46 protein-coding genes and 1 pseudogene (1 of these 47 running past the window's edge) are annotated in these 57,671 nt (G+C 55.5%); 25 read left to right on the top strand and 22 right to left on the bottom strand.

Annotated elements, in window-relative coordinates; translation table 11 throughout:
* Nucleotides 1-182: pseudogene (glyA, locus tag ACR0CW_RS15655) on the top strand (serine hydroxymethyltransferase); the annotation flags it as partial.
* Between the two features lie 18 nt (nt 183-200).
* On the top strand, nt 201-1,178 hold the full coding sequence (locus tag ACR0CW_RS15660) for an HpcH/HpaI aldolase/citrate lyase family protein (RefSeq protein ID WP_155147908.1): 978 nt from the start codon (nt 201-203) through the stop codon (nt 1,176-1,178).
* Nucleotides 1,179-1,242: 64 nt separating this feature from the next.
* Here ACR0CW_RS15660 and ACR0CW_RS15665 read toward each other — a convergent pair whose 3' ends face one another.
* Both ACR0CW_RS15665 and ACR0CW_RS15670 read right to left on the bottom strand, forming a co-directional pair.
* Nucleotides 1,243-2,373, bottom strand: coding sequence for an aminotransferase (locus ACR0CW_RS15665; RefSeq protein ID WP_480788514.1), 1,131 nt, complete (start codon nt 2,371-2,373; stop codon nt 1,243-1,245).
* A 16-nt stretch (nt 2,374-2,389) separates the two neighbouring features.
* On the bottom strand, nt 2,390-3,337 hold the full coding sequence (locus tag ACR0CW_RS15670) for an ornithine cyclodeaminase family protein (protein ID WP_480788515.1): 948 nt from the start codon (nt 3,335-3,337) through the stop codon (nt 2,390-2,392).
* Nucleotides 3,338-3,453: 116 nt separating this feature from the next.
* Between ACR0CW_RS15670 and ACR0CW_RS15675 the strand changes: the two genes are divergently transcribed.
* Nucleotides 3,454-4,263, top strand: coding sequence for a helix-turn-helix transcriptional regulator (locus ACR0CW_RS15675; protein WP_480788516.1), 810 nt, complete (start codon nt 3,454-3,456; stop codon nt 4,261-4,263).
* 256 nt (nt 4,264-4,519) lie between these two features.
* Here ACR0CW_RS15675 and ACR0CW_RS15680 read toward each other — a convergent pair whose 3' ends face one another.
* Genes ACR0CW_RS15680 through ACR0CW_RS15700 form a run of 5 tightly spaced genes read right to left on the bottom strand, consistent with a single transcriptional unit; the run spans nt 4,520 to nt 13,831 of the window.
* Entirely contained in the window at nt 4,520-6,199 is a 1,680-nt protein-coding gene (locus ACR0CW_RS15680) for a thiamine pyrophosphate-binding protein (protein WP_480788517.1), read from the bottom strand.
* A gap of 3 nt (nt 6,200-6,202) precedes the next feature.
* On the bottom strand, nt 6,203-8,614 hold the full coding sequence (locus tag ACR0CW_RS15685; protein WP_480788518.1) for an FAD-dependent oxidoreductase: 2,412 nt from the start codon (nt 8,612-8,614) through the stop codon (nt 6,203-6,205).
* Nucleotides 8,611-11,001 carry a GcvT family protein gene (locus ACR0CW_RS15690; RefSeq protein WP_480788519.1) on the bottom strand — a complete coding sequence of 797 codons (2,391 nt, stop codon included), beginning with the start codon at nt 10,999-11,001 and terminating at the stop codon, nt 8,611-8,613. Before ACR0CW_RS15690 ends, ACR0CW_RS15685 begins: the two co-directional genes overlap by 4 nt.
* A complete protein-coding gene (locus ACR0CW_RS15695) occupies nt 10,998-12,290 on the bottom strand; it encodes an aspartate aminotransferase family protein (protein ID WP_480788520.1) in 1,293 nt (430 codons plus the stop codon). Before ACR0CW_RS15695 ends, ACR0CW_RS15690 begins: the two co-directional genes overlap by 4 nt.
* Complete coding sequence (locus tag ACR0CW_RS15700; RefSeq protein WP_480788521.1) at nt 12,287-13,831, bottom strand: trimethylamine methyltransferase family protein; 1,545 nt, start codon at nt 13,829-13,831, stop codon at nt 12,287-12,289. Before ACR0CW_RS15700 ends, ACR0CW_RS15695 begins: the two co-directional genes overlap by 4 nt.
* 107 nt (nt 13,832-13,938) lie before the next feature.
* On the opposite strand from ACR0CW_RS15700, the gene ACR0CW_RS15705 reads away from it, so the two are divergent.
* Entirely contained in the window at nt 13,939-14,835 is an 897-nt protein-coding gene (locus ACR0CW_RS15705) for a LysR substrate-binding domain-containing protein (protein WP_480788522.1), read from the top strand.
* 80 nt (nt 14,836-14,915) lie between these two features.
* Here the strand turns inward: ACR0CW_RS15705 and ACR0CW_RS15710 are convergent, their stop codons facing one another.
* From ACR0CW_RS15710 to ACR0CW_RS15720, 3 genes are read right to left on the bottom strand one after another with little or no spacing between them, the layout of a single operon-like run.
* On the bottom strand, nt 14,916-16,625 hold the full coding sequence (locus tag ACR0CW_RS15710; protein WP_170335614.1) for an ABC transporter ATP-binding protein: 1,710 nt from the start codon (nt 16,623-16,625) through the stop codon (nt 14,916-14,918).
* 4 nt (nt 16,626-16,629) lie between these two features.
* Nucleotides 16,630-17,580 (bottom strand): ABC transporter permease, encoded by a 951-nt coding sequence (locus ACR0CW_RS15715; RefSeq protein WP_480788523.1) that lies wholly within the window; start codon nt 17,578-17,580, stop codon nt 16,630-16,632.
* Nucleotides 17,577-18,554: an ABC transporter permease gene (locus tag ACR0CW_RS15720; RefSeq protein ID WP_480788524.1), complete on the bottom strand. Its 978-nt coding sequence runs from the start codon at nt 18,552-18,554 to the stop codon at nt 17,577-17,579. The genes ACR0CW_RS15715 and ACR0CW_RS15720 overlap by 4 nt, the downstream gene beginning before the upstream one ends.
* Here ACR0CW_RS15720 and ACR0CW_RS15725 point away from each other — a divergent pair.
* On the top strand, nt 18,545-18,766 hold the full coding sequence (locus tag ACR0CW_RS15725) for a hypothetical protein (RefSeq protein ID WP_480788525.1): 222 nt from the start codon (nt 18,545-18,547) through the stop codon (nt 18,764-18,766). The genes ACR0CW_RS15720 and ACR0CW_RS15725 overlap by 10 nt on opposite strands.
* Nucleotides 18,767-18,775: 9 nt before the next feature.
* Here ACR0CW_RS15725 and ACR0CW_RS15730 read toward each other — a convergent pair whose 3' ends face one another.
* The 4 genes from ACR0CW_RS15730 to ACR0CW_RS15745 form a co-directional block, all read right to left on the bottom strand.
* Nucleotides 18,776-20,341 carry an ABC transporter substrate-binding protein gene (locus tag ACR0CW_RS15730; RefSeq protein ID WP_480788526.1) on the bottom strand — a complete coding sequence of 522 codons (1,566 nt, stop codon included), beginning with the start codon at nt 20,339-20,341 and terminating at the stop codon, nt 18,776-18,778.
* A gap of 180 nt (nt 20,342-20,521) precedes the next feature.
* Nucleotides 20,522-22,102 carry an ABC transporter substrate-binding protein gene (locus ACR0CW_RS15735; protein ID WP_480788527.1) on the bottom strand — a complete coding sequence of 527 codons (1,581 nt, stop codon included), beginning with the start codon at nt 22,100-22,102 and terminating at the stop codon, nt 20,522-20,524.
* Nucleotides 22,103-22,583: 481 nt separating this feature from the next.
* Complete coding sequence (locus ACR0CW_RS15740) at nt 22,584-25,004, bottom strand: GcvT family protein (protein WP_480788528.1); 2,421 nt, start codon at nt 25,002-25,004, stop codon at nt 22,584-22,586.
* 8 nt (nt 25,005-25,012) lie between these two features.
* Nucleotides 25,013-26,497 carry a trimethylamine methyltransferase family protein gene (locus ACR0CW_RS15745; protein ID WP_480788529.1) on the bottom strand — a complete coding sequence of 495 codons (1,485 nt, stop codon included), beginning with the start codon at nt 26,495-26,497 and terminating at the stop codon, nt 25,013-25,015.
* 154 nt (nt 26,498-26,651) lie between these two features.
* Here ACR0CW_RS15745 and ACR0CW_RS15750 point away from each other — a divergent pair, with 154 nt between their 5' ends.
* Both ACR0CW_RS15750 and ACR0CW_RS15755 read left to right on the top strand, forming a co-directional pair.
* A complete protein-coding gene (locus ACR0CW_RS15750; protein WP_480788530.1) occupies nt 26,652-27,086 on the top strand; it encodes an SRPBCC family protein in 435 nt (144 codons plus the stop codon).
* Between the two features lies 1 nt (nt 27,087).
* Entirely contained in the window at nt 27,088-27,789 is a 702-nt protein-coding gene (locus tag ACR0CW_RS15755) for a maleate cis-trans isomerase family protein (RefSeq protein WP_480788531.1), read from the top strand.
* Nucleotides 27,790-27,816: 27 nt separating this feature from the next.
* Here the strand turns inward: ACR0CW_RS15755 and ACR0CW_RS15760 are convergent, their stop codons facing one another.
* Complete coding sequence (locus ACR0CW_RS15760; protein ID WP_480788532.1) at nt 27,817-28,431, bottom strand: TetR/AcrR family transcriptional regulator; 615 nt, start codon at nt 28,429-28,431, stop codon at nt 27,817-27,819.
* Between the two features lie 105 nt (nt 28,432-28,536).
* On the opposite strand from ACR0CW_RS15760, the gene ACR0CW_RS15765 reads away from it, so the two are divergent.
* Genes ACR0CW_RS15765 through ACR0CW_RS15780 form a run of 4 tightly spaced genes read left to right on the top strand, consistent with a single transcriptional unit; the run spans nt 28,537 to nt 34,088 of the window.
* Complete coding sequence (locus ACR0CW_RS15765; protein WP_480788533.1) at nt 28,537-29,685, top strand: efflux RND transporter periplasmic adaptor subunit; 1,149 nt, start codon at nt 28,537-28,539, stop codon at nt 29,683-29,685.
* 3 nt (nt 29,686-29,688) lie between these two features.
* Nucleotides 29,689-32,817 (top strand): efflux RND transporter permease subunit, encoded by a 3,129-nt coding sequence (locus ACR0CW_RS15770; RefSeq protein WP_480788534.1) that lies wholly within the window; start codon nt 29,689-29,691, stop codon nt 32,815-32,817.
* The gene (locus tag ACR0CW_RS15775) at nt 32,814-33,233 is read left to right on the top strand and encodes a DUF2141 domain-containing protein (RefSeq protein WP_480788535.1); all 420 of its coding nucleotides are present in this window, start codon (nt 32,814-32,816) and stop codon (nt 33,231-33,233) included. The genes ACR0CW_RS15770 and ACR0CW_RS15775 overlap by 4 nt, the downstream gene beginning before the upstream one ends.
* A 6-nt stretch (nt 33,234-33,239) precedes the next feature.
* Nucleotides 33,240-34,088: an ABC transporter six-transmembrane domain-containing protein gene (locus ACR0CW_RS15780; RefSeq protein WP_480788536.1), complete on the top strand. Its 849-nt coding sequence runs from the start codon at nt 33,240-33,242 to the stop codon at nt 34,086-34,088.
* 41 nt (nt 34,089-34,129) lie between these two features.
* Here the strand turns inward: ACR0CW_RS15780 and ACR0CW_RS15785 are convergent, their stop codons facing one another.
* From ACR0CW_RS15785 to ACR0CW_RS15795, 3 genes are read right to left on the bottom strand one after another with little or no spacing between them, the layout of a single operon-like run.
* Nucleotides 34,130-34,879, bottom strand: a complete 750-nt coding sequence (locus tag ACR0CW_RS15785; protein WP_480788537.1) for a formylglycine-generating enzyme family protein — start codon at nt 34,877-34,879, stop codon at nt 34,130-34,132.
* A gap of 19 nt (nt 34,880-34,898) precedes the next feature.
* The gene (gene nirK, locus ACR0CW_RS15790; protein ID WP_155147955.1) at nt 34,899-36,116 is read right to left on the bottom strand and encodes a copper-containing nitrite reductase; all 1,218 of its coding nucleotides are present in this window, start codon (nt 36,114-36,116) and stop codon (nt 34,899-34,901) included.
* 60 nt (nt 36,117-36,176) lie between these two features.
* The gene (locus ACR0CW_RS15795) at nt 36,177-36,608 is read right to left on the bottom strand and encodes a pseudoazurin (protein WP_480788538.1); all 432 of its coding nucleotides are present in this window, start codon (nt 36,606-36,608) and stop codon (nt 36,177-36,179) included.
* A gap of 156 nt (nt 36,609-36,764) precedes the next feature.
* On the opposite strand from ACR0CW_RS15795, the gene ACR0CW_RS15800 reads away from it, so the two are divergent.
* A complete protein-coding gene (locus ACR0CW_RS15800; protein ID WP_170335652.1) occupies nt 36,765-37,475 on the top strand; it encodes a Crp/Fnr family transcriptional regulator in 711 nt (236 codons plus the stop codon).
* A gap of 8 nt (nt 37,476-37,483) precedes the next feature.
* Here the strand turns inward: ACR0CW_RS15800 and ACR0CW_RS15805 are convergent, their stop codons facing one another.
* Nucleotides 37,484-37,699, bottom strand: a complete 216-nt coding sequence (locus tag ACR0CW_RS15805) for a DUF1858 domain-containing protein (protein ID WP_480788539.1) — start codon at nt 37,697-37,699, stop codon at nt 37,484-37,486.
* Nucleotides 37,700-37,818: 119 nt separating this feature from the next.
* Here ACR0CW_RS15805 and ACR0CW_RS15810 point away from each other — a divergent pair, with 119 nt between their 5' ends.
* The 11 genes from ACR0CW_RS15810 (at nt 37,819) to ACR0CW_RS15860 (ending at nt 48,467) form a co-directional block, all read left to right on the top strand.
* Nucleotides 37,819-38,271 carry a c-type cytochrome gene (locus ACR0CW_RS15810; RefSeq protein ID WP_155147961.1) on the top strand — a complete coding sequence of 151 codons (453 nt, stop codon included), beginning with the start codon at nt 37,819-37,821 and terminating at the stop codon, nt 38,269-38,271.
* Between the two features lie 21 nt (nt 38,272-38,292).
* Nucleotides 38,293-39,642: a cbb3-type cytochrome c oxidase subunit I gene (locus ACR0CW_RS15815; RefSeq protein WP_480744372.1), complete on the top strand. Its 1,350-nt coding sequence runs from the start codon at nt 38,293-38,295 to the stop codon at nt 39,640-39,642.
* 3 nt (nt 39,643-39,645) lie between these two features.
* On the top strand, nt 39,646-40,440 hold the full coding sequence (locus ACR0CW_RS15820) for an AAA family ATPase (RefSeq protein WP_480744374.1): 795 nt from the start codon (nt 39,646-39,648) through the stop codon (nt 40,438-40,440).
* Nucleotides 40,441-40,445: 5 nt separating this feature from the next.
* The gene (locus ACR0CW_RS15825) at nt 40,446-42,332 is read left to right on the top strand and encodes a nitric oxide reductase activation protein NorD (protein ID WP_480788540.1); all 1,887 of its coding nucleotides are present in this window, start codon (nt 40,446-40,448) and stop codon (nt 42,330-42,332) included.
* Between the two features lies 1 nt (nt 42,333).
* The gene (locus ACR0CW_RS15830; RefSeq protein ID WP_480788541.1) at nt 42,334-42,507 is read left to right on the top strand and encodes a protein NnrT; all 174 of its coding nucleotides are present in this window, start codon (nt 42,334-42,336) and stop codon (nt 42,505-42,507) included.
* The gene (locus ACR0CW_RS15835; RefSeq protein ID WP_155147970.1) at nt 42,504-42,743 is read left to right on the top strand and encodes an NnrT protein; all 240 of its coding nucleotides are present in this window, start codon (nt 42,504-42,506) and stop codon (nt 42,741-42,743) included. Before ACR0CW_RS15830 ends, ACR0CW_RS15835 begins: the two co-directional genes overlap by 4 nt.
* 10 nt (nt 42,744-42,753) lie before the next feature.
* Complete coding sequence (locus tag ACR0CW_RS15840) at nt 42,754-43,941, top strand: NnrS family protein (RefSeq protein ID WP_480788542.1); 1,188 nt, start codon at nt 42,754-42,756, stop codon at nt 43,939-43,941.
* 186 nt (nt 43,942-44,127) lie between these two features.
* A complete protein-coding gene (locus ACR0CW_RS15845; RefSeq protein WP_155147973.1) occupies nt 44,128-45,177 on the top strand; it encodes a patatin-like phospholipase family protein in 1,050 nt (349 codons plus the stop codon).
* A gap of 161 nt (nt 45,178-45,338) precedes the next feature.
* Nucleotides 45,339-46,352, top strand: a complete 1,014-nt coding sequence (locus ACR0CW_RS15850; protein WP_480788543.1) for a catalase — start codon at nt 45,339-45,341, stop codon at nt 46,350-46,352.
* 4 nt (nt 46,353-46,356) lie between these two features.
* A complete protein-coding gene (locus tag ACR0CW_RS15855) occupies nt 46,357-47,073 on the top strand; it encodes a hypothetical protein (RefSeq protein WP_480788544.1) in 717 nt (238 codons plus the stop codon).
* Complete coding sequence (locus ACR0CW_RS15860) at nt 47,070-48,467, top strand: Dyp-type peroxidase (protein ID WP_480788545.1); 1,398 nt, start codon at nt 47,070-47,072, stop codon at nt 48,465-48,467. Before ACR0CW_RS15855 ends, ACR0CW_RS15860 begins: the two co-directional genes overlap by 4 nt.
* On the opposite strand, the gene ACR0CW_RS15865 is transcribed toward ACR0CW_RS15860, so the two are convergent.
* On the bottom strand, nt 48,464-51,598 hold the full coding sequence (locus ACR0CW_RS15865; RefSeq protein ID WP_480788546.1) for an ATP-binding protein: 3,135 nt from the start codon (nt 51,596-51,598) through the stop codon (nt 48,464-48,466). The two genes, ACR0CW_RS15860 and ACR0CW_RS15865, sit on opposite strands and share 4 nt — an antisense overlap.
* A 216-nt stretch (nt 51,599-51,814) precedes the next feature.
* The gene (locus ACR0CW_RS15870) at nt 51,815-52,738 is read right to left on the bottom strand and encodes an SMP-30/gluconolactonase/LRE family protein (RefSeq protein WP_480788547.1); all 924 of its coding nucleotides are present in this window, start codon (nt 52,736-52,738) and stop codon (nt 51,815-51,817) included.
* 378 nt (nt 52,739-53,116) lie between these two features.
* Between ACR0CW_RS15870 and ACR0CW_RS15875 the strand changes: the two genes are divergently transcribed.
* Nucleotides 53,117-55,903, top strand: coding sequence for a bifunctional aconitate hydratase 2/2-methylisocitrate dehydratase (locus ACR0CW_RS15875; RefSeq protein WP_480788548.1), 2,787 nt, complete (start codon nt 53,117-53,119; stop codon nt 55,901-55,903).
* Nucleotides 55,904-56,186: 283 nt separating this feature from the next.
* On the opposite strand, the gene ACR0CW_RS15880 is transcribed toward ACR0CW_RS15875, so the two are convergent.
* Nucleotides 56,187-57,167: an aldo/keto reductase gene (locus ACR0CW_RS15880; protein WP_480788549.1), complete on the bottom strand. Its 981-nt coding sequence runs from the start codon at nt 57,165-57,167 to the stop codon at nt 56,187-56,189.
* A 138-nt stretch (nt 57,168-57,305) separates the two neighbouring features.
* Here ACR0CW_RS15880 and ACR0CW_RS15885 point away from each other — a divergent pair, with 138 nt between their 5' ends.
* Nucleotides 57,306-57,671, top strand: the start of a protein-coding gene (locus tag ACR0CW_RS15885) for an AraC family transcriptional regulator (protein ID WP_480788550.1). Its footprint extends 513 nt past the window's final position; the window shows 366 of its 879 coding nt (coding positions 1-366); it begins with the start codon at nt 57,306-57,308; its stop codon lies beyond the right edge, outside the window.

Below are 57,671 nucleotides of genomic sequence, written 5' to 3' on the forward strand. Positions count from 1 at the left end.
GCCCCGCCGGCACCACCCGCGGCTTTGGCGAGATCGAATTCCGCCAGATCGCGGACTGGATCATCGAGGTTGTCGACGGTCTGGCCGCCAACGGCGAAGACGGCAACAGCGCAGTCGAGGCCAAGGTCAAGGCCGAGGTCGCAGACCTCTGCGCACGTTTCCCTATATACCCAAACCTGTAAGTTGAAGGACCCGAACGTATGAGCTTTCATTCCATTGATCAGGCGCCAGCCCGCCTGAACCGCAGCGAACTGGCTGTTCCCGGCAGTCAGCCGGGCATGTTCGAAAAGGCAGCACAGTCAGACGTGGACGTCATTTTCCTTGATCTGGAGGATGCTGTCGCACCGGATGAGAAAGAACAGGCGCGCAAGAACATCATCGAGGCGCTGAACGATATCGACTGGGGCAACAAGACCATGTCGGTGCGGATCAATGGTCTGGATACCCACTACATGTACCGCGACGTTGTTGATGTGGTGGAGCAGGCCGGTGAGCGCCTGGACCTGATCATGATCCCCAAGGTTGGCACTGCAGCTGACGTTTACGCGGTCGACATGATGGTCACGCAGATCGAAGATGCGATGGGCTACAAAAAGCGCATCGGTTTCGAACACATCATCGAAACCGCCCTTGGTATGCAGAATGTCAGTGAGATTGCGGCTGCGTCCAAACGGAATGAGAGCCTGCATTTCGGGGTTGCGGATTATGCGGCCTCGACCCGCGCGCGTACAACAATCATTGGCGGTGTAAATCCGGACTATTCGGTTCTGACAGACCCGGATGCCGAAGCGCATCGCGCAACACATTGGGGTGACATGTGGCACTATGCGTTGGCACGTATGGTTGTTGCAGCCCGTGCCAACGGTTTGCGCCCCATCGATGGTCCATTCGGTGATTTTCAGGATCCCGAGGGTTACAAGGCGGCTGCGAAACGAGCAGCAGTTCTGGGCTGCGAAGGAAAATGGGCGATCCACCCCAGCCAGATTGCACTCGCGAATGAAGTGATGTCACCCGGCGACGCCGAAGTGACCAAGGCACAGCGCATTCTTGAGGCAATGGCCGAAGCCGAAGCAGCAGGCAAAGGTGCCGTTTCGCTGGATGGGCGCTTGATTGACTATGCCTCGATCCGTCAGGCCGAGGTAATGGTAGAAAAGGCCCGGCAGATCGCAGCTGCCTGATCATTAGTCAAAGAGGCGGATAACGGTTTGGAAGTCCGCCTCTTCGAATGCGTTACCGGTTAGCTTACGCTTCGGCACTCATATCGGACAGATAGTCTGAAACGAGTGCCAGACCCTTCTTCAGGATGTCGGGGTTGTTGGCATAACCAATGCGGACATATCCCTCCATGCCCAGTGCCGAACCCGGTGTAAACATGACGCCAGTTTTTTTCAGCAACCCAACGCAGAACTCGCGGGAGGTGATCGGCAATTCATATTTGAGCAGGGCTGTAGTGCCGGACTTGGGTTCGATCCAGGATATCAACGGTTCCTGCGCAACCCAGTCCCGCAGGATTGCGAGGTTCCCGCGCGTGATGGACTGGCTGCGCGCCAGAACCTGATCCCGGTTCTCCAACGCCAGCGCTGCAAAATGATCGTCGATCATTCCGACCGAGATTGTGTCATAGTCCCGATGGATCGAAACCTGCTCAATCACTTCTGTCGGACCGACAATCCAACCCAGACGCAACCCGGCCAATGAATAGGCTTTGGACATGCCAGCGGTAGAGATGCCTTTTTCGTAGATATCGGCGATTGAGTCGGTCATGCCCGAACCGCTCTGATCCGTCCCGCGATAAACCTCGTCGCACAGGATCCATGCGTCAGCTCCGCGCGCTATTTCTGCGATTTCTTCCAGCATAGAGCGATCCATCAGGGCACCCGTCGGGTTGTTGGGGTTGTTGATCGCAATCAGGCGGGTGTCGGGGGTTACCAGCGCACGAAGCTCATCCAAATCGGGAAGAAACCCGTTCTCTTCGCGCAGTTTCAACTGATGAACGTCAGCGCCAATGCTGGCCGGTATCGAATAATGCTGCTGATATGTTGGTACGACTGCAACGACACGATCTCCAGCAGACACCAGCGCTTTGTGGATCAGCATGTTGGCGCCGATGGTTCCGTGCGTAACGATTGTATTCTCGACCTTTTGTCGATCATAGAGCGCAGCGATGGCGCGGCGCAGGCGATCCGACCCCTCAATCGCTCCGTATGTCATTTTCATCGTCAACAGATCGGACAGATCCGTATGGTTTTTGCCCGCAAGCTTGAGCAATTCCTCGATCGTCAGGCTTTCCACACATGTTTCGGCGAGGTTCCATTCGCATTTGGTCTCCCACTCGTTCATCCAGATTTCGACGCCAAAGGGTTCGATATGCATGTGATCTGTCCTTTTGTCAGGCGCGGGCGGCGCGATAGATGGCATTTGCGATGGCGATGTCTTCCAAGCCTAGGCCCACCGATCGAAAGAAGACAGGTTTACCGGTGTCTGGCAATTCGCAAGAACCTGTGGCCAGTTCTGCCAGATCCCCTTTGACCTGTTGAGGGTTCCAGCCATGGTCACGCGCCGCGATCAGCATCTCACCTGCGGTAGAGGGGGTGGTTTCGCGGTAGTCACAGTAGACTTGCGCAGCGGGCAGGAACGAGGGTGTAATCTCGTGCGCCAGAGCGACGTTGGTGCTGATCGAGGTCACCAACGCATGTGGTGCAACAGCTTCCTCATCCAGCACGGGCGTTCCGGATGAGGTACAGAGCATCACTACGTCCGAATTGAGAGCTGCGGCTTCTGCGCTGGCGGCAAAAGTGATGGCAGGGCAGAGTTCCTGCCACTCCGTTTGCAGTTTCTGATTGGCGGCCAGGTTCGGGGAGTAGATGCAAACCTCTTGCCAGTCTCTCAGTGTTTGTATGTGACGCCAATGGGCCTGTGCTATCGCACCGGACCCAATAATCGCTACGCGTTGGGCGGCTTTGCCAGCAAGCAGATCAACAGCCAGTGCAGTGGTTGCGGCTGTCCGCTCGGTCGTAAGGCGGCCAGAATCGCACAGCATCAACGGCAGCCCGCTCTGCATGGACATCAGTATTGTCCATGCAGTGATGATGGGCCCATTCTCCTGGATCAGGTAGGGGGATAGTTTGGCGCCAAAAGTACCTGCACCGGATGCAGCCCCCAGATAGGTGATAAAGTCACCCTTGTTTTCAGGCAGCAAGGTCAGAGTTTGCGCAGGTTGCACTGCCTGCTTGCAGCCAAGCTCGGTAAAAAGCTGGCGCATCTCCTGCAGGACGTCAATTTGTGGCAACAGCTGATCGACAGCTTCGGCATCTAGAACAAGCGGATGAGAGTTCATTGCGGATTTCCTTCTTTGATGCACTTCTAAGAAATTGAACGTTCCGCCACTATCATCCTCAAGGATGATGCGCTGCGAGCCTGCTCGTGCTACTGCAGCTTCGGTGTGAGGGTGACGTGAATTACAAAGACACCGAAATCGAGAATTTGAATCGCGCCCTTTGCCGTGTGATCGAAGGCGATGGTGACGCATCGGATATGATCAAGGCGGCAGGTCGGGTGCTGACGTTTTCAGCAGCCTTCTGTGTTGTTAATCGCAATGGGCGGGCACCTGTCTATCTCGGCGACACCTATCCTGATGGTGCGGCAAAAGAGGCGGTGCAACTCTACGTTCGCCAAACCTACCTGCTGAATCCGATCTACAACGCATTTCTGGATGGTTTGCCGCCGGGTATCCATAGGATGATTGATCTGGCTCCGGATAACTGGGTTTTTGCTGCCGAAGGTTCAGAGGTTCTGATCGAGGACGGAGAGGAAATCGGGTATCGAACCCCAGGTTGGCCCGCTGGCCTGCAGGAAATGGCTCTGACAGTAGATCTGGGTGACGGAGCGATGGGGGAACTCAGCTTTGCCCGACCAGCCGAAGCGGGCGGTTTCTCAACTGAATTGATCGATCGGTTGGCCCCATTTCATTCATTGTTTTCAACCGCATTCCGAAGCCTCTGGTCGAGGCAATCAAAGACAGCAATCGGAAACAAACCGACCGAAGTCGTGCTGAAGGATTTTGCCAGCGACATCCTCTCTCCGCGTGAGGCCGAGATTGTCGGATTGATCCTGAAGGGCCATTCGAGCCTTTCCATAAGTCTGTCTTTGGGTATCGCTTTGCCTACAGTCAAAACTCATCGAAAGAACGCTTATTCTAAGCTGGGCATCAGCACACAGCAGCAGTTGTTTAATGCGTTCTTGCAGTGGAATGGCAATGTTTAGAGCATTATTGACGGATCTATCAGCCGGAAGCGATCTGGTCGTCAGGCTTTACCAGCGCGTTCACCAGCAAGACGACCAAAAACGGATCCTTGATCAGCCCAGTGCCGCCCGAATAGTCGAAAAAGAACGGCCACGGTGCATTTCACCGTCCTGAAAAAAGGCCCGACTGTTGCCAGCGCCATCTTAGGCGAACCGGATTGCACCTGCGATAAAGCGGCATTTCCAGCGCCGATTACAATCGAATCCTAGGTGGTCATCACTGCTTTCCATTTTGCGGCGCTTTGAACAGATCTTTGCGCAGTGTCATCAATGCGCCGGGGTCAATTTTTGCCTGAATGATAGTGGTTTTGCCGGAATCAATGGCTTCTTTCAGGGCAGGACCCATGGCCCCAGGACCATCGACCCAGATACCTTTGCCTCCGCAAAGCTCAGCAAATTTGTCATAACGCGGGGATTGGATTTCCGCGCCCAGCAGGCGACCGCCGTAGAACTCCTGCTGATAGGCCTTTTCGGCACCCCAGGCTTCGTTATCCAAAACAATGATTGTGATGGGCAGCTGATGGCTGATCGCGGTTTGAATTTCGATCATGGTGTATCCCACAGCACCATCTCCCATTATAGCAATAGTGGGTCGATCTGGTGCCGCCGCTTTGGCTCCGATCGCTGCGGCAAGGCCAAAGCCCACGAGGCCGAAATCCAACGGGGTGATCAGGCTCATGGGGGCGTAGTGCGCCAGTCGGTCGGCGGCTTGTAGACAGGTATTTCCGGTGTCGAGTGTGACAATCGCGTTTTCGGGCAGGGTATCGCGAATTTCCGCCAAAGCTCTACGCGGATGCATTGGCAGGCTGTCAATTTCAGCTTCTTCGGCACGCTCGGTCCAAAGCGAATCCATGTCGTCTTTGAACGCTTGCCGCCATGCATCGCATTTTGGTTTTGTAGTCGTTTGGCGCAAGGTTTCTGCCGTTAGCCGAGCGTCCCCCTGAGCCGCTATCTCGGCGGGGAAGTACCGTCCAACCGCCGACCCTTCTATGTCCACATGAGCAATGCGGGTATCGGCCCCGACATAGTCATTACTATGGAAAGTTGAGTTGAACCCAAGGCGCGCTCCCATAACGACCATCACATCGGCCTCTTTCGTCAGGCGGCTTGCGACGCGATTGCCCCTGGGTCCGGCTTGCCCGGCAAACCAGGGATGGCGATGCGGCATGACATCTGCATGGCCCGTCGAGGCAACCACGGGTATCTCAAGAGTTTCCGCCAGACTGGTAAGGGCCTCGCGACCAGAGCTCCATTTAAAGCCGCCACCGGCAAAGATTACGGGGCGTTCGGCTTCTGCCACCAGCGCTGTAATGGCTGCGATGTCGTCATTCGAAGCAGGTCCGGGATGGGCGATATTTACCGGCGCGGGATCAAAATCAGGAAGCTCTTCGGCGAACAGATCGCGCGGCACATGCAGGACGACAGGCCCGCGGCGGCCCGTATTAGCCAACCGGAATGCATCCTCAAGCATAGGTACAAGCCGTGAGGGATCTGTCACCATCACCGATCGTTTGGAGATCGGAGCAAACAACGCGACTTGGTCGACTTCCTGAAACGTGTCTTTGCATTGATCCGCGCGTGTTATGGCACCAGCAATGACCACCATGGGTGAGTAGGCCAGATGGGCCTCGGCAACTGCGGTGACGATATTGACCACACCGGGACCGGCCTGAGCACCAAGCACGACGCCAGGTTTCCCTGTCATGCGGGCCCAGGCATCTGCCATATGTCCGGCTGCGCGTTCGTCCCGTGCGCCGACATAGGCGATTTCGCCGCCTTGATACATCGCATCATAAAGTTCCAGCATCGAACCACCCAGCAGGCCAAAAACCGTGTCGATACCGTTGGCTTTGAGTACGCGATAGACGGCTTCTCCGCCGGTGATCATGTTAGTCATCACTTAGTCCTCGGATCGGGGCCGCAGATTTTGCGGATCAAACAATGCGTCCTGATGAACGGTTACATTGTAGTTGCGTTTGAGTATCTGAACGGACAAACCCTTGTGCGGCGTCCCCTTACGCACGAACAACCAGCCAAGAGACTTGTCGACAGTGTACCCGTATCCACCCGAAGTGGTCAGACCGACGGGCTGTCCATTCAGCAGAACGGGTTCACCGCCTTGGATGTCGATTTCATCTGAATGCAATTCAGCATAGAGAAGCTCCCATCCCGGCTCTGTTGCCATCAAAGCGGTTTTCCCAAGAAAGTCGCGTCCCTCTGAAACCACGAAACGATCCAGCCCGACGTCATAGGGCCCGACATCTGTCGTCAGCTCTCCGGACGCGCGATAGGCCTTCTCCATTCTCATGCCGTTGAATGCATAGCTGCCCAGATCGGTCAGCCCATGTTTTGAACCGGCTTCAAATAGAGCGTCGTAAAGTTGCGCTATCTGGGCCAGTGGCGCGTGCAACTCCCATCCAAGCTCTCCAACGAATGAAACACGCAATGCGTAGCAGGGAATTCCCGCCACGCTTATTTCTTGACCAGAAAGCCAAGGGAAAGCGGCATTTGTCAGATCTGCATCTGTCAGCTCTGACAGAATGCGACGTGACGCAGGTCCTGACAAAGCCAGCATGCCCCAATTGGCCGAGCGGTTTATGACCTGAATATCCTCATCCGGATGGATATGCGATTTGATCCAGTCAAAGTCTGGGTTGGCGCGCGCGATGGGCGACCCGGTGAAATAGCGATCCGCAGAGATGCGCCAGACCGTGATTTCGGTTTCGAAGCGTCCATTGTCCGTAAGCAGATGATTGAGGCTCATCCGGCCATCTTTTTGTGGAAGCTTGTTCGCAGACAGCCGATCAAGAAGTTTGCCTGCATCCTTGCCTGTGATCTCAAACTGGGCGAATGCGCAAAGGTCGATGAGACCCGCGGCTGCACGGGTCGCTCGGGCTTCGCGCTGGGCATTCTCGTGCCACGGTTGGCGTCCCCAGCCAATCTGCTCGACCTCGCCGACTTCACCAAAGTATCGGGGCCGTTCCCAACCGGCGACCTCGCCGAATACCGCGCCTTTTGCGGCAAGCCGATCATACAGCTGGTGCCGATTCAGTGGGCGCAACGAATGGAACTGCTTGCCGGGGCAGGGCGTATCATGGCGGCGCCTGAATTCGTCTTTGGTACGCTCAACGATGAAATGATCATCAGCGAAATTGCCATACCGGCGCGGGTCAAAACTGCGCGTGTTTATTTCGGCCTCGCCATGAACCATCCAATCAGCCAGGACTTTGCCAGCCCCGCCACCCCAGGCAAGACCAATGGAGGAGCCGCAAGACAGCCAGACATTCGGTACCCCCGACGGACCGACCAACATTCCCCCGTCCGGTGTATGGGTGATGGCTCCACGAACCACCCGTTTGATGCCAAGATCAGCCAATATCGGCATTTTATCGAATGCGATCATCAGGAAATCGCCAATCGAGTCATAGTCAGCTTCGAACAGTTCATTCTCAGCCGCCCAAGGCGCACCATCGGGCATTTCCCAAACCGTAGGACAGACGTGATCTTCGTAGATGCCGATCAGCCCGGATCTCTGCTCCTGCCGGATATAGCCACCGAAAGCATTGTCGCGCATGACCGGCAATTCCGGGCGGTTTGCAAATTCGGGCACGGTGTCTGTGACCAGATAATGGTGCAGGCACGAGACGCTGGGGATGGTCAGGCCGAACCACGCCCCGACTTGGTTGGCATATGACCCGGCAGCGACCACGACATGCTCGGCCAGCACGTCCCCTTTTTCAGTCCTGAGCAGCCACATGTCTCCTTTGCGGCTGGCGCTGACCACACGGTTATGGCGCTCGATCTTTGCGCCACGCGCCCGTGTCGCTGCCGCAAGTGCCATGGTTACACCTGATGGGTCGATATGCCCGTCTTCAAAGGTGCGCACTGCCACTTTGACGTCATCGACCTTGTAGAATGGGTTGACCTTTGCAACGTCATCTGGCCCCACCAACTCCATAGGCAGGTCCAGCAGTTTGCCGACCCCCATGATGGATTTCATCCAGTCCACCTCGTCATCGGTGGTCGCGATGCGAAAACCGCCGACTTCGTGCCAGCCGATGGATTGGCCGGTTTCTTTTTCAACTCGCTTGTAGGTCTCGATCGACGTCTTGTTGATCCAGCCCATGATCCGGCTGCCAACCGCGTGGGCGATTTGCCCGGCGGCGTGCCAGGTTGAACCGCTGGTCAGTTCGGCCTTTTCAAACAGGATCGTATCCGTCCAGCCGTTTTCAGCCAGCTGAAATTGCGTGGCGACCCCCATGATGCCCCCACCAATGATGGCAACCTGAGTTGTGCGGATAGTATCGCTCATGCGAACGCCTCCTTGGCGGGCTTTGTCGAGGCTTTGGCGGAAAAGCGGGTGCAAGCGATTTCGACCTCGAAACCATTCACGACGCCGGTTGTGCCCAGTGGCTCGTTGATCAAAGCCAGAGCGATGCTGCGTTCGAACCGATAGCTCCACGCTGATGACGTAACCTGCCCAACGACTTTGTTGTCGAAGTAAACGGGCTCATCATGGATCGGTATTGCGTTTGGATCGTCAAACAGCAGGGAAACAATCTGTCGCTTTGCTGTCCGATCCTGCAGGGTATTTTCGCCTACAAATCCTGTGCCAAAGGCGCAGAACTTTGCGAGCCCGGCCTCAAGCGGCGTGATGCCGGGCGATAGTTCATGACCAAACGCGCGAAAACCGCTCTCAATACGCAAAGACCCGCTGGCATAAAGACCCGCATGACCCGCACCGGCCTCTGTCAGCGCATCATGAGCCGCCATAGCCATGTCGGCGGGGATATAGAGTTCATACCCTTCTTCGCCGGTGAAACTTAGGCGACCAGCCCAACCGCTGGCCAGACCAATTTCAACTGGTGCAAATTGAAACCGCTCCAGGTCCGGAACTTGCATAAATGTTGTGGATTGCAGGATTTCCCGTGCCTTGGAACCAGCGAGACCCAGGATGGCATAGCCACTTGTGACATCAGTGAACTCGACCTGAAAACGACCCCGCGTTTCGCGCATTCGTTTGAGATCGCGCACGACCTCTCCTGCGCCGCAAATTAGTAGATATTCATCTGAACCATGTCGTTGAACAGTGACATCGCTTTCAACGCCGCCACGGGCGTTCAGGATCTGGCTATAGGCGATCCGACCGGATGGGATATCCAGCTGTGCTGCGCAAAGATGGTTGAGAAAGGCGCAGGCGTCGGGCCCTTGGATCAGGATTTTCCCAAAGGCGGATTGATCCAGAATGGCCGCACCGGTGCGACACGCTTGAACCTCCTGTCCTACCTGATCTCGCCAGGCGGGTATGCCAAAGGTCAGAGGCAAATGCGCTGCTTCCCCACCGAAATGCACCGCACGTTCCCAACCTCCACGCGCTTCGAAGCGAGCACCTGCCGCTTGCAGTCCCGTATGGATTGGTGATCGGCGCTGGCCACGCGCGGTTTCCATCGAACGGCCGGGGTAGGGGTTGTCATAGTGCCGACCCAGCACTTCGGGTATTCGCGCCTCCAAAGCACCGAGCACGTTCATCTCTGGGCTGAACCGGCGAATATCGGCTTCGTTCAGCTCCATCGTCGGTTCACCCGCAATGATCCATTCAGCCATGGCTTTGCCCGCCCCACCGGCGAGCGCGATACCGGTGGAATTCATGCCTCCCATCAGGAACAGGCCGGGAACTTCGGGGCTTTCCCCAAGCATGAACTGACTGTCCAGCGTAAAGCTCTCAGGTCCGTTCAGCAGCATCCGCACCTCAGCCTTTTCCAATACAGGGATGCGGCGTAGCGCGTTCTCCATCATCGGCATGAAGTGGTCCCAATCCTCGTCCAGAAGATCAAAACTGAAATCAGCAGGTAAGCGATCCAGTGGCAGACCCTTCGCATGTGGTTCAAACGAACCAACCAGCAATCCTTCGACGTCGTCGCGGGCGTAAAGGAACGCATCCTGATCATTCAGCGTTGGCAGATGCGCGCCTTTGCCAAGCGCCTGAACCTCTGGCAGAGGTTTTGTCAGGATGTAGAAGTGTTCGCAGGCATAAAGAGGCATGTGCGCGCCCGCCATTGCGGCCACTTCACGCGACCACAACCCGCATGCGATCACTACCTCGTCGGCTTCGATAACATGATCACCGATTTCGGCCCCGGATATCCGCCCGTTTTTCTTTTGCAGACCAGTTACGCGAGTATCTTCGAATATCTGAACCCCGCGCGCCCGCGCGCCTTTGGACAATGCCAACGCCACATCTGACGGGTTTACACGACCATCAGCCGGTGACCAGACCGCCCCGATTACATCGTCCACTTCGATCAGAGGCCAAAGCTCATTTGCGCGTCTGGCGTCGACCACTTCGGCTTCAAGCCCGAAGGCTCGGCCCAGTGAAACCTGACGCTTGATGTTGGTCAGCCGGTCTTCATTGGTCGCGAGCGTCAGAGAGCCGGTTTGTGGCCAGCCAGTGGCCTGACCGGTCTCAAGCTCCAACTCTCCGTACAAATCAATCGAATAGTTGATCAGTTTGGTCAGCGTAGCAGATGGCCGCAGGCGCCGAACCAGACCAGCCGCATGCCATGTCGTGCCTGAGGTGAGTTTGGAACGCTCAAGCACCACGATATCTTTTCGGCCTTCGCGCGCCAGATGATAGGCAATCGAACATCCGATGACACCGCCCCCGATCACAACGGTGCGCGCTTGATTGGGAAGCTTCATTGAAGAACTCCGTCGCGGATGAGGTCTGAAATGGTGTCGCGGAAATGGTCGACGGTTTCATCGATCAGTTCAGGTGTGTGTGGCAGACCGGTGACGCAGGAGGTAAAGGACATGAAATCGACGCCACGGGACAGCAGCCCGTCCCTCAGCCCTTTGACCAGTTGTGGAGAGGTCCGGCGGATCGCGGCGGCATCCAACCCATCAATCGTGGTCCCGCCGAAATAGAGATGGCACGTAGAGCTGTCGCCATAGGCCAGCGCCTGAACATCCAAATCACCGAACACTTTGTTGAACCCGTCGCGCAGACGGTTCGCCATGGCATCTGCGTGGTTTTGAACATCGCCAGTAGAGAGAATTTCCATCGCTTTCACGGCCCCGGCCGCAACCATGGGGGCGGCATTGAACGTGCCCTTGTGACTGACTGGCGGTGACAGGCCATCGCGCGTTTCACCAGGGCTCAGCAACTCCATGATGTCAGCTCTGCCAACGACAGCGCCACCGGGTAGTCCTCCGGTTACCACTTTGGCCAGCGTTGTCAGGTCGGGGGTCACGCCATCGCGTGACTGACGTCCACCCGGTGCCCAACGTAACCCCGTGATGACTTCGTCGAAGATAAGCACATGACCCGTTTTCGAAGTCAGTTCACGGATGCCGCTCAGAAAACCTTCTGGCAGGGGCACGGAGCCATAATTTGCACCCGACGCTTCCACAAAGATGGTGCCGATCTCGCAATCGTTATCGAGCGCGTCGGAAATCACTTGCAGATCGGGTTGTGTTACGACGGTCAGATTGCTCACGACTTGGGGAACACCGAGTGAAGGCGGCGAGTTGGTTCCGGGTTTCGACCCTTTCAGCAACATATCGTGCCAGCCATGGAAATGCCCGTCTATGCGCAGCACTTTGTCCCGACCTGAATGCGCCCGTCCCAACCTAAGCGCCAGCATCGTCGCCTCGGTGCCTGATCCGGCGAAGCGCACCCGTTCAGCTGATGGGAACAGGCGACAGAGCCATTCGGCCCATTCCACCTCTAGCGGGTGACAATCGGCAGTGTAGGGCATCCGTGTCATCTGTCGTGCGACAGCTTCGGCAATTTCAGGATGCGCATGACCCAGAATTTGGCTGGCTGCACCGAGTTTGAAATCTATGTACCGCTTACCTTCTACATCCCACTTTTCAGCGCCCTTTGCGCGTTCGAAGTAGATTGGATAAGGCTCCCGGTAGCGCAGTTCGTGGCTGACACCGCCAGGAAGGCACTCTCTGGCGCGTTGGCAGAGGCCGTGATTGTTCATGATAGACGCCCCATTTGTGCCCGTGTCAGCCGGATATCGAAGCGCGCCCTGAGCCTTCGGTCCAGATCGTCGGACAGGTGAGCCGGGTAATGGTGATCAAGTATTTCGCGGGCTTTCTGTCTGGCCACATCACCCACGCGCAAGGCGCCATCTTCCTGCCATTCACGCGGACTTCGGCGGTCACCGACCTCTGGGTAGAAGTAGTCGGATTTCATGCGGTTGAATGTGTGTTGCTCGCCCAGATAGTGACCTTCGCCTTTGCAGACCGAGGCAATGACGTCAGCAGCGATGTTCTCTGGCGTGGCCTCGACGCCGCGGATGGTGCGCAGGATGTTCCCAAGCAGGTCATTGTCGCTGACGTAAGCGGCATGGCTGACCCCCAATAAGCTCGACATCATGCCTGCGGCCTGTGTGACGATGTTGGAACCGGCATGTGCCGCCATCGTTACGGCAAGGGATTTTTCTGCGCCGTACTGGGCGTCCAACCTTTTCGCATCCGTGATCCCCGCGATCGAGCTTGTTGGCAGGTTCCAATGTCGCCCCATTTGCGCAGCGCCCGCCATCAGGATGGCCTGCTCGCCACCGCCGCCGCACATGGAGCCTGTGCGCAGATCAGCAACCAGTGGTTTGGGGGCAAAGATTGCCTTCACATTCGGATCGACCAAACGGGCAAACACCAGACCTGCCAGTGTCTCGGCAACAGCTTGAACAAGGGATCCCGCTATCGTTGCCGGGCTTGTGGCTCCGGCTTGGCCGGCGCTGATAAGCTGCACAGGAAAGCCCGCAGTGATGGCGGCTTCTAGAACGTCGCAAGCTTCTTCGGCAAAGCGCATCGGGGGAACCACGTGGCACACCATGACGGTCAAGAACGGTCGTGCACGGAATTCTGCTTCACCTCCGGCGATGTGGTAACAAAGCTCGGCGATGTCGGGGACATTCTGAGGTTCAGTGATTGAGATCGACACGTGCTTGGAGGTTCCGCTCAGGCACGCGAAGGCAGTGTTCAGATCCATCGCCGCATTGTCATCGATATCGCGGGCAACCACCGGTCGGCTGAAGTGATGGATGTTTTCCATCCGGTCGACAATTCGCGCAGCGTCATAGAGATCCTGCAATGTTGAATCGCGATATTCGTGTGTGTCGAGATCGAACACACCTGGCGCGGCACCTCCGGTGGACATATGAACCCGCGCGCCTTCGATCCTCAGGTCATTTTCAGGCACCTGTCCGCAAAGAGTAAAGCCACGTTGGGCGCCCTCAATCGCCCATTTGACCAGATCGCGGGGAAATAGCAGGCGATCATCATCTGTAGCCTGTCCACCTGCTGCAACGACCTGTTCGATCATCGATGGGGTGGCCTGGCTCAGACCCAGCGTTTCCAGCAACTGAAAGGCCGTCTCTTCGATCAATGCAGCTTCGGAAGGGGACAGGGGTTTGAAGCGACCACTTTCCAATCCCGGCCATACCGGAGGATTGTCCTCAGGCGCCGTAGCCTGCTGGATCCGGGACTTGCGTCCTCGTCGTTGTTTAGTCTCGCTCATCGGTTAACCGATCTCTTTTGGCTTATCCAAAGCAGACCATTGATTTGCTGACTTTACAAAGACAGCTTTCTCAGCAACAGATGAGTAAAACTTGACAGTGCTTTGCTATGTTACCGTCACTTTCAGCTCTTCGTGCCTTTGATGCAGCCGCCAGGCTGGGCAGTTTTCGAGCCGCTGCCGAGAACCTTTCGGTCAGCGCAACGGCGATCAGCCACCATGTGCGTGGGCTGGAGGAGTACTTGCAGACATCTCTGTTTGACAGGGTAGGGCGCAATGTCACTCTGACCGAAGATGGCAAACGGCTTGCTGATGCGACTGCTTCTGCGTTCACCACTTTGCAGGACGCGATCGAGAGTTTCCGGACCGTGCCACGCAGATCAGTTCGGATAGCGGCCGGTCCCATATTCACAGCGCGGTGGCTGATGCCTCGGATCAGTGATTTTTGGGCACAGTATCCGGGTATCGAGCTTGAATTTGTCCCCAGCTATCGTCCCGGCGAATTTCAACAAAATCATGCGGATATCATTATTCGATGGGACCGCCTGAGCGAAATGCCCGGCGAGGCGGTGAAGCTGCTTGAGTTGCAACCCATTGCTGTTGCCAGCCCCGAGTTTGTCGAGAGGTTCGGCCCCTTTGAGCAACCTTCTGATCTGCTAAGCGTTCCGATCCTGCATCAACGAAATCACTGGGGTTGGATCGACTGGTTCTCGGCGCAGAATGTCAGAATTCAAGGAACCCCGCGTGGCGCAGTCTTTGAAGATGCCAACGTGCTGATCCGGGGCGCGGCGGAGGGGCAGGGTGCCATTGTGGGCTGGCTGCCATTGATAGATCAGGATCTGAAGGATGGGAGAGTCGTCCGTCTGTTTTCGGAAGAGATGCCGCCGACACACGGTTACTTTGTCCAGCAAAGGGACGGCGCAAGTACTCGACGTGAAACCCGCATAGCGTTTGAATGGCTCTGCGGATTTGGACCATCGAGCCAATCAGAGCATATTCTGAGTTAGATGTAGATTTCTGACGTGAGCAATGCACTTGCGGCAATACTCACGTCAGGTCTTGTGTGTCGAACAAGACTGGCTGTCCGCTATTCGGTAACGCCCAGCCCGTCGGTCGAGAGATCATCCAGTTTGGGCATGAGCCTCAGAAGTTCACTGGCATACTCGGTTTGCGGATTGGCGAACAGTTCGTTGGTCTCTTGCAGCTCAACCACCTTGCCCTGCTTCATCACGGCTACCCGGTCGCACATCTGGCGCACCACTGGCAAATCGTGACTGATAAACAAAAGTGTCAGGCCAAGGTGCTCCTGCAGGTCCTTCAGGATGTTCAGGATCTGCGCCTGAATCGACACGTCCAGCGCACTGGTGGGTTCGTCGCAGATTAGGAACCGGGGTTGCGTGGCCAGAGCCCGCGCAATCGATATCCGCTGCCGCTGACCGCCCGAAAACTCATGCGGATATTTCAGCCCGGCCTCGTGACCCAGCCCCACCTGATCCAGCAACTCGTCAACACGGCGTTTGATATCTGCCCCATCCATCAGTTTGTGATGGCGGATCGGCTCGGCCACGATGTCGTCCACCCGCATACGGGGGTTGAGCGATGAATACGGATCCTGGAAGATCATCTGGATATTCTTGCGATAAGCATCCAGAGCGGCCTTGTTAGTCAGATCACTGACCGTTTGGCCTTCGAATTTGATTGTACCGCCATCTACGGGATAAAGCCCAGCAATCATACGTGCGACGGTGGATTTGCCCGAGCCGGATTCTCCGACAACACCAAACACCTCGCCTGCGCGGATATCGAAGCTGACTTCGTCAACCGCGGTGAAATAGGTGCGATCCCACGGCAATAGGCCGCGCCGTTGTAAGAACTTCTTGGTCAGGTTACGGATTTCGAACACCGGTTTGCTGGCGTCATTCTCCACTTTGGGCCAGTGCCTGGCCATATCCTCAATCGCGAACCGAGTCTCACGGCCGCCATAACTGATCTGCGGGAAGCGGTGCAGTTTTAGTGTCGGGCGCGGCACGGCAGCGATCAGCGACTTTGTATACTCGTGGCTCGGCTGGCCCATAACCTGCGAGGTCGGGCCGGTTTCAACCACCTTGCCCGCATACATCACCGTCACTTTGTCCGTCGTATCCGCGATCACACCCATATCGTGTGTGATCAGGATAACGCCAACCTGACGTTCCTGCGCCAGTTCCTTGATCAGATCCAATATCTGCGCCTGCACCGAGACGTCCAGCGCCGTGGTTGGTTCGTCCGCAATGATCACGTCCGGCTCGGTACACAAGGCCAGCGCGATCACAACACGCTGCCGCATACCGCCTGAAAACTGGTGCGGGTACTGGTCTAGCCGCGTGTCCGGGTCAGGAATGCCAACGCGGTCGATCAGATCACGGGCGCGCTGGTTCGCCTCGGCATCGGTTCCGCCAAGATGGGCCTGGATCGTCTCAACCAGTTGCTCACGCACAGTGAACAGCGGGTTTAGCGAGGTCAGCGGATCCTGGAAGATCATCGAGATCTTCTTGCCGCGCAGGCTGCGCATCGCATCAGCATCCAGACCGCTAATCTGGTCGCCGCTCAGCTTGATGGTGCCGCTGGCAATCCGGCCGGGCCGGTCCAGCAGACCCATGATGGCCGCACCAATAGTGGATTTACCCGCGCCGGACTCGCCCACCAGACCGTGGATTTCGCCCGGCTCAACGGACAAGTCCACATGGTCAACGGCGGTGAACAGTTGGCGACGCGTCGGAAATTCGACCGTCAGGTCATTGATTGTCAGAAGGCTCATGTAATCACCGCAGCTTTGGGTTCAGCGCATCGCGCAGCCAGTCGCCCAGCAGATTTACAGACAGGGCCAGCGCTAGAAGGGTGCAGGCCGGGAAGAACAGGATCCACCACTCACCCGAGAACAGGAAACCCTGCCCGATACGGATCAGTGTGCCCAGTGACGGTTGCGTCGGAGGCGCACCCACGCCCAGGAAGCTGAGCGTTGCCTCGGCAATAATCGCCAGTGCCAGCGAGATCGTGGCAATCACCAGAACTGGGCTGAGCACGTTGGGCAGAATGTGACGGAACATGATCGGGAAAGAACCCCGCCCGATCAGGCGTGCGGCCTGAACGTATTCCTTGTTCTTTTCCACCAGAGCCGCACCACGCACGACCCGGGCGAACTGCACCCAATCTGACAGCGCGATCGCGATGATCAGAACATAGATCGCCATCTCGTTCCGGTATTCCGGGGGTGTCACCCCCTTGGCGATACCAAAGATCAGCATAGCCACAAGGATTGCAGGGAAAGTCAGCTGCACATCTGCGACCCGCATGATGAAGGTTTCGATCCAACCGCCATAGTAGGCGGCAATCAGGCCAAGGATCACGCCGATAATCATGGCAAGCAGAACAGCAGCGGCCCCAACAAACAGCGAGATCCGCAAACCATAGAGAATGGTTGAAAACACGTCCCGCCCCTGATCATCCGTACCCAACAGGAATGTATCCTGCGTAAAGGCATTTGGCGTGCCGGGAGGAGTAAAGCCGTTCATCAGGTTCAGCGTCGCCGGATCGAACGGGTTATAAGTCGCGATCAGCGGAGCGAATATGGCCGCCAGTACCAGGATCACAACCACCAGCGAAGCGATGATAGCAACTGGCGAATGACGGAATGACCATGCAAAGTCGCTGTCCCAGAATTTGGCAAAACGCGACTTGGCGGGGGCTTTGGGGGTTTCGATAGTGTCGGTCATGTGGCCCTCGCGTCGACACGCAGGCGCGGGTCAATGGCATAGTAGAGAAGATCCACGATCAGGTTGATCGTAACGAACATGACCGAAATCAACATCAGATATGCGGCCATGACGGGGATATCGACGAACTGGATCGCGTTGATGAACAGCAGACCGACTCCCGGCCACTGGAACACCGTCTCGGTGATAATGGCGAAGGCGATGATCGAGCCCAGCTGCAATCCGGTGATGGTGATCACGGGAACCAGAGTGTTCTTCAGCGCATGGCGGAAGTTGATCACCCGATCCGACAACCCACGGGCACGGGCAAACCGGACATAATCCGCACGCATCACCTCAAGCATTTCCGACCGAACCAGACGCATGATCAGGGTCATTTGGTAAAGGCCCAGCGTGATAGCAGGCAGGATCAGCGCCTTTAGACCAGAAGCAGTCAGGAAGCCGGTGGACCAGCCGCCAATCATAACGGTTTCGCCCCTCCCGAAGCTGGGGAGGAGGTCTAATTCCACCGAGAATATGTAGATCAATAAAATCCCGATTAAGAAGGTGGGCAGGGATACTCCGATCAGGGATACGGTCATGATGACATTTGCGGCAATCCCTTGTCGTCGGATGGCCGTGAATACCCCCAGCGCAATCCCCATGGTGATTGCCAGAAATCCTGAAACAAAGGCCAGCTCTAACGTCGCGGGTGCGCGTTCGGCAATAATCGTCGAAACTGGTCGTCCCTGACGATAAGAAACGCCGAAATTGCCCTGAATAGCACCTTTCAGAAACTTGAAGTACTGAACCGGAAACGGCTGATCTAAGCCAAGCTCAGTCCTGAGCCGGTCGATATCAGCCTGAGTGCGTTCCTGACCCAGCATGTTGTCGATTGGATCACCGACAAAACGAAACATCGAAAATGCAACCAGACCCACGACCAATAGCACGATCACGGATTGGAACATCCTTCGGACGATATATGCGAACATTCATTTTCCCCGTTGATCCGCCTGTCTATGCTTTCCCCGACCGGATGGTCAAGCAATCGCTAAAGGGAAACGACAGGAAAGTGTGGCTTTCCGGCATTGCGGTTCTGAGACGGCCCATGCTTTCCAAACTTGGTGCTTTTGGTCGGCACATTCTTGGTTTGTCTGACTATCGGGTGGGCACCGTCATTGAAGACAATACCCACCTGATCTAACAAAGGTATCTAGTTCACTGTAACCCACCGCAGGATAAAGAAGTTATCCGGTCTTTGGGTCAGTTCGATGTTGTTGCGCGTGCCCCAGACGAGTGGCTGGACATATAGTGGCACATAGACCTGTTCATCCTGAATGATCTGCGCAACCTCGTCCAGCATGGCCTGACGTTTACCCTCATCCAGTTCCGACTGGATGATCGGAAGCAATTCATCGACACGTGCATTCGAAAAGCCGCCAAAGTTCCAACTGCCCAGTTTCTTTTCCTCGTTGGGCGTTGCAACCAGGAATCGCACCGGGTGTTCTGCATCGAAAGTTCCCGGGCTCCAGCCGAGCAGGTACATATCGTAGTTATCTTCACGAAGTTCTGGCCAGTAGTTGCGTACAGGCATCGCATCAAGCTCCGCCTTTAACCCGATCTGAGCCAGCATGCTGACGACGGCCTGACAAACAGCTTCGTCATTCAGATAACGATCATTGGGGCATTTAAGGCCGAAGGAGAAGCCATCCGGATATCCGGCCTCTGCCAACAAAGCTTTGGCACTTTCCACGTCAAAAGCAGGGCGATCCGAGTTTGCGTTGGAATAGCCACTCATCGCTGGACTGACCAGTTGCGAGGCTGCTTCGGCATTCCCGCGCATGATGGTGGCAAGGATCGCATCGACATTCACCGCCTTTGCAACCGCCTGACGGACGCGTGCGTCCTGAAACGGATTAGGTTTGCCCGCATCGTCGGTGTATTTGAGCGTCTCTGCTTCGTGGTCAAAACCCAGCATGATCACGCGAGCTTCGATACCCTGAATGACGTCAACATCCCCATTACCTTGCAATCGCGCTACGTCCTGAATCGGCACAGGGTTGATCATGTCAACGTCGCCGGACAACAGCGCAGCGACCGCAGTGGCAGGATTCTGGATAGGGTTGAATTCCGCGCGTGTCAGGTTGGTTTCGGGTTCGCCCCACCAACCCTCGAACGGTTCAAGAACCGTGCGCAAACCCGGCTCTCGCGCAGTTACCTTGAATGCCCCGGTTCCATTAGAGTTGATCGTCGCATAGTTGCCGGTTTCCTTGTCCGGAAGTGCTGCGTCATTTGCCTCGGTCCAGCCCTGATCCATAATCATCCAGTTCGCGATCGAAGACGGGAACAAAGGGTTCGGAGCAGTGGTCATGAAGTCGACCGTGTAGTCATCTACCACTTTCACTTCGCTGATCGGTGCGAACCAGCTGCGTGTGTCTGCGACTTCGTCGGAGGCGCGCTGATAACTGAACAGGACGTCCTGCGCGTCAAACGTACTGCCATCATGAAAGGTGACACCCTCTCGCAGCTTGAAGCGCCATCCTTCACCATCCCCGATTGGTTCCCAGCTGACCGCAAGCGCCGGTTCCACGCTCATATCCTTGCCGCGACGAACCAGCCCCTCATAAACGTTGTTTAGAAACCCCAACACCGCGGCAGAGTTCACCGCATGCGGGTCCATCGTTTGCGGATCAGTAGTTGAGGCCCATTTGAATTCCGCGGACTGCGCCGCGCTGGCAAGCAACATGGTCAGGCCGATGGCACTGTTCCTGAAGATCATGGCGAAAACTCCCTGTTTATTCAGCAAGTGTTCTCGGTTTTTGTTGATTGGTAAAGAAAATCTCAATTCGAGATCACGCGCCTGTTACTGCGAAAGGAATGTTTCAGACAAATCGGTATCTGAAACGGAAAAAAGACAGGGCGCGAAATCGCGCCCTGTCTCGCAGTTCTACTATGAACTTTAGTTCAGTGTGAAGTACTTGAACTTGGCTGTATCGTCCGGTGCTACACCGGTACCAACATCCGACTTCATGCCCCAGTTCAGCACCTGATGGTGGATCGGGATGTAAAGCTGTTCATCCTGAACAACCTGCCAGATTTCGCCAATTTGCTTGTCACGTTCAGGCAGATTGGTTTCCGATGCCAGCGCTACGATCTTAGCGTCCAGGTCTGGGTTGCTATAGCGCGTACCGTTCCACGAGCCGTACTTTTCACCCTTTGTGTGAACGAGGAAGTTGAAGATGTATTCCGAGTCATAAGTCGGAACGCCCCAACCCAGCATGTAGAAGTCGGTTTCCAGGTTGTTGATCAGCGGGAAGTGCTGTGCCTTTGGTTTAGCATCCAGATTCACAGTGATCCCAATTTGCGCCAGCATGCCAACGGCTGCCTGACAGATCGCCTCATCATTGATGTAACGATCATTCGGGCAGTTCAGCGTGATCGAGAAACCGTCAGGATAGCCTGCCTCAGCCATCAGTGCCTTTGCACCTTCGATATCCGTCGAGGACGAACCGTCCATGGTCTCATCCCAGCCGTTGACGAACGGTGGTGAGATCATGCCGGCAGGTGCTGACTGGCCGCGCATCACAACCTGTTTGATTGCATCGCGGTTGATCGCTTTTGACATCGCCTGACGCACGCGCACGTCGGACAGTGGGTTCTTGCCATCGACGTTGTCAGACGACAGGTCTGCATCACCCATGTTCATACCGAAGAAGATCACGCGGTTCTGTGGTGCCGTACGAACATCCAGACCATCGGTACCCGAAACGCGCTGAAGATCTTGCACTGGTACGTCCTGAATGAAGTCCACTTCACCCGACAACAAGGCCGCAACACGGGTTGCCGCGTTCTGGATCGGTGTATAGACGATTTCAGTTACCTGCATCGGGAACTCGTCTTTACCCCAATAGTTCTCGTTTGCCGCCAGAACAGTTTTCACATCAGGCTCACGGCTGACCAGTTTGTAGGGGCCAGTGCCGTTTGCATTTTTGGCGGCATAGGTGTCTTCGCCGCCCTCATAGTCTTGAACCTTGACGGCGTTGTTTGCCTCGGCCCAGCCTTTGTCCATCATGAACATGTTGGTCAGGTTGTTGGGCATGATCGGGTTCGGACCATCGGTTTCGATTTCGACCGTGTATTTGTCGGTCGCGCGAACCTCTTTGACCGACGCCAGAAGTTCTTTGTAGTCGGAATCCGGTGTCATCGCCCGGTTCAGCGAGAACACAACGTCTTCACTGTCGAACTCGGCGCCATCGTGGAATGTGACGCCCTCACGCAGCTTGAAAACCCAGATGTTCGGATTTTCTTCCGACGGGCCCCATTCGGTGGCCAGTGCAGGAACCATGGCTCCGGTCATGTCGCGCATGACCAGCGGCTCCATGATCTGGTGTGCCAGAGCAGAAGTCGGACCTTCGTTCTGTGCGTGTGGATCAAGTGTCAGAGCATCGCCAGCACGTGCCCAGCGCAGTGTTTCTGCTGATGCGCCTGCCGCAAGCAGCGCCGTTGCACTGGCAGCAAGCATCAAATTCTTCAGGACCATTTTTAGTCTCCCCAAGTTTATTTATATGAACCGCACCACGATGCGGGTGACCGATTATTCCGGCCAACATGCGCCTGATCATCCAAATCAATCAGAAAGTTGCAACAACAGAATTTCGGGACGTGAATTGAAAGTACTGGTTTAGAAGAAGATATGAGGGCGTGAGACCAGGGGGTTGCTGTATTGGCGGGTTTGATGGTCGAGCGGCCAAAACCCAATGTCGGTGGGGTAATCGGTTTGGTATTTTTGATTTTCTGCACATGCCTGCCGGGTTGTCTGGGTGGCCTATGTCCTTCCTGATTACGTCGTCTATAACTCTGGGAGTGAGTCAACAGGCGCGATCGATGCGGCAACCAGCGATACTGATCAGAAGGGACTCCCAGGCAATTTCTTGAGACCCCGCAATCGGAGTGGTTCCCCGCCCGTTCTACCCGGGCAGGTTCTAGTAGGGGGCTTCGATGGCATTCTGCACCAAAGAAGTTTACTGGCGCATGCGCTTGTTTTGCGGATCGTATTGGGCAGAGGAATGCCTTGTGGCTTGGTAAGTTTCACCCAGCACACAGATTTCGCATTGTTCCCCCATCGCGATGGTTCCGCGCTGAATATAACCCAGCACAAGCATCTTGCCTGTTCGTGCGCCATGCGTTGCTGAGGTGATGTATCCGACGTTTTGGTTTTCCCTGAGGATTGGCTCAGAGGCCAGCGGCCACGGAGAAGGAGTGGTGACTTCCAGTCCAACCCATTCCCATTCGGCAGCGCTGTTTTGTTGATTTAACAGTGCGGATTTTCCCTGAAAGTCGCCCTTGTCAGGCCTGGCGAAAGCACTCAGGCCTGCATCGAACAACGTGTATTCAGTGCCAAAATCCGAACCCCACCCATGATATCCTTTTTCGATCCGCATCGAGTTCAACGCGTAAGATCCAAATTGGGTAACCCCGAATTTCGCGCCTTCGGACATGATCGATTGATAGAGCGCAGGCAGATCAGAGCTCGCGACATGCAGCTCCCACCCAAGTTCTCCGACATATGAAACTCGCATCGCGACGACATCGATGCCGGCGATCTGTATTTCCGCGACAGACATCCACGGTGCCGCCTCAGCCGAAAGATCTGCATCAGTCAGTTGAGCCAGAAGATCCCTAGATTTTGGTCCCATGACCATCAGCGCACCGTCTTTTGCATGGCCGGACGAAAGGGTAACGCCGTGTTTTGGCAACATCGCACTCAACCAGTCGAAATCCCGAAGGCTTGCGAGCGTTGGGCCACACAGCAGGAAGCGGTCATTGGATAACCGGGCGATGGTCGCCTCAGACCAGATGCGCCCTTTTGGTGTGAGCATATAGCTGAGTTTTATGCGACCTGGCTTGGGTATCGTTCCGCAAAATACACGGTCCAGATAGGCCTCGGCACCTGGGCCTTCTACAGTGAACTTGGTGAAACCACCATGATCCATCACACCCACGGATTCGGCGACTGTCAGGCATTCTTGGCGAACGGCGGCGTGCCACGGTTCCTCGTGAAAACTCAGCTTGCCGGTATCGGGACATTCGTTTGTTTCAAACCAGAATGCGCGCTCCCAACCAGCGATCTGGCCCATGATCGCACCTGATGATTTCAGTTGTTCGTACAGGGGCGTCCTTTGCACTGGTCGTCCCGAGGTCATGTTTCGATGCGGGTAGGGGATCGCATATTGCAGATCATAATGCTCAGAAGCGCGCGCATGGGCGTAGTCGGGTGTCGCCCAGTCACCAAAGCGGCGGGGGTCCCACGCGGCAAGGTCCCATTCCGTTTCACCTTCGGTAATCCACTCGGCCATTGCCTTGCCGATGGCCGCTGAGTGCGTAATGCCGATCTGAACGCCCGTCGCATGGTGGAAATTGGGCGCCCCTGCTGCAGGACCGACAAGGGGCAAAGCATCTGGTGCATAGGCAATAGGTCCGTTGACAAAGCGCTGGGCACCCGCCTCAGCCAGCAGCGGAACATGGACAATCGTGTCTTCCAGCACCTCAAGAATGTCTTCGACACTATCCGGAAACAACTGATGGGCAAAATCATCAGGGGGACCGTCTTCAGGCCATGCAGGGCGACCGGCATGAGCATAGGATCCCAACAGGAACGCATTCCGCTCACGCCGCAGATAGAAACGGATGTCAGGGTCTCGCACCAACGGGAACAGTTCAGGATGCTCTTCCAGCGCTGCCAGAGGTTCAGTGACCAGATACTGGTGTTCCAACGTAATCACTGGTGTTTTCAACCCTGCCATCTCTGCGATTTTTGCACCGTAAAATCCTGCAGCGTTGATGACGATTTCGGCGGTAATTTCGTCATTGGCTGTTGAGACTATCCATTCGCCATTTGGCTTGCGGGCAATACTGGTGACCGGTGAAAACCGCCGAACTTCAGCACCCAGTTCTCGCGCGCCCTTGGCCAACGCCTGTGTAAGCTGGCTGGGATCAATGTCACCTTCATAGGGATCCATGATACCACCCAACACAGTGTCATCAGGCGACCAGAACGGATGCATCGCGTCCATCTCGGAAGGGCCCAGCCGATGCAGATCAAACCCTGCGCTGCGGGCGATGCCTTCGATATGACCGAAGAGTTCCATCCGCTCTTTTGTGTGGGCAGGCCAAAAGGCGCCGGTATGCCGATAGGTAATCGGGCTATCGACCTTCTCGGCCAGATCTTTGTACATCTGCCAACCATAGTTTCCGGCCCTCATTCCAAGCCACGAGGTTGCGTAGGTCGGAATGTTGCCCGCAGCGTGCCACGTTGAGCCGCTGGTCAGTTCGTCCCGTTCCAGCAGAAGAGTATCTGTCACCCCGGCCAAAGCCAGATGATAGAGGATCGAGCAACCGACAGCTCCACCACCGATGACAACAACGCGCTTATGTGAATTCATGAACGATCCTATGATAGTTTGATGTCAAAGGCGGCTCGAATGGCCGCTTCGCGATCCGGCGGCAGGTGATCGGGTGGTTCATCCGTCAGCTGGGCAACTTTTTCTCGGGCGCGATCTACAAGATCAGGGCTGCCCGCATCTTGCCAATCCTGTACACTCTTCCGATCCGCAAGCGATGGGTAGACGTACTCACTTTTCATCCGAGCAAGGGTCTGGGCCTCGCCCAGAAAATGCCCCGGTCCACATGCGACGGCTTCAATCATCTCAAGATCAAGCGCGTCGTCCGTCAGCTCCACTCCACGAACTGATCGCAGGATGGCGCCACACATGTCATCGTCAATCACTAATGCCTCGGGTGAGGCCACCATCAGTGAACCCAACATACCAACGCTGAGGTTGATCATGTCAGCGCCCGCCTGAGCAGCCAGAGCCACGGTGTATCCCTTTTCGTATCCGGCCTGAGCATCCGGTACCTTGGAATCCGTCATGCCTGCAGAAACGGTTGAGGGCAGGCCAAGGTTCAGCAGCAACTGAGCAGCGGCAGCATTGGCAACAGCGGCTTCTCCGCTACCACCGGTCATCGCGCCGGTGCGCAAATCACTGATAAAGGGCATGAATGCGAGAATGGTTGGAAACCCGGGCTTGAGAACATTTGCAATTACAAGCCCGGCCAAAGCCTCTGCCAGTCCTTGCGCCAGAGCACCTGCGAGTGTCACAGGGCTGGTCGCACCTGCTTGTGCTGCCGTACAGATCTGCAGTGGCATACCCGCATCTATAGCGGCCTTCATGATCTCAAGACCTTCTTGCGCAAATCGCAAAGGCGAGACCGCATGGACAATTACGCCCATGCAAAACGGTTGCCGCCTGAACGCATCATCCTGTCCCAGCGCCATATCGAACATAGCGGCTATGCTCTGCACATGGGTGGCGTTGTCAAAACTTATACCGATGGGTTTTGGGCATGCTTTGAGGCAGGCAAAGCCGGTATTTAGGTCAAGTTCCCAGGGCGAAGGCATATCTCTGGCTACGATCGGACGAACGCCATAGTGGATGTTTTCCGCGCGACCAACGATCTGCATGAGCTGATAGAGGTCAGCGAGTTTGGCTTCGCGAAATCCACCAGCTTGATCCGGAACTTCGACGGCAGCACCGCCGGTGCCGATATGTACGCTTCCTCCGCCGACGGTCAGACCAAAATCTTCGACAAACCCCGGAATGCTCACCCGGCGCGCCGCCTTCGAAATTATGTCGTCCACCATGGTTTTGGGAAAACAAATCCGGCCATCGTCACGTAGGTCGGCTCCGGCTTCAACCGCGAGGGCGGTGATATCGGCCGGGCAATCTGCCATTCCAATCTTCTCAAGTATCGAAAACGCAGCTTCGGTGATCTCAGCAAGTCGTCTGGGACCAAGAGGTTGAAATCGCCCTCCCTGAGGCGGAGGCGTTACCTGCAGTTTTAGCGGTTCCTGAATAACCCTTTTCCGTCTGGCCAATATCGGGCTCCAAACTTGCTGTTCTCTGCTCAGGGAATGCGGTGCGAGGCGCAGATGCTATAGACAAAACGACATCTTTGGCGTCGTTTTCTGCAGGCAGTTATCGGTCATAGTCGATCTAAGCTGATTACAATTCAAAGGAGTAGGGGTGGCGATGCACGTATTTCGAAGCATGATCCTGGATGCACCGGTTGATCAGGTCTGGTCTGCTGTCCGGGCATTTGACGGTGTTTCGGGTTGGAACCCGGCCGTTACGAGCGCACGAATGGAAACAGGTTCAGCAACCTCACCGGGCAGTATCAGGCATTTGGACATAGTGGATGGGACGGTGTTTCGCGAAACACTTCTTGAGATTTCCGATGTCGAACATTTCTACACCTACGATATCATCGACAGTCCTTTGCCGGTTCGAAATTACGTCTCAACCCATCGGTTTGTGCCAATCACGCATACGGATCAGACCTTAGGCATCTGGGAAAGTCGCTTCGACTGCGACATGGAACTGGAAAACGAGATGGCGGCGATCGTAGGGGAACAGATCTACATCGGCGGCATGACTGGGTTGAACGAATTTCTGAAAGGGAACTGAGATGGCTGACACTCTCGCACCCCGTGCTGTGATCGGTGTAATGACACCAGCAATGAACACAGTCGTGCAACCTGAACTGGAGTTGTTGAGGCCAGAAGGCGTGACCAATCAGATGCAGCGCTTTCGATTGGGCGGTGACAATGTCTCGGACGACCTGATCGAAGAAGCTGAGAAGCTGATGGATTGCAATCCTGCTGCGTTGTGCATCGGCTTGACCACGGATGCAGGCCCCGGTGGTGTTGAGAGATTGGCGCGCCGCTGCACCGAATTAGAGGAGGCGGTGGGTGTACCGGTGCTGAATGCTTCAGCTGCGGATCATGCGGCGCTGCGAGCACTGGGGGCCAGAAAAGTTGCGGTTGTGACTCCATTCAATGCCGAAATCGACCAGCACGTTAAAGCAAATACCGAAGCCGCGGGATTTGATGTCGTTGCGATCAAGGGAACCTGCGCACCAAGCTTACCCGAGATATGCGAAACATCGCTTGACGATATCCGGGCGGTGTTTCGCGAGGTCGGAGCGGCGGAATGCGATGCTGTTTTGCAGGTTGGGACCGCTTTGCCGGTTGTGTCCTTGATTGGTGAGCTCGAGGCAGAACTGGGCAAGCCCATTGTTGCTTGCAACGCCGCCGTCTATTGGCAAACCTTGCGTGCGATTGGCATCAAAGATTCAGTAACTGGTTACGGCACTCTTCTGACGATCTGACCTTCGTTGTTCAGGTCTGAAGGGGCCTTAACACGAAACGACTGACGTCATTATGAAATCCAAAACATTATTGGTGATTTTGCGCATGGGGGTCGTCATCAAGACGCTTCGAAAAGCGCTGCCCTCGATGGTCTCGATTATCAGTTGCGATGTCTGGTTTGGGTCAGGGAGCTGTCGGAAATCATGTTCTGAAATACCGCGTTCAAGCAGATTTGTGAGTGCTCCGACAAGTTCGTTTCGGTTCTCCAGAAATAGCCGCCCAATATCCGGCTGGCGTATTGCTTCGCTGGCGATTTCCAGACTCAGAATGACGTTCTCTGGGGCAGCCAGGTATTTGGCGTAAGCCTTTATGAATTTGTTCAGAACGCGCGGGGCAGCAGATCGCTCTGCGAGAATTTTGAGAAACGGCTCCATCTCCTGTCGTTCCAGTGCCGCGATCTCAACCAGAACATCGTGCTTGCCGGGGAAGTGATTATAGAGGTTTCCCAAGCTAACGCCGGCCCGAGCGGCGATGTCGCGAACACCAGTCTGGTGATATCCGCGCTCAAGGAAGCACATCACCGCTGCTTCCAGTATCTGGTTGCGCCGTTTGGCGGTGGCTTTGTCACGTTTGGTGGATTGTTTGCTTTGGCTCTCGGTCATTTTTTATGTCACATATTGAACGAACGATCGTTCATAGTATATAGCGAAAAACCAGCCTATGCAAGTTGGCTCACTGATTCTGATCGCAATTGAAAGGCTTCGAACATGCCTGAAGAACCTAATGCAAAAAGCGGAACGCACTGGCGCCGATGGTTATGGATCGGCCTCTCGTTGTCGCTTCTGATTGCCGTGGTGCTTTTGGTGTTCGAAACCGAAGACACAATTGATGTTCAAAAAACGGATACGCCACCACCCCCACCCATGGTTTCGGTGGTCTCAGTGTCCGCGCAAGCTGTTCAGGCAGAGATTTCAACTTTTGCGGAGGTCCGGCCGCGGTGGGATGCCGAGCTTCGCTCTGCGGTGACCGGGCGTATTACTGCCGTGCACGATGGCGCGCTTGCCGGATCAAGGGTCGCTTTGGGTGATCCGTTGTTTTCTGTCGAAAAGGCGCAGTATGAAAGCGCAGTTGCTGCAGCCGAAATGGAGTTGGAGCAGGCGCAATTGGCTTTGTTGCGGGCACAAAACGACGTTACTGTCGCGCGCCGCCAATTCGAGCGGGATGAAAAAGAACCTCCGACGGAACTTGCCATTCGTTTGCCGCAACTGCGCATTGCGGAAAAGACCGTAGCCTCGGCGAAATCAAGACTGAATGCAGCGCAGCGCGATCTGGCAGATACCGAGGTAAGCGCGCCGTTTTCCGGTTTTGTCACCAGGCGAGCTGCCAGCCTCGGGCAAACTGTTAGTCCGGGCGATCCTTTGGTGCGATTGTCCGACGATCGCCAGTTTGAGTTGGTCGCAGAATTCAATCAGGACGACTGGGCGTTGCTACAGCATCCAATTTCCGGATCTCTGGCCACTCTTACGCTTCGCAACGGTGACCGGATCGGGCAGGCGCGTATCCGTCGGGGCGGGGGATTTCTGAATCAGGAAACACGTCAGATGCGAGTGTTTCTGGAGGTTTCCGAGCCGGATGAGCGGGTGCTTGCAGGTGACTTTGTGCGGGTATCCATTCCCGGAAGAACGATTTCTAACACACTGACCTTTCCCGAAAGCTCATTGACCCGCGCAGGTTATGTTTGGGTGGTTGATGGCGGCAATCTGTTGCAACGGATCAAGCCGCATATTCTGTTCCGTGCTGATAATGCAGTGACAATTACTGCGCCCGAAGGGCAGGGCCCCTGGCACATCGCGAAAACTCCGCTTGCGTCGTTTTTGCCGGGTCAGCGCGTCACCTCTCGCGTTGATGAGGGTTAAACCATGCACGCCCTGACATCCTGGTTCATTCGCAATCCGGTCGCCGCCAACCTGCTGATGGCGCTGATCCTGTTTCTTGGTGTGCAGACCCTGATGAATATCCGCATCGAAGGGTTCCCGCGTATTCCACCTGAAAGCGTCACGATCTCGATCGAGTATCCAGATTCCACTGCCGAGCAGGTGGATGAACTCATTACCCAGAAGGTCGAGCAAGCGCTTGAAGGTCTGGAAGGTGTGCGCAGTATCTCATCACGTTCGCAAAACGGTCTTAGCACGATCTCAGTGCGCAGGGCCGGAGGTGAGAAACTGCAGGCAGTTCTGGATCGGGTGCGTATTCGCATCGACGGCCTGACGGACCTGCCAGACAAAGCGCGCCGCCCAGTGATTGAGGCGTCGGGATATGACTTTCCTGCGCTTTACGTAAACCTGCATGGCGACGCAGATCCGGCCACATTGCAGACCTTGGCACAACGGCTCAAGGAAGACCTGCTGGCCCAGCCAGAGTTGTCACGCCTGAACATCTGGGGGCTGATACCGCGTGAGTTGCGTATCGAGATAGACCCCGAGCGTTTGCGCCAATATGGGCTGACTGTTTCAGATATCACCCGCGCCATTCGGGGAAACTCACTGACCTTTCAGGCGGGGCAATTGCGCACCGAAGGTGGCACCATCTTTCTGCGCGCTGACGACCGGGCAAAATATGCACCTGAATATGCTGAGTTGCCGGTTATCGAACGGGATGACGGGTCATTTGTACCGCTCGGTGATCTCGCAACAATTGAAGATGGCTTTCTGGATGGAGAGTTTCTGTTCCGCCTGAACGGCAATCCAACCGTCGGCATGGAAGTTCTGATCGGGCAGAAGGAAAACTTGCTCGAGATCAGCCGCGTCGTCCGCGACACGGTTGATGATTTCAGTCACCAGTTGCCCCCGCAGATTCAGGCTGAAATATGGGGCGACAGTGCGGGATACATCTCGGATCGCCTCGAGCTATTGCGATCGAACGGGGTGCAGGGCTTGATCCTTGTGACGCTGATGCTGTCGGTCTTTTTGAATGTACGGCTGGCGTTTTGGGTGGCTATGGGGATCCCGATCTCAGTCATGGGGGCAATCGCGGTCTCTGGCTCGAGATGGATCGATTATTCCCTGAATGATGTGACGACCTTTGGTCTTATCATTGCGTTGGGCATTCTGGTAGATGACGCCGTTGTTGTCGGCGAGAGCGTCTTTGAAGAGCGAAGTAAGGAAAAAGACCCGATCAAAGGCACCGAACGCGGCGTGAACCGGGTTGCTGTTGCAACGGTTTTCGGCGTGCTCACAACCATCGCGGCGTTTTTCCCCATGTTGCTGATCGATAACCCGCTGGGCAAAGTGCTGGCTGGTTTCTCCGGCATCGTGATCCTGACGCTGATCTTTTCACTGATCGAAAGTAAGTTCATCTTGCCCGCCCATCTGGCGCATGTTCCGTTGGGGCAGGAGCGTCGGTATTTGCTGACCCGGATCTGGGGGCGAATTCAGGATGCAGCTCAGGGCGGCTTGATTTGGTTCCGCGACCATATTTATCAACCGGTCTTGGTCGCCTCGGTACGGCAACGTTACGCAGTTCTAGTCCTGTTCATTGCGGCGGCGATGCTAGGTTTGGGGCTGATGTACAAAGGGAAGGTCAAAACCGTCTTCTTCCCCGATGTTCCTGGGCAGATAATCACTATTAACCTCGAAATGGATGCGCGTGCGCCCTTCGCTCTGACACGTGAAAACGTTGATCGGATCGAAGCAGTTTGTGAGGAACTGAACGCTGAACTCGCAGCAAATACCGGCATGGTATCGCCCCCGATCCAGACCATTTTTACCATTATCAATAGCGCAGGCAGCGCCCAGATTTTTGCCGAAATGTTGCCCGTGGCTGAACGGCCTCAAGTACCAATCCTGGATGTCGTCCGAGAATGGCGTGAACGTGTGGTAGAAGTCGAAGGGGCGACCGAGCTTGAATTTACAGGATCGGAGGAACTCGCTGGTGGCTTCCGTATCCGGCTGATGTCCAAAGACGAGGATCTGTTGCGTCTGGCCAGCGAAGAAATGCAGGAATTTCTGGCTGATATCGAAGGTGTCAGCAACATCCGCGATGGTTTGGTCGGTGGACAACCCGAACTCAAGCTGAGCCTGCGTCCGGATGCGCGTAGCTTAGGGTTCAATGCTGAAACTCTGGCCAGCCAGATCGGTTTTGGATTTGGCGGTGCCGAAGTGACTAAACTACGCCGTGACGGTTCAGAGGTGAGAGTTGTCGTTCAGAACGGGCGTACCAATCGGGACACAATCGAAGACCTGATGCAGACAAGGTTGCGTAGCACCAATGGTGCATGGGTTCCGCTGGAAACTGTGGCCGATGTGCAGGGTAGCTATGTTTCGGGAACGATTCAGCGTCGCGACGGGCGGCGCATGAACGTCGTTGCAGCCTCGATTGACCGGGACCTTGTGGCTCCGGAAGAGGTTGCTCAGGCTGTTTTTGAACAGCTTGTGCCGGAATTGACGGCCAAGTACCCGAGCTTAAAGGTCTTGCCCGCGGGCGAGCTGGAAGAAATGGGAGATATCAGCGGTGGCCTGAAACGGGCGCTTCTGCTTGCGGCAGTCCTGATCTATGTACTGATGGCCGTGCCGCTGAAAAGCTATTGGCAGCCATTTGTCATCCTGGCCATCGTTCCATTTGGCTTCATCTCGGCAGCTGTCGGACACATGATTATGGGTGTGTCCCTGTCGCTCTTTTCCTTCTTCGGAATGCTCGCACTGACCGGTGTGGTCGTGAACGACAGTCTGGTGATGATAACCCGCTACAATCAGGCGCGCGACGAAGGTGACACCGTCGACCGTGCCATTCACAGCGCAGGTATCGGTCGCTTCAAAGCTATCTTTCTGACCACTGCAACGACGGTGATCGGCTTGCTGCCGTTACTGACCGAGACGTCAGAACAGGCGCAATATCTGATCCCTGCGGCTGTATCGCTTGCGTTCGGAGAACTATTCGGCACGGCCTTGATGCTGATCCTCGTGCCGGTGCTGATCGCGATCTCAGAAGACTTCATCGCGCTCTTCCGCAAGACCCCTTCTCAATCCTATCAACAGAGGTCCACAACATGACACGTTCTATTTTCTATTCTGTACTCGCGACGCTTGCGTTTTCTGCCCCAGCCTTGGCGGATGGCATTGCGCTAACGGTTGAAGGCGTCCGCAACGCTAATGGAAAGCTGCTGATCATCGTGTTTGACGACGCCAATGCTTTCGACACACTGGATATGACCAAAGCCGTTGACTATGCCGAGGTTCCGGCAAAGCAAGGCGTGGTGCAGCACGAATTCAAAGCGCTGAACAAAGGTCCGTATGCAGTGCTGGCGCTGCATGATGAAAACGGCGACCAGAACCTGAACATGGAAGGTGAGCGGTTGCTGGAAGGGATCGGCGCATCCGGAGTGCCAACACCAGAGTTTGACACCGATTTCGCGGCGGCCTCGGTCATGCCGGGGAATGTCAGCATCAGCCTCTACTACGACAAGTAAACTGCAATGCTGAACGGGCAGACCTTTTCGATCGGTACGCTGCTGCGTGTTTTCCGCTGGCAGGTCGGATTGACCTGGCTCTTGATCCTGTCCGAGACAGGGATCACCGTATTGATCCCGCTCTTCATCGGGTTTGCAATTGATGGGCTCTTGGCCGGGGAAACCTGTGCCTTGGCCCAGTTGGCCGCGCTGCTATTCGTGCTAATCGTGCTGAGCGTGATCCGGCGTATCTACGATACACGCGTTTACGGCACTATGCGGGTTGAGATTGGCAAAGCGCAGGTCGCACGGTCACGCGATTTGCCTGTGTCAAAGCTGAATGCGCGTCTCGGAATGGGCCGCGAGTTGGCCGATTTTCTGGAAGGCGTTTTGCCCGAGGCAATCGCTGGCACCGTACAGTTCGTTGCTGCGATTGTGTTGCTGTATCTGTTTTCGCCCACTTTGGCATTGGCGGCAGCGGTGGTGCTGATTGGGATGGTCCTTATCTACTCTCTGTTCCACAGCGGCTTCTATCGTTGGAACGGGGCGCTCAACCATCAGAGTGAGCAGCAGGTCAGGATACTCGAAACACGGCGCGACCGACCTGTTCTTCTACATCTGCTGAGACTGCGCCGTTACGAAGTTGCCCTGTCGGATGTCGAGGCGGTGCTATACGGCGCGATCTTTATACTGCTTCTGGGAATGCTGCTGTTTAACCTGTGGTTTGCGACCACTCAGCTTGGAGTAACAGCGGGGGCTATCTTTTCTATCGTCAGCTATTCTTGGGAATTCACAGAGGCGGCATTGGCATTGCCGATCACACTGCAGTCATGGTCGCGTTTGTCGGAAATTACGAAACGTCTGGCGAGTAACTAGCGTTCCGCATTCGAACTTGAGGCAGCATGGTATCTGACCTGTTAACTTCCGACCGGTGTATCCGATACCAGACGCATACCCAGATGAGCAGGAGGCGAGCCAACAGCGCAGCCACCTCGGGCGGGGTCGCGAACAAGGAATGGCACGGCGGCCAGATGTTCGCCGCCGACGAAAAAGGCCGGACAGCGATCAGGATCGGCTTCTGTCCCTGAGTAGCATTCCTGCGTCCATTCCCAGACGCTACCATCCAGATCAACGACACCTTCGGGCGAGGTTGAAAAGCTGCCCTGTGGCTTCAAAGCTCTGGGTGTGAGGCCTTCATTGAGGTAGCTTGAGGCCCAAGTCAGCGATGGGTCGGTAAAGATAGGATCCGGTTCTTCTGGCAGGACCGTTTGGGCCATATGTTCCCACTCGGCGGTTGTGGGCAGTCGGAAATCGTGTCGCGTAGCTTCGTTAAACCAGCGAAGATATTCGGAAACGTCAACAAAGCTGAGACCGGTTGCTGGCGTTGTATCGGGTGTGAACCCATTGCGAGTCCGCAATTTCAGGGTGCAACCGCCATCGGCATGGCACAAGTTCCATTCTGCAACTGTCACCTCGTGGCGCTGTACATAAAGCTGTTCACCATCTGGCAGAGGAATCGGTCTTTCAGCCATTTCTGGCAGTGGTTGAGATGCGGGAAGAGGGGTGTTCAGCAAGAACACCCCTCCGGCCAGAGCCGCCGCCACTGCTGCACCAACCCCGACGATGACGATCGGTTGGGTGAATTTATGTGTGGCGACGGTTTTCATGATTGTTTGGTTCCCGAAATCAGGTTGCAAATGGGCGGGGTGCTACAACCTGTTCCATCAGGTTATTGTCCCACTCTCCTTCAACGATGAAGTGCGCGGTAGCTCCAAGAAGTGCAGCTTCGATCAGATTGTGGTTCACATAGGCATAAACGCCGGGCTGTTCGAACGTGTACATCGCAGCCGCTGCACACCCTCCGCGAACGAACCAAGTTTCGACACCGGTCAGAGGATCATCGCTGAACGAAGTTTCCCAGACATAGTTGCCGTGACCACCAATCAGGTGCGGACGGGTGTCACGGTTTGCCTGGTTGTGGATCATCAGAACCGTCTCGCCCACATTGAACTTGAGCGCATTTTCACCAGTCAAAGCACCAACCGCACCATTAAAGACCGAATGGGTCGGTGTCAGAGTACGCATCGCATCCAAGCTGTCGGCGTAATCATCCCCTGCAACTTCGTAGGTTTTAAACTCGCCGTTTTCATCTTTGGGCAGGTAGTAATCCTGCTCACCGATATAGGCAATCTTGTCGTATTTCAGCGGGTTACCGTCCTTGTCCTTCAGGCCATCGCGTGGCAATACCATCACCGCACCATTCATGCCGTGAGTGACGTGATACGGGATCATCGCTCCGCCTGGCGCACAGTGATAGGTGAAGCAACCAGGTTTGGTCGCCTTCCAGCGCAGAACAGTCTCTTCGCCCGGATAGACGTGGGTCAGGCCACCGCCGCCCAAGGCACCAGTCGAAGCATGGAAGTCGATATTATGCTCCATCACACTGTCTTCGGGGTTGCGCAGCGTCAACTCGATCATGTCGCCTTCGTGGCAGATGATCAGCGGGCCTGGGACTGAACCATTGTAGGTTAGTGCCCAGACAGACGCGCCGGTATCCTCGTCAACGACCATAAGACGTTCGGTTGTCTCCATGGTGATTTCGATGATCTTTGGTCCGCCTGTCGCTACCTGCTCGTGCTCTGGTGCAAAGGGTGGTGCAACGAGTTCCTGTTTAACACGGGTATAGCCAGACAAATCCGCCGGTTTGGCTGTGCTGTCAGCCGTTTGTTCACCCGCAACTTTGTAGAGTTTTGCCGAGGTTGCATCTGCCTTGAGCGGCATTGGTGTACGACGAGCTGCCATGGCACCTGCACCGGTCATTGCTGCAGCGCCTGCCAGAACCGATCCTCGCAACACATTGCGGCGGCTGGTTTTCATAAGGCCGGGGTTGATGAACTTGGTCATGGTATCCTCCTTGAGGTCGGATGGGTGCAGCGGGTAAGAATTTCGCTGCCGTATCGGGGATCAGAAGTTTTCAAGTTGAGTTGTGAAACGCGCCTTGGCTTTTTTGGGGACGCGGCCTTCAAGGAAATCTTCGGGAACCGCGACGTCACCCACCGCAATGGTCATCACCATGCCCATCGCGTAATGGGGTTTGCAGATCACGCCATAGACGCCTTCGGTATCCAGCGTGACTTCGATTTCCTCGTTGATCTTGCCCTTGAAGGGCTCGGCACCATCAGGAAGCATGCCTTTGGCTGTTTCAGCGTTGTGGCCCTTGTCCGATGCGATGAACTTGATCGTGTCGCCCGGAGCAGCCTGGATGAACGCGGGTTCGAACACCATGCGTTCGCCATCACTGCCTTTGTTTAGCATTTGCACCTCGAAGGTTTCCGCGAAGGCGGCACCAGCCAGCAGGGTGGCCAGTGCAACGCTGGTTGTAAGCGTGCGGATCATCGAATTGTCCTTTCCTGAATGATCTCTTGGGCCTGACTCTATTGATTTCTGCGATCTGCAATTTGCGCTGGCGCAAGGTTTGCTGCGTTTTCGGGAAACGCTGACCGTTACGATCTGGTTTTGCGGCTGTGATTGTGCCAAATCAGGTAAGCCATGATGGAAGCAGCCAAGAAAATATTGCCGCGGCTTGATGAAAGCCTGCTGACGCATTTGCCACCCTTCTCAAAACTGGATCGTCGGCAAATCCGAACGATTTTGGATCAGGCCAGTTCGCGCCGCTATGAAGCGGGCGCGCACATCTTTGAAGAAGAGGACCCGGCCGATCGTTTCTTCATGTTGCTGGATGGCTACGTCCGGGTGGTGCGGGTTACGCAGACCGGTGAACAGGTCACCGCGTTGCATATCCCCGCTGGTCAACTTTTGGGAATTGCAAAGGCGATCGGGCGCGAGACTTATCCGGCCACGGCGGTCACGGCGACAGAGTCCATTGCGCTGAGCTGGCCCACCAGACTGTGGGATACTTTCGTCACCGAATACGACGGCTTCGCCACTGAAACCTACAAGACGGTTGGCCACCGTGTAGGAGAAATGAACACCCGTATTGTGGAGCTTGCGACGCAACAGGTGGAACAGCGCGTAGCTAACGCGCTGTTGCGTCTTATCAATCAGACCGGTCGCAAGGTGGAGGATGGGATTGAGATTGACTTTCCCATCACCCGACAGGATCTCTCGGAACTTACAGCGACCACCTTGCATACGGTCAGCCGATTGCTGAGCGCATGGGAAAAGCAGGGAATCGTTGAAAGCAAACGTAAGCGCATCAAAGTATGCGATCCCCACGCGCTGGTCGAGCTCAGCCAGGGCTAGCCGCCCGGTCAGGCACAGTTGGAAATTGCGCTCTTCAGCTCTTCCAAAAAGGCCGTTTCATCCAGATCGTATTCCAGACAGGCGTCTGAGATGGTGTGAAACGGGTTCACAAGACATCCGACACATAACATTCCATGTTTTAGGAAAACACGAATTGTCTGCGGCCATCGCGTCATAAGATCCGCAAGCGTCAGGTCTGGATCGTCAATGTTCGGGCAAGGCATTGGGGTTCCTCTCACCCTCGACTTTAGGCTTGGAACCGTTCCAAACGTTGCGCTGGCGCAAACAGTGCCTTCTTCGCTCGGGCTAGCAATAGGCATCCCGATCTGAAGGAGGCCGACGCATGGCTGAAATCTTAACCAAATCGCGGGCGCGAAACATCTTCTACGGGGGCTCGATCTTTTTCGTCGTGATCTTCGTGGCGATGACCGTCCACAGCCACCGCTACGTGGTTAATACGTCAACCGCAGGCATGGAACTCAGCGAAGAGGTCGTTCTGGGCAAACATGTCTGGGAACGCCATTCCTGCATCAACTGCCACAGCCTGCACGGCGAAGGCGCCTATTTCGCCCCTGAGCTGGGCAATGTCATGACCCGCTGGGACGTCATGGATTCGCCCGAGGACGCCTATGAAATCCTCGATGGCTGGATGAAGGCGCAGCCCTCGGGCGTCGAGGGCCGCCGCCAGATGCCCTATTTCGATCTGACCGAAGAAGAGATGCGCGGCCTTGCCGAGTTCCTTCGCTGGGCGGATCAGACCGACACGCAGGGCTGGCCGCCCAACGACGCTGGCTAAGCGGCACGAAGGAGAAATCACATGAAATACCAATCTCAAAAAGTGGCGTATTACTATTTTCTGGCTGCAATAGCCCTATTCGGCATTCAGGTGCTGGGCGGGCTTCTGGCTGGCTGGGTCTATGTCTCGCCGAACTTCCTATCCGAACTTCTGCCGTTCAACATCATCCGCATGATCCACACCAACGCGCTGATCGTCTGGCTGCTGCTCGGCTTTTTCGGGGCGGCGTATTTCCTCATACCCGAGGAATCCGAGCGCGAGATCTACTCGGTCAAGCTGGCCTATCTGCAACTCATCATCCTGCTGGTGGGGACGCTGGGTGCGGTCGGCTCATATCTGGTCGGCATCCACGGCGGACGAGAGTTTCTTGAACAACCCCTGTGGGTCAAGTTCGGCATCCTCGTCGCGGCGCTGATCTTTCTGTTCAACGTCTCAATGACCGTTCTGGCGGGCAAGAAAACGGCGATCACCAATGTGCTGCTGATGGGCCTGTGGCTGCTGTCGCTGCTCTGGGTGTTTGCGTTCATCAACCCGGACAACCTCAGCCTGGACAAAATGTACTGGTGGTTCGTCGTGCACCTGTGGGTCGAAGCGACCTGGGAACTGGTGATGGCCGCCATCCTCGCCTTCCTGCTGCTCAAGCTGACAGGCGTGGACCGTGAAGTGGTGGAAAAATGGCTCTATGTCATCGTCGCCACCGCGCTGTTCTCCGGCATTCTCGGCACCGGGCACCATTTCTACTGGATCGGTCTGCCGGGCTACTGGCAGTGGATCGGCTCGATCTTCTCGACCTTCGAGGTGATCCCCTTCTTCCTGATGATGAGCTTTGCCTTCGTCATGGTCTGGAAGGGCCGCAAGAACCACCCGAACAAGGCGGCGCTTCTGTGGTCGCTGGGGTCTTCGACCGTGGCCTTTTTCGGCGCCGGTGTCTGGGGCTTCCTGCACACTCTGCACGGGGTGAACTTCTACAGCCACGGCACGCAGATCACCGCAGCCCACGGTCACCTTGCCTTTTATGGGGCCTATGTGGCGCTGAACCTGGCGGTCTTCACCTACGCGATGCCGATGCTGCGGGGCCGCGCGCCCTACAATCAAGTGCTGAATATGGCCTCGTTCTGGCTGATGACCGGCGGCATGGCGTTCATGACCTTCGTGCTGACTTTCGCGGGCACCATCCAGACCCATATGCAGCGGGTGGTCGGCGACTACTACATGGATGTGCAGGACGCCCTGTCCGTCTTCTACCTGATGCGGTTCGGCGCCGGTGCCGCCGTGGTGATCGGTGCGCTTCTGTTCATCTACTCGATGCTGGTCGTGCGCAAGCAAGAGATCATCACGCCCGGCTCGGTCAGCTCGGTTCCTGGAGAGTAAATCATGAACATGCAAACCCCTCCAACCCTGCCGTTCTATCAGCCTGTCGCGCGTGAATGCGAGCTGTTCGAGACGGCCTATGACAATGGGTTGCCCCTTCTTTTGAAGGGGCCGACCGGCTGCGGAAAAACACGCTTTGTCGAACATATGGCGGCCAAGATGGGCAAACCGCTTTATACCGTTGCCTGCCATGATGATCTGTCGGCGGCCGACCTGATCGGGCGCTACCTGCTCAAAGGCGGGGAAACCGTCTGGGTCGACGGCCCGCTCACCTGCGCAGTACGCGAAGGTGGCATCTGTTACCTTGATGAGGTGGTCGAGGCCCGCAAGGACGTGACCGTGGTGTTGCACCCGCTCACCGACACGCGCCGCACGCTGATGATCGACCGCACCGGCGAGGAACTGGTGGCGCCTCCGGGCTTCATGCTCGTGGCCTCTTATAACCCCGGTTATCAGAACGTGTTGAAGCGGCTGAAACCCTCGACCCGGCAGCGGTTCCTGTCGATCTCGTTCGACTTCCCCAACGAAGAGACCGAGATCGCCGTCGTGGCCCGCGAAAGTCGTCTTGAACCGGGCCGTGTCGCGCCTCTGGTCCGTCTGGGCGGTCATATCCGGGCGCTGTCGGGTATGGACCTCGAAGAGGGCGTCTCGACCCGTCTGCTGATCTATGCCGCCACGCTGATGGCCGGGGGCATGGGGGTCAGCCAGGCGATTGAGGCTGCCATCGTCGAACCCCTGACTGACGAGACCGACATGCAGCAGGCGCTGCGCGATCTGGTTGCCACCATTTACGGATAAGCGTCATGCGACTTCTCGATCTCATGGAACCCGAAGAAACCGTTGGCAATCTCTGGCACGAGATGGCCAGCGGGATCGCGGTGCATGTCAGCTATCCCGAGGCTGGTATCTCCCTTGCCTCGGTCCAGCCCAGCCTTGCGGTCCTGTTCCGTGCGCTGGGCGGAGCGCCCGGCGTGGAACTGGCCGAGGCCGCCGCGACGCTGGTGCGTCACCGCCGACCCGTCCGCCGCAATCTGGGGGCCGAGCGGGACCGGGAATGGGTGGCCGGTTACGACGGCGAACGCCTGTCGCTGCCTCCGGTCATCGCCGCCTTCCCGGAGTCACGCTTAAATCGCGCCGCTTATTTCTGGCTGACCGCGCTGGCGGCGGTCAGTGATATGGCCAATTTCGATCTGGAAGGTGACGGCCCCGCCATGGACGGGGCGCAAATTCGCGCCAACGCCGTGACCGCCGACCGGGTCTATGCCCGCTGCCCGGGCCTGCGCCAAGACTACGCCCGAATGGCAGAACACTGTGCCGCCACACGTCCCGACGTGATGCGCCCGACACCCGAGGCACAGATCGAAACCGCGATCCGCGATCAGCTCTGCGGTGCGACACCGGTGATCGGGGTCGAAACCGCCCCGCGCGGCTATAAACCCTTTGCCCCGGTGCCGATCTGGCTGCGCTTTGCCCGCCCCGGATCGGGTGCGGCGGCAACCGAAGAACAGGCTGATCCTGCGGCCCCTCCGCCCAATGCGGCGCTGACCAGCCGGAAACTGGGCCACCGCAGGGATCAGGACCAGCAGAACCGGAAGGATAGCTTCATCATCCACCGCTTTGAATCGATCCTGTCATGGGTCGAGTCGATGAATATCAACCGCAGCGTCGATGACGACGATGACGAGAACGCCCAGAAAGCGGCCGAGGATCAGGACGAGATCATTCTGTCGAAACAGCACCGCAAGGCGGCCACGCGCCTGCGCCTGCATCTTGATCTTTCCCCCGCCGATGCCGATCACGAGGCTCTGGCCGGTGAGCATACCTATCCCGAATGGAACCATCGTTCACGATCTTACATGGAAGGTCATTGCCGTGTGCTGGATGCACCGGCTCAACCGGATGCCTCACAGCCGTTCGTTCCGAACCAACGCCGCGTCCGCGAGGTGCGCCGACAGTTTGAGGCACTGCGTCCCCGCCGCATTCTACAGCCAAGGCAGGTCGATGGGTCAGAGCTGGATCTGGACGCGTTGCTGACCACGCGTGCCGATCTTGCCGCGACGGGACGCGGTTCAGACCGTATCTGGCAAGCGGCCCGTCAAATCGAGCGTGACCTGTCCGTCGCTTTCCTGATCGACAGCTCGCGATCAACCGAGGCGGCCATCGGTGATACCTCGGTGATCGAAGTTGCGCGCGAAGCCATGAGCGCATTGGCGGCGGGCATTGATGCCGCAGGTGATCGGTTGGGCATCTGGGGGTTTTCCTCGTTGCGGCGTGACAGGGTTTTCCTGACCCGTTGCAAAACCTTCGACGCCCCGATGAGCGCAGAAATCACGGCAAATATCGGCGCGCTAACGCCCGGGCACTACACGAGATTGGGGGCTGCGATCCGTCACGTCAGTGCCCAGCTGGCCGAGGAGCCGTCGGCTCATAAGTTACTGATCGTGCTGACCGACGGTAAGCCAAACGATCTGGACCATTACGAAGGTCAGCACGGGATCGAAGACAGTCATATGGCCGTTCGCGAAGCACGCCGTGCCGGTCTGAGCTTGCACGGTGTTGTCATCGACGAAGACGGACAGGATTGGTTTGCGCGCATCTTCGGGCGTGGCGGATTTACTCTGTTGCCCTCACCCGAGCGCCTGACGCGCGCCTTACCCGATATCTACCGCACTCTGACGAAGGAGACCTGACATGCGTATTGCAGCTATATTCCTGACACTTGTCGCCGCCCCAGCCTGGTCCGATGGGTTCGACCGTCCCATCCCACAACCACAATCTTCGACAGCAGAGTTCTGGTTTGCCATCGGCAGCATCGCCTTGATCATCGCGCTGATTGCAGTGCAACGGCTGGTCGCGCGCAGATGAACCGACAAGGCTGGTCCACCATACATATAACGCTGGCCTTGTATCCGTTCGGTGCAGGGGCTGCGGCGGTGAATGTGTTCTTTGCCTCGCTGATTTTCAGCTGGCTGGGAGTTCCGGTCATTTCAACCGGGTGGTCCATCGTATTGGGCTGTCTTATTGGCCTGCCTGCAACCTGGTATTTTGCACGCCACATCCGGCACCTGATGGATGTCGCGGATGGTCTCAATAAGAATTAGGAGACACCTCATGGCACAAACGTCGTCGGAGCAAATGCGAGCCTGGAACGGACCAGCGTTGCTCAGCTTTGGGTTTCGCCCATTTTTTCTGTTAAGTGCGGTCTGGGCCGTGTTTTCCATGCTGCTATGGATCGCGACGTTATCGGGTGCGCTTGATCTGCCTACGCGGTTTGATCCGGTTTCCTGGCACGCTCACGCATTCCTGTTTGGGTACCTAAATGCCGTTCTGGCAGGTTTTTTGTTGACGGCTGTGCCGAACTGGACCGGAAGACTTCCACTGGTTGGCTGGCCCCTTTTTGGGCTGGTTGCTCTCTGGATCGCAGGTCGGGTCGCATTACTTTTTTCTGCGCACCTGCCGCCGTGGGCGGATGCCTTGGTCGATTTGTCTTTCACCGTTGTACTAGGGTACGTCGTTCTGAGAGAGATCGTGGCAGGTAAAAACTGGCGTAACCTGATCATCTTGGGACTGCTAGCGGCGTTCACCATAGCCAATGCGCTGTTCCATATCGAAGCGGCAACCGGCGAATTTGCAGCTCAGGGGGCAGGGCTGCGTTTGGGGTTGGCAACGGCGGTGATGATGATCGCTGTCATTGGAGGCCGAATTATCCCATCGTTTACCCGCAACTGGATGGTTCAACACAATTGCCAGTCTTTGCCCGTGCCACCCATGCAGCGGTTCGATAAATTTCTGCTTTTGCTGACGATTGCAGGTCTTTTGATTTGGGTTATTGCGCCTGAACTTACTTTGTCTGCATTACTGCTGTGTACCCTTGGCGCTCTGCATCTGGTGCGCTTGCTGCGTTGGAAAGGTTATCACACGGCTACTGAGCCCCTGGTTTGGGTGCTGCACATTTCTTACGCATTCATTCCTGCCGGGGCTTTGGTGTTGGGTATGGCCATTTTGAAAGGTGATGGGATAGCCGCGGTTCAACACTTGTGGATGGTGGGCGGCATCGGGGGGATGACTTTAGCAGTCATGACCCGCGCTACCCTTGGACATACCGGGCAACCTCTGCATGCCAATCTGCTGACTGTCATTGTCTATTGCTCGCTCTTTGGTGCTGTCATCGCTCGGTTCGGTGCGGATAGCTTTTCAGTTTTGACAGAAGTTTCCGGGTTGCTCTGGCTACTGTCTTTTGGCGGATTTCTCTGGGGATATGGTCCTCTCTTGCTGCGGCCAAGACAGGCGAAGGTGTAAATCACACCAATTTGAGTGCCCCAGACTTTGCGGTCTTGTCTGGCGTGGAATTATTAACGTGATAAAAAAGGGTGAGGGAAACGAAGCAGTCAGTGTGAACATTTGACGGAAAGTTCCGGGGGTAGTTGGAACAACCGTTCAGTGATCATCAAACGCACTGGAAGCGAACGAACGGAATGAAGGCGGATGGCATTCAGGCTGGTATCCTGCGATGGGGGCGGGATCAGAGGATATCTAACATGTTTGATCTTGCAGGGTCTGCAGGAGGAAACTCAGTTTCTGGAAAAGGCCGATGGGTTTGCAGGAACGTCGACCGGTGGTTTGATAGCGGTCGCTTTGGCGGATGGCAGATCTCAGGGAAAAGACCTGACCGCATTGATCACGGATCTTGCATCGCATTATCGTGACGATGCGGATACGATTTTCAGAGAGAATGAGCGTAGTCTGGTAGACAAAGCGCTCGATGAAGTACTTCGAAAATTCAAATTCGGCGGTGGCCCGGGAATTACAGCTGCGCAGTATAATTCGACCGGTTTGGCTGAGATCGGCGAGACCCTTGTCGGTGATCGGACCGTTGGATCAATTTCTTCGGATCTGGTGATGGCCATCAATACAGTGTGCCTGCATCGCAGTGACCAAGCCGGCTGGGCGCCATTTACAGTCACCAACCAGGATCTGGGCAATGGATCATGGCTGGATATGAGCGCGGTCAAATTGCTTGACGTTGCATTGGCAAGCTCGGCGGCCCCGACATATTTTCCACCGCACCTGATAACGGCGGATGGGGTTGATTACGGGTACTTCGCTGATGGCGGTACCTTTGCGAACAATCCGGTGCTGAATGGGATCAACATAGCGATAGCTGCAGATCGGGCTGAGGGTCTTGAGCAAATCGAGGCGTTGTCGATCGGAACCGGTCAGCAGCCTACGGATATCTCGGAAGAGATGATCAAGGACCCTGACGATTGGGGTCTGCTAAAGTGGTTTGGGATAACCTCGAACGCACCGCGCGGTGCGCTGATTGAATTGTTGCTGACAACATCGGCAGAGAACCAGTACTGGATGGCGCGACTGGTGCTGAAAGATCGGTTGGTGCGCCTGAACCCACCGTTGCCCAAGGTTGTAGGGCTGTCGACACACAAGCCCGCCGCCTATGATCTGATGGATGAAGCCTATCAGTCTATCAAAGAATCCGAAGATTGGATGCGCGCGGTGCAGATGCTTCGTGGATGGTAGTCCTATTGAGAGACTTCGGGACATCGATTGGGGATACTAGAACACACCCCGCTTTGTTTTTGTGGCACTTTCCAGAAAATGCGAAGTGTTTGTTGCGATTGCGGCTAAACCATAAAGGTTAACGCCCAAGTCTTATTTGTTCATACGCGAAGGGGAGGCATATGGACGATCCCAACATTGCCGAGAAATTGGTCGAAGTTCTACAGCGCAGCGATGGCGACACTTCGTTGCGCCCCGTTCACACATTTGGTGTCAGCGCCACAGGATTTTTTGAACCGTCACCGATCGCGGGCAACTTCTGTATTGCAGAGCATTTCAAAGCAGAAAAAACAAACGTAATCGTTCGGTTTTCAAACGGTTCGGGCAGCGCAACGATACGAGACGGCTGGTCTGATGTACGGGGGATGGCGGTACGTTTCCATCTGTCTGACGGGAGCGACACCGACCTTATCGCAATGACCTTGCCGGAGTTTTTTGCCCCTACGCCCGAGGCGTTTCTGGAATTTGCTTTAGAGGCAGCCCCGGCGCCATATGAGGGGCAATCACCGTGGAAGAAAATTCTGGAACTGCTGCACCTGAGATTGCCCGAACGTGATCCATATCCGGGTGAAACCATCAGCCCCGATGCAGGAGCTATCCGTTTTGCGGACAAGAATGCCTATGCGCAGCTTGGCGTGCTACAGGCCGCAACCATTGGCGCACCGGTGAGTTATGTGCGTGCGGCATATCACGCGGTCCACACCTTCGTGGTTACTGATCCTGACAACACGCGCCGCTGGGTGCGGTTTAGCTGGCAGCCGATTGCGGGCGTTCTCAGAACCGATCCCAACAAAACGCCGGTCGATGATTACCTCAAGCAAGAACTTATGGACCGCATTGCTAACGAACCGGCTCGTTTTTCACTGATGATGACAATTGGCGAAGTAGGCGATGACTTCAATGACTCGTCACGACCTTGGCCACCGCATCGGCAAAGGGTGATGATGGGAACGCTCACGCTCGACGCCATACCCGAGAACCAGGAGGAGCAGTGCGAAAAGCTCAGCTTCAATCCGGGCCTCCTTACTGATGGTATAGAGGCGTCAGATGATCCGGTGCTGCATATCCGCAAGGAATCCTACAAGATTTCAAGCAAGTGGCGGAACGGATCACCATGCCCATTTTCGCGGAGTTAATGCCATGACAAGCCGGAACGGATGGTTCAATCGCTATGTCAACAGTTTGCCCGAGCGAGGATGGTTTAATTTCCTCTCCCGCTACGTGGTCGTGCCCTACTGGATCTGGAAAGAGCCGAAGCCAAAGCTGCCGGGTGGCCCCCGCCCGTCACCGCAGCCCAGCGAAAATGTTCAGAGGATGATGAACCTCATCATGCCGCTGAAGGATCCGTCACCGGCAGGGCGGGCGCGGGCAACGTTGGCGATTGCCCAGAATGTCGATGAGATTTTTGCCGGTCTCGATAATGTTGGTACGGTGCACTTTGCGCGCTTTTTGCTGATCGGAAACAACATCTGCATGATATCTGTCTATGATGGCGATTTCAGCAATTACATCCGGGATTTCATCACAACGATAGGCAGTGTCTTCAACGATGTTATGTCGTTGGTCGAAGGCGGTGGTGAGCTTATGCCGACCGAGCACAACGTTGAGAAGTTCATCGATTGGGTGCATGAGCATGATCTGTTTCAAGCGCCTGACTTCCCAACAGATTTGTTCGGTCTGCAAGACGCAGCCAAAGGGCTAGTTCCCAATGATCCGCCGCACATGATTGGCTCGCTACCGCGCGATCTGATCCTGCAGTTGCATGCAAATCCCAACATTTCACTGGGTGGCGGTTACCGCGCTTATCCCGGTGTTTCTGCCGCTCAAGTACGCAGCAAATTCGGAGTGGGCTGGTGAACAAGGCTTTCGATCTCGGCGATATTCAGGGAAACATCCTGCGTGGCTATCGCCGCAACTTTGTAAGACATCTCATTCTTGAGGTTAATGATCTGGCAGCGGCAAGAAGTTTTCTGGCTGCTTCGGTTGATGGGAACAACCCGGATGTTCCGGCGATCACACGGGACACGACCTGGCGCCAGAAGCCTGCGGTTTGTTTCAATATCGGTGTGACATTTGAAGGCTTGCGTGCGCTGGGCACGCCATCAGAGCATCTGGATACATTCCCGACTGAATTCCGTCAGGGTATGGCGAAACGCGCCATGAAGATTGGTGATTTCGGGGAGAGTGCCCCCGAAAACTGGCCTGCGCCCTTCGATACTCCGGATCGTGTGCACATCATTGCCTCGATACACGCGGATACCGAAGAACCTTTGGATGAGGTTCAGGCACAGGTGGCAGGTGCATTCGATGTTCTGGGCGTGCGCAACGGGCGAAACCTGCCTGAAGGCAAGGTGTTCTTTGGCTATGTTGACGGCATCTCGCAGCCACGCTTCAAACATGTCATCGATCCGGATCAGCTAGGTGTGGATGAACCCATCGATCCACTTGGTACGGCGTTGCTGGGCTATCCCACACGTCAGGAAGGGGTAACGTTTCGGGTCCCTACGCCCCATGAGTTGGGGTTCAATGGGTCGTTCAACGCCTTCCGCATTCTCGCGCAGGATGTTGTGGGTTTCGAAGCTTATCTGGATCAGGCCGCCACCGAGTTGATGGAGCATCCTGAAGCAACGCAACTGGCTGATCCTGAAAATCTGGACCGGATTGGCGAGGGGTTGGATCTGCATGGCGCATTGCGTGAGGTCGTTGCCGCACAGATGTGCGGTAGATGGCGCAATGGTGTGCCCTACGAGTTGTCCCCAGATGCGCAATTCCCCGAAGAGCCGGTCTCACTAACCAATTTCGACTACACGCGCAATTCTCGTTGCCCGGCCGGTTCTCACTTGCGACGCGGTAACCCTCGTGGCGGGCCCATCGTGCAGCGCATTGCCAATTATACCAGGCGGCTCGTGCGGCGCGGGATGTCATACGGTCCGGATTTCGATCCTCAGCAACCGGACAGTCATGAGCGCGGACTGCTTGGCAGCTTCATCGGAGCCAATATAGGTGCGCAGTTCGAAGCGGTTATGTGCGACTGGATCAATCTTGGTCTTCATGATCCGACCATCACCGGATCCAATGATCCACTGTTGGGTGCCAACACAGCTGAAACCAGCTGGTTCGATATGAGATTGCCGGATGGTGACACGATCCGCATTCGCGGCATTCCCCGCCTGATCACGTCGCGGGGCGGAGCCTATACGTTCCTGCCAAGCATTGCTGCGATCAAGTACCTGTCAGAGTTGACTAATTAGGCGCTTAGGAAAAGCTCATTCAACGCGGTATCGATCCGTGTGAGCATCGGCGACTGGCCCGCGGTTTCCACGACCAGACGGGCCCGCTGCAGGTGCTCCACGGCCAAGGGCCTTTTCTTTTTTGCCTTGTAAAGCAGGCCCATGATCATGTCGCAGCGTGCGATATAATGACCGCCACTGTCGAATTGCGGATTCTTGCGAATGTGTTCGATCATGGCGATCATTTCTTTTTCACCAAAGATCATGACCCGAAGGATCGAGCGCAGATTTCTGAACAAGACGCCAAGCGATCCTCCACCTTCACCCGTGAGAATGGCCAGATGCATTTCACATAGGAAGAGGCGGCCCCAGTCTGCAGCGGTTTGGGTACCATCTTCGTCGCGCTGGCGAATAACATCTTTGATCTGGCGTAGCCCCTCGGCAATCTGACCATTCAGAGCGTAGGCGACACCCAGCATGGTTGCTGGGCCGTTGGTGAATAATGCCCAGCCTTTGGCATCGCATGTGCTGATATGTTGTTTGACCGTCTCAAGGGCACCCGGTTTGCCCAAGGGTATCATCGAACTGACCCGCGCAACTTCGGCGATGGCCAACTCAAATTCGACCTGTGACTGGCGTCGTGCTTCTTCTGCCATTTTTAGTGCAAGCTCATGGTCGTCAGTGACCATCGCAATCAGGGCTTTCATCGCGGTGCCGTAACCAAGCGAGCGTGGATCGTTCTTGGCCTTGCCAACGGCGATCATTCGATCCGAATTGGCATGTGCCGCAGCGACCCGACCACGATTGAGTTCATTCCAACCGATGGTCGCCAGGAAGAAGTTCTGAATATAGGCGTCTTCAATCTTTTCCAGATAGCTTTCGATTTCGGCGATCTTGGCGTTGAACAGATCGTTTTCAATCGGTGCAAAGTAGATGGACACCGATAGTTCATTAACCATGGCATACGCTCGGGAGGCCGGGTCACCAAGTCGTTCAGCCATTGCGGTCAGCTCTTGCTGAACACCATGTGCCTTGCGGAATTTTCCATTGCAGACGAGACAGGAAACGTAGTGATGCAGGAAAAGGGCGTGATGGCTGCTGTCTCCAGCTTCTTCGAGGATCGGCCGAACATTATCAGCTAGTTCGATCAGTTTGAGCACACGCATCGAAATATTCGAGCACAAGGCAAAATCTGCAAGAAACTCCACAAATTGCTCATTCGTGGCGCAGCCCGGATCGCTTTGATAAAGTTCGAGCGCAGAAACAAAGTACTTGTTGGCTTCGTCAAGGGAGTAGATGCCCAAGCTCTTTACACCTGCTAAAGTGCTGTACTTGAAGGCCTGATCCGTTCGATCTGTGAGCCCATAGTGATGGGCAAGGGTTTCAGCAACTTCCTGAAGTCGGTTCGAGTTTCTCAACTCCAACATATCCGCGATGGCCAGATGCAGTGCCGACCGGCGAGTTGATACGAGGCTTTGGTACACCGAGTCTCGCAGCAGGACATGTTTGAAAATATAGTCGGAAGAGTTGGTTTCCCGATAAAGAACGTCTAGAGCTTGCAGCCTTTGTAGCGCTGCCCCTACGTCGCCGGGCTTTTCAACCAGTTGAGACAACAGGCCAGGATCAAACCTCCGTCCAATGACAGCAGCCGCTTGCAACAACTCTCGGTCTTCTGGTTTGAGGTGTTCCATTCTGGCGGCGAGCAGGCCACGCATACTTACGGGCAGTTCATTCTCACCTTTGCCAACTTCGAAATAGGCTCGTCCTGCATCAACTCTCAGGGTGCCTTCATCTAGCAGGAAACCTAGTAGCTCCTCTCCAAATAGAGGGTTTCCTCCAGCACGTTCTGTCAATTGAGAAGCCAGATCGTCCGGCAATGTGTCTACCCCGAGCCGCGTCTGGGCCAGATAGGTAATATCGTCAGACGGTAACGGGCCGAGCGAAATCGTTGTCACACCGGCTTGCGCATTCCAACCCGGAGTATATTCCGGGCGCCGTGTCTGGATGATCAGCAGGTTATTCTGTTGACCACTTTCAACCAGATTTCGAACAAGCTCTTCTGAAGCGGAATCGATCCAATGTGCATCTTCAATCAGCAGGATCACTTTGCCATGCGCACATTTTGCCTTCATCAAAGCTGGCAGCAGTTCGCGCGTGCGCAGACCGATCAAAACTCCATCAAGCCCGTCAAGAGCACCTGCGGGAGGTTTCAGGCCCAGCAAGTTGAGCAGTAAGCCCAAGTTTTCAGCCGAGTGTAAATCCGCGGCGGTCAGTCCCTTTTCCAGCTTACGAGCTACTTCTGTCGGGTCATCAGCCTCGCGGATTTTGAACGCACTGCGCATGATTTCCAGAAAGGGCAGGAATGGCACCTGCTGACCATCCGCAAAGCAATAGCCGGAAAGAACCGAGGCTTCTTCGGAAGGTACTCTCTTAAGAAATTCGAACACAAGGCGCGTCTTGCCCAAGCCGGGCTCAGCGACCAGATCAATGACGGACAAGGCGTCATCTACATTGGCCAGCGCATCGAATAGCTGGTTCAGTTCCCCAACTCGCCCGACATAGCTGCTGAGCCCACGCGCAATCGAGGCATCAAAGCGTGTTGCATCATTGCTGACCGACTGCAATTGCCAGAGCTTCTGCGGTTTCAGCAAACCTTTGATCTGATGCTCACCGTTGAAGCTCAGATCGGCGACCCATTCGACCAGACGACGTGTCGTATCGCACATCAAGGTACCAGCTGGCGGTGCAAGGTTCTCAATGCGCGCCGCGAGATTGACCGTGCTGCCAACAGCAGTTGTTGGTCCGTCCTCGCCTTGCACAGCGGCCATCAGGACAGTTCCGGAACTGATGCCAACACGCATGCGTGGGCGCACCCCGAATTCTGCTTCCAGATCATCCGCTGCTGTCGCCAGGGCTTTGTGAATCGCCATCGCTGCCCGGCATGCGCGCAGTGCTGCATCTTCAAGTGCTTCTGGGATGCCGAACAGAGCCATGATGCTGTCGCCAGCAAAGTCGCGTACTGTACCGCCGTGCTCCTCAACAGCGTTAGTGAGCGTCTCGTAAGTTAGGCGGACAAAATTGAGGGCCTTCTCTTCGCCAAGTTCGGCAACGATAGCGGTATAACCGACCATGTCCGCGAACAACACGGACACTTGGCGTCTTTCACCAAGGCTAGCTTGCTGTGACACTGGTATGTTCGCAACATCCCCCATCTGAAAAACCTATCTACTACAGCAAAGGTTGTCCCGCCAGACTTACGCAACATCACGTGACCAAGGTTCATTGAACGGCAGCCAAAATGTCACGCATTACACAGCTATGGGTTGATCCGAGTTGCTGATTGCGCAAAGTCGATCTTGTTTTTGAGATCAGGCTGAATAAACAAGTTTCAATCCGGGTCGAGGCCATCTGGTCTTGTAGATCTTGCCTGTGCTTGAAGCGGTAATCCACAGGTCACGCATGTCACTGCCGCCAAAGCACATGTTGGTTGTGAAAAGATCAGGTATTTCAACGTGTTCCGTGGTTCCGTCGAGATTGAATACTGTGATGCCACCGGTGAACAATGTTCCCACGCAAACACGTCCGTCTTCTTCGACCTTAAGACTATCAAGCCACTGGTATCCGGGTAGCGTTTGAACAACATTTCCCGGCATTCCAGGCAAAGGTCCCGGCTTCACTTTACCGGGAGCAGTGATTTCCATCGCCCAGAGACGTCCGTAAACAGTGTCTGATACGTAAACAGTCTTGCCATCTGGGGACAGTCCCACACCGTTTGGCATCGGTATGGTGGCGGCTTTGGTCAGGGATTTTCCGTCGATGGTTGCATAATACAGGCCGCCATATCGCGTCGATTCTTCATCTTGAATGCCCGTGTCAGTGAACCAAAATCCCCCAGACGTGTCGAAAACGATATCGTCCGGAGCGATGAGGCGCTTTCCGTCATACGAATCGTAGAGTTGGGTTACTTCCCCAGTGTCCAGATCCACACGGTGGACTGATCCTCCCTTGTAGTTCGGTCGTATCGGGGCGGGGACCGTAATTTGCTCGGGGCCGTAGGGCACAAAGCTGTAGACGCCACCATTGTTACAAACATACGCGGCGCCATCAGGCCCGATGGCTATGCCATTCGGACCCCCGGGAATTTCAGCAACTACGCTGACTTTGCCATCTTCGCTGAGGCGCAGCAGTGTCTGTTCTTTGATATCGACGAAAAGCAGTGATCCGTCATCCATAGCCACAGGGCCTTCAGGAAATCCCAGCCCGCTGCACATTTCTTCCAGTTTCAATGACATACCGCTCCTCCTCATATCATGCTGACCAATAACACTGTGAGTTCACTGCAGGCCAGATGATTTACTTTTTCGCTGTTAAGAAACGCCGGAACTGGAATCTGGGTCAAGACGGACATCCGGCTACTTCTGCTATCGTGATGTCGAAGTTGCAGGGTGAAAACTCTTCACTGCCAAATGGGGAGCAGGAGGCGAACCAAACCTGACGCTGCAAGCAACTTTCAGGTATGGGTCAGGTGGGGCAACATGCCACGAGCCGTATTTCTTGCAACTCTGTTTCTTTTGGTATACCGCCGCATACAGCAAGCTTCTCCGGGTTCGCCAGTCACTGCTGAGGCCCATCGTTCAAGCTTCATTTAACGCTTATACGTCGGGAAAATCATGAGCCTGTTCACAGACTACCTAAATGAGATTGAAACGCGCAAAGGGCAGGGGCTGCACCCAAAGCCTATCGAAGACGGCGCGCTCACAAAAGAAATCATCTCGCAAATAAAAGATGTTGAAAATGAACACAGGCAAGAATCCCTGAAGTTCTTCGTATACAACACCTTGCCGGGCACAACCAGCGCTGCAGGCGAAAAGGCGGGGTTCCTGAAAGAGATCATTCTGGGCGCGGCAACCGTTGAAGAGATTTCACCGGCTTTTGCCTTTGAGCTTTTGTCGCACATGAAGGGTGGCCCTTCCGTCGACGTCCTTCTTGATCTGGCACTGGGAGATGATCTGGAGATCGCTCAGCAAGCGGCCGAAGTGCTGAAAACACAGGTATTTCTGTATGAAGCAGATACTGACCGCCTGGCGTCTGCCTACGCCGCTGGTAATGCGGTCGCCAAAGAAGTTTTGGAAAGCTACGCCAAGGCCGAGTTCTTTACCAAGCTTCCCGACATCGATGAGGAAATTCAGGTTGTAACATACATTACCGCAGAAGGTGATGTTTCGACCGACCTTCTTTCGCCTGGTAATCAGGCTCACTCCAGATCTGACCGTGAATTGCACGGCAAGTGCATGATCTCCGAAGCGGCTCAGGTCGAAATTCAGGAACTGCAGAAGCAGCACCCAGACAAGCGCGTTATGCTGATCGCGGAAAAGGGGACCATGGGCGTGGGTTCGTCCCGGATGTCGGGCGTGAACAACGTGGCTTTGTGGACTGGTAAGCAGGCAAGCCCCTATGTACCATTCGTCAACATCGCACCGATTGTGGCCGGTACGAACGGTATTTCGCCGATCTTTCTGACAACCGTCGGAGTGACAGGCGGCATTGGGATTGACCTTAAAAACTGGGTCAAGAAACTTGATGCAGACGGTCAGCCAGTCCTGGATGACAATGACGAACCGGTGCTTGAGCAAGCCTACTCGGTTGATAATGGCACTGTGCTGACAATCAACACCAAGACAAAAAAGCTCTATGACGGCGATAAAGAGCTGGTTGACATCTCTTCGTCACTGACCCCGCAAAAAGTCGAGTTCATCAAGGCCGGCGGCTCCTATGCGATCGTGTTTGGTAAAAAGCTTCAGAACTTCGCTGCACAGACACTCGGCGTTGAAACGCCACCTGTCTTTGCTGCGTCCAAAGAGATCTCGCATGAAGGACAAGGCCTGACCGCGGTTGAGAAGATCTTCAACAAGAATGCAGTTGGTGTCGCCGACGGGGCCGTCCTGCATGCCGGGTCGGACGTAAGGGTCAAGGTGAACATCGTCGGTTCGCAAGACACAACCGGCCTGATGACTGCACAAGAGCTTGAGTCCATGGCCGCGACCGTGATCTCACCGACTGTTGACGGTGCGTATCAGTCCGGGTGCCACACCGCCTCTGTCTGGGATTTCAAGGCGCAGGAAAACATCCCAAAGCTCATGAGTTTCATGAACAAGTTCGGCCTGATCACCGCACGGGATCCAAAGGGTGAATACCACGCCATGACGGACGTGATTCACAAAGTCCTCAACGATATCACGGTCGATGACTGGGCAGTTATCATCGGTGGCGACTCTCATACCCGTATGTCCAAAGGCGTAGCATTTGGTGCGGACTCGGGAACCGTTGCACTTGCTTTGGCAACAGGCGAGGCAACGATGCCAATCCCTGAATCCGTGAAGGTTACGTTCAAAGGAACCCTCAGGGATCACATGGACTTCCGTGATGTGGTGCATGCAACGCAGGCTCAGATGCTGAAGCAATTCGGGGACAATGTCTTTCAGGGACGCGTCATCGAGGTTCACATCGGCACGCTGATCGCAGATCAGGCATTCACCTTCACCGACTGGTCGGCTGAGATGAAGGCCAAAGCATCGATCTGTATTTCCGAAAACGAAACGCTGATTGAATCGCTCGAAATCGCCAAGAGCCGAATCCAGATCATGATCGACAAGGGAATGGACAATCAGGCCCAGACTCTGCAGGGCTTGATCGACATCGCCGATAAGCGCATTGCCGAGATTAAATCCGGCTCAAAACCGGCCCTGACCCCTGACTTGAATGCGAACTACTTTGCAGAACTGGTCGTGGATCTGGATCAGGTCGACGAGCCCATGATTGCAGATCCTGACGTCAACAATGAAGACGTCTCCAAGCGGTACACACATGATACGATCCGGCCTGTCTCTTACTACAACGGTGAAAAGAAGGTTGATCTGGGTTTTGTCGGCTCATGCATGGTACATAAAGGTGATTTGAAGATCGTCGCACAGATGCTTCGCAACCTTGAAAAAACGCATGAGAAGATTTCGTTCAATGCTCCGCTGGTTGTTTCGGCCCCGACTTACAACATCATTGATGAGTTGAAGGAAGAGGGCGATTGGGCAGTTCTGCAAAAGTACTCGGGGTTCGAATTCGACGATGCGGCACCCAAAAGCGCAGCTCGGGTCGAATATGAGAACATCCTGTATCTTGAACGTCCGGGATGTAACCTTTGCATGGGTAACCAGGAAAAAGCCGCAAAAGGTGATACCGTTCTTGCCACATCCACGCGCCTGTTCAAGGGCCGGGTTGTTGAGGACTCGGCTGAGAAGAAGGGCGAGTCACTGTTGGCATCAACTCCTGTAGTTGTCCTGTCGGCCATTCTGGGTCGCACCCCGAACATGGATGAATACAAGCGCGCTGTAGATGGAATTGACCTGACAAAATTTGCGCCTCCTCTGCAGAAAACACCGGGTCAGCGTTCGATTCACTACTAACAATCAGAACCACCAGGACTAACAGTTTTGGGGGTTTTCTCTTGGTTTGATCACAAGCAGGGTTTGGGTTTCCGGTCAGAAATCGGTGATCTGCCAGAGCGATCGATCGTGTCCAAAACTATCAGGCTATTGGTGCGCCTTTGCGCCTGACCGGATAATGATGATGAAACCTTGCGATTCCGAATAGCGGGACAAAGCGGCCATCGTACTTACCACCGATGACCGCTGTCTTAATTTTCAGCAGTGAACTCAAGTCAGACAAAGTTACTCGCTGAGCGCGAGATTAGTCCCACTGCGGCATGAACGCTTCTGCGTATCGCGCACCAAATCCTCCCTTTGGAAGGATTTCCGCGATAGCTTTCAAGTCATCAGCATTCAGATCAAGTTCTGCCGCACCGACGTTTTCTGTCAGGCGTTCCTGACTACGTGTACCTGGGATAGGAGCGATGTTGTCGCCTTGTGCCAAAAGCCACGCCAGCGCAAGTTGTGAGACAGATGCGTTTTTCGTTTTGGCGAGCGCTTTGAGTTGTTCGACCGCGTCAACGTTCTTTTCATAGTTGCCAGGCTGCCAACGTGGGTCAAACTTTCGGAAATCGGTCTCTTCATAGTCGCCCGCAGGTTTTGCGTGACCTGTCAGGAACCCGCGCCCTAGTGGCGAATAGGGAACAAAACCAATCCCGAGTTCGTGCAGCACCGGAAACAGTACTTCTACATCCCGAGCAAAGAGAGAATACTCTGTTTGTAATGCTGCGACGGGATGTACAGCATGGGCGCGTCGGAGTGTTTTCTCACCCGCTTCACTTAGCCCGAAATGCAGCACTTTGCCTTCTTTGATGAGATCATCGACGGTGCCTGCAACGTCTTCAATCGGAACATTTGGGTCTGGCCGGTGCTGATAGAGTAGATCAATGCGGTCAGTATCGAGAAAGCGCAGGCTGTTTTCAGTTACCTTGCGAATGTTCTCGGGGGTGCTGTTCAAACCGATGCTCAAACCGCCGTCAGGATCGGGTGAGAATCCGAACTTGGTTGCGATCACGATGTCATCGCGAAACTCTTTGACCGCGCGGCCAATGAATTTTTCATTCTCACCCCAGCCGTACAATTCTGCTGTGTCGAAGAAGGTAACCCCTAAATCATAGGCTTTCTGGACAGCGGCAAGGGCGGACGCCTCATCACTTGTTCCATAGAAAGACGTCACCCCCATCGCACCATAGCCGAGGGCGGATACCTCAAGTCCCTGGCTGCCCAGTTGTCGCTTTTTCATATCAATACTCCATTCTTGATTGATCGTTGTGGAGCATATGGGCATGGAGAAAGGGTCGTCCCTGCCTGATCTTGTGCAATCATTGCCTATTTCTGTCACGATATTGACTGTCCACATAGGAATCGCCTTATTCCTTGCATGAAACAGCTATCCGATCTCAAAGAGCTTGCGTTGAAACATGCAGGCTCATCTGCGATTCCTGACTTGGAAATACATAAGCTGGACCAGCCTACAGAGTTGATCCCACTCATATACGAGCCAAGCGTTTGCCTGATTTTACAAGGCGAAAAACGCACCATCATCGGGGAAAAGGTGCTGGATTACTCGGGTGGCTCTTGCCTGATGATAGCAGCAGAATTGTCGGCGCTCGGACAAGTCATCCACGCATCTGTCAGCGAACCTTTTCTGGCGCTTGCTTTAACGATCAATACAACCAAACTCGCTGACGCGATGCGAAAAGCCCCGGTATCTGAACACTCGGGCAATCAAAGCTTTGGGTTGCAG

Source organism: Ruegeria sp. CH6 (assembly GCF_056537005.1).

Excerpts from the sequence above, each read along its gene's own strand:
- ACR0CW_RS15660 (WP_155147908.1), top strand. The coding sequence starts at position 201 with ATGAGCTTTCATTCCATTGATCAGGCGCCAGCCCGCCTGAACCGCAGC.
- ACR0CW_RS15665 (WP_480788514.1), bottom strand. The coding sequence starts at position 2,373 with ATGCATATCGAACCCTTTGGCGTCGAAATCTGGATGAACGAGTGGGAG.
- ACR0CW_RS15670 (WP_480788515.1), bottom strand. The coding sequence starts at position 3,337 with ATGAACTCTCATCCGCTTGTTCTAGATGCCGAAGCTGTCGATCAGCTG.
- ACR0CW_RS15680 (WP_480788517.1), bottom strand. The coding sequence starts at position 6,199 with ATGACTAACATGATCACCGGCGGAGAAGCCGTCTATCGCGTACTCAAA.
- ACR0CW_RS15685 (WP_480788518.1), bottom strand. The coding sequence starts at position 8,614 with ATGAGCGATACTATCCGCACAACTCAGGTTGCCATCATTGGTGGGGGC.
- ACR0CW_RS15690 (WP_480788519.1), bottom strand. The coding sequence starts at position 11,001 with ATGAAGCTTCCCAATCAAGCGCGCACCGTTGTGATCGGGGGCGGTGTC.
- ACR0CW_RS15695 (WP_480788520.1), bottom strand. The coding sequence starts at position 12,290 with ATGAACAATCACGGCCTCTGCCAACGCGCCAGAGAGTGCCTTCCTGGC.
- ACR0CW_RS15700 (WP_480788521.1), bottom strand. The coding sequence starts at position 13,831 with ATGAGCGAGACTAAACAACGACGAGGACGCAAGTCCCGGATCCAGCAG.
- ACR0CW_RS15705 (WP_480788522.1), top strand. The coding sequence starts at position 13,939 with ATGTTACCGTCACTTTCAGCTCTTCGTGCCTTTGATGCAGCCGCCAGG.
- ACR0CW_RS15710 (WP_170335614.1), bottom strand. The coding sequence starts at position 16,625 with ATGAGCCTTCTGACAATCAATGACCTGACGGTCGAATTTCCGACGCGT.
- ACR0CW_RS15715 (WP_480788523.1), bottom strand. The coding sequence starts at position 17,580 with ATGACCGACACTATCGAAACCCCCAAAGCCCCCGCCAAGTCGCGTTTT.
- ACR0CW_RS15725 (WP_480788525.1), top strand. The coding sequence starts at position 18,545 with ATGCGAACATTCATTTTCCCCGTTGATCCGCCTGTCTATGCTTTCCCC.
- ACR0CW_RS15720 (WP_480788524.1), bottom strand. The coding sequence starts at position 18,554 with ATGTTCGCATATATCGTCCGAAGGATGTTCCAATCCGTGATCGTGCTA.
- ACR0CW_RS15730 (WP_480788526.1), bottom strand. The coding sequence starts at position 20,341 with ATGATCTTCAGGAACAGTGCCATCGGCCTGACCATGTTGCTTGCCAGC.
- ACR0CW_RS15735 (WP_480788527.1), bottom strand. The coding sequence starts at position 22,102 with ATGGTCCTGAAGAATTTGATGCTTGCTGCCAGTGCAACGGCGCTGCTT.
- ACR0CW_RS15740 (WP_480788528.1), bottom strand. The coding sequence starts at position 25,004 with ATGAATTCACATAAGCGCGTTGTTGTCATCGGTGGTGGAGCTGTCGGT.
- ACR0CW_RS15750 (WP_480788530.1), top strand. The coding sequence starts at position 26,652 with ATGCACGTATTTCGAAGCATGATCCTGGATGCACCGGTTGATCAGGTC.
- ACR0CW_RS15755 (WP_480788531.1), top strand. The coding sequence starts at position 27,088 with ATGGCTGACACTCTCGCACCCCGTGCTGTGATCGGTGTAATGACACCA.
- ACR0CW_RS15760 (WP_480788532.1), bottom strand. The coding sequence starts at position 28,431 with ATGACCGAGAGCCAAAGCAAACAATCCACCAAACGTGACAAAGCCACC.
- ACR0CW_RS15765 (WP_480788533.1), top strand. The coding sequence starts at position 28,537 with ATGCCTGAAGAACCTAATGCAAAAAGCGGAACGCACTGGCGCCGATGG.
- ACR0CW_RS15770 (WP_480788534.1), top strand. The coding sequence starts at position 29,689 with ATGCACGCCCTGACATCCTGGTTCATTCGCAATCCGGTCGCCGCCAAC.
- ACR0CW_RS15775 (WP_480788535.1), top strand. The coding sequence starts at position 32,814 with ATGACACGTTCTATTTTCTATTCTGTACTCGCGACGCTTGCGTTTTCT.
- ACR0CW_RS15780 (WP_480788536.1), top strand. The coding sequence starts at position 33,240 with ATGCTGAACGGGCAGACCTTTTCGATCGGTACGCTGCTGCGTGTTTTC.
- ACR0CW_RS15785 (WP_480788537.1), bottom strand. The coding sequence starts at position 34,879 with ATGAAAACCGTCGCCACACATAAATTCACCCAACCGATCGTCATCGTC.
- nirK (WP_155147955.1), bottom strand. The coding sequence starts at position 36,116 with ATGACCAAGTTCATCAACCCCGGCCTTATGAAAACCAGCCGCCGCAAT.
- ACR0CW_RS15795 (WP_480788538.1), bottom strand. The coding sequence starts at position 36,608 with ATGATCCGCACGCTTACAACCAGCGTTGCACTGGCCACCCTGCTGGCT.
- ACR0CW_RS15800 (WP_170335652.1), top strand. The coding sequence starts at position 36,765 with ATGGAAGCAGCCAAGAAAATATTGCCGCGGCTTGATGAAAGCCTGCTG.
- ACR0CW_RS15805 (WP_480788539.1), bottom strand. The coding sequence starts at position 37,699 with ATGCCTTGCCCGAACATTGACGATCCAGACCTGACGCTTGCGGATCTT.
- ACR0CW_RS15810 (WP_155147961.1), top strand. The coding sequence starts at position 37,819 with ATGGCTGAAATCTTAACCAAATCGCGGGCGCGAAACATCTTCTACGGG.
- ACR0CW_RS15815 (WP_480744372.1), top strand. The coding sequence starts at position 38,293 with ATGAAATACCAATCTCAAAAAGTGGCGTATTACTATTTTCTGGCTGCA.
- ACR0CW_RS15820 (WP_480744374.1), top strand. The coding sequence starts at position 39,646 with ATGAACATGCAAACCCCTCCAACCCTGCCGTTCTATCAGCCTGTCGCG.
- ACR0CW_RS15825 (WP_480788540.1), top strand. The coding sequence starts at position 40,446 with ATGCGACTTCTCGATCTCATGGAACCCGAAGAAACCGTTGGCAATCTC.
- ACR0CW_RS15830 (WP_480788541.1), top strand. The coding sequence starts at position 42,334 with ATGCGTATTGCAGCTATATTCCTGACACTTGTCGCCGCCCCAGCCTGG.
- ACR0CW_RS15835 (WP_155147970.1), top strand. The coding sequence starts at position 42,504 with ATGAACCGACAAGGCTGGTCCACCATACATATAACGCTGGCCTTGTAT.
- ACR0CW_RS15840 (WP_480788542.1), top strand. The coding sequence starts at position 42,754 with ATGGCACAAACGTCGTCGGAGCAAATGCGAGCCTGGAACGGACCAGCG.
- ACR0CW_RS15845 (WP_155147973.1), top strand. The coding sequence starts at position 44,128 with ATGGCATTCAGGCTGGTATCCTGCGATGGGGGCGGGATCAGAGGATAT.
- ACR0CW_RS15850 (WP_480788543.1), top strand. The coding sequence starts at position 45,339 with ATGGACGATCCCAACATTGCCGAGAAATTGGTCGAAGTTCTACAGCGC.
- ACR0CW_RS15855 (WP_480788544.1), top strand. The coding sequence starts at position 46,357 with ATGACAAGCCGGAACGGATGGTTCAATCGCTATGTCAACAGTTTGCCC.
- ACR0CW_RS15870 (WP_480788547.1), bottom strand. The coding sequence starts at position 52,738 with ATGTCATTGAAACTGGAAGAAATGTGCAGCGGGCTGGGATTTCCTGAA.
- ACR0CW_RS15875 (WP_480788548.1), top strand. The coding sequence starts at position 53,117 with ATGAGCCTGTTCACAGACTACCTAAATGAGATTGAAACGCGCAAAGGG.
- ACR0CW_RS15880 (WP_480788549.1), bottom strand. The coding sequence starts at position 57,167 with ATGAAAAAGCGACAACTGGGCAGCCAGGGACTTGAGGTATCCGCCCTC.